This is a genomic window from Pseudescherichia sp. L3, assembly GCF_024656065.1.
Taxonomy (GTDB): domain Bacteria; phylum Pseudomonadota; class Gammaproteobacteria; order Enterobacterales; family Enterobacteriaceae; genus Pseudescherichia.
Genome location: NZ_JANKYC010000003.1, coordinates 1 through 51,769 on the forward strand (window position 1 = coordinate 1; position 51,769 = coordinate 51,769).

74 protein-coding genes (1 of these 74 cut by a window edge) are annotated in these 51,769 nt (G+C 55.3%); 14 read left to right on the forward strand and 60 right to left on the reverse strand.

Annotation, left to right across the window (positions count from 1 at the left end; translation table 11 throughout):
* Positions 1-446 precede the first annotated feature (446 nt).
* On the forward strand, positions 447-1,007 hold the full coding sequence (locus tag NR795_RS15230) for a gamma carbonic anhydrase family protein (RefSeq protein WP_144819419.1): 561 nt from the start codon (positions 447-449) through the stop codon (positions 1,005-1,007).
* Here the strand turns inward: NR795_RS15230 and NR795_RS15235 are convergent.
* From NR795_RS15235 to dprA, 6 genes are read right to left on the reverse strand one after another with little or no spacing between them, the layout of a single operon-like run.
* A complete protein-coding gene (locus NR795_RS15235) occupies positions 977-1,240 on the reverse strand; it encodes a DUF1488 domain-containing protein (RefSeq protein WP_257758657.1) in 264 nt (87 codons plus the stop codon). The genes NR795_RS15230 and NR795_RS15235 overlap by 31 nt on opposite strands.
* Positions 1,237-2,055, reverse strand: coding sequence for a shikimate dehydrogenase (gene aroE / locus NR795_RS15240; RefSeq protein WP_144819417.1), 819 nt, complete (start codon positions 2,053-2,055; stop codon positions 1,237-1,239). The genes NR795_RS15235 and aroE overlap by 4 nt, the downstream gene beginning before the upstream one ends.
* A gap of 3 nt (positions 2,056-2,058) precedes the next feature.
* Positions 2,059-2,631, reverse strand: a complete 573-nt coding sequence (gene tsaC / locus NR795_RS15245; RefSeq protein ID WP_144819416.1) for an L-threonylcarbamoyladenylate synthase type 1 TsaC — start codon at positions 2,629-2,631, stop codon at positions 2,059-2,061.
* Positions 2,624-3,178, reverse strand: a complete 555-nt coding sequence (locus NR795_RS15250; RefSeq protein ID WP_257758658.1) for a topoisomerase DNA-binding C4 zinc finger domain-containing protein — start codon at positions 3,176-3,178, stop codon at positions 2,624-2,626. Before NR795_RS15250 ends, tsaC begins: the two co-directional genes overlap by 8 nt.
* 26 nt (positions 3,179-3,204) lie before the next feature.
* Positions 3,205-3,678: a DUF494 family protein Smg gene (gene smg / locus NR795_RS15255; protein ID WP_042395982.1), complete on the reverse strand. Its 474-nt coding sequence runs from the start codon at positions 3,676-3,678 to the stop codon at positions 3,205-3,207.
* Positions 3,650-4,774 (reverse strand): DNA-protecting protein DprA, encoded by a 1,125-nt coding sequence (gene dprA / locus NR795_RS15260; protein ID WP_257758660.1) that lies wholly within the window; start codon positions 4,772-4,774, stop codon positions 3,650-3,652. The genes smg and dprA overlap by 29 nt, the downstream gene beginning before the upstream one ends.
* 129 nt (positions 4,775-4,903) lie before the next feature.
* Between dprA and def the strand changes: the two genes are divergently transcribed.
* The 5 genes from def to mscL all read left to right on the forward strand — a co-directional run bounded on the left by def (position 4,904) and on the right by mscL (position 9,605).
* Positions 4,904-5,413, forward strand: coding sequence for a peptide deformylase (gene def / locus NR795_RS15265; protein WP_042395985.1), 510 nt, complete (start codon positions 4,904-4,906; stop codon positions 5,411-5,413).
* A gap of 20 nt (positions 5,414-5,433) precedes the next feature.
* Positions 5,434-6,381, forward strand: coding sequence for a methionyl-tRNA formyltransferase (fmt, locus tag NR795_RS15270; protein WP_257758661.1), 948 nt, complete (start codon positions 5,434-5,436; stop codon positions 6,379-6,381).
* A gap of 52 nt (positions 6,382-6,433) precedes the next feature.
* On the forward strand, positions 6,434-7,723 hold the full coding sequence (gene rsmB, locus NR795_RS15275; protein WP_144819412.1) for a 16S rRNA (cytosine(967)-C(5))-methyltransferase RsmB: 1,290 nt from the start codon (positions 6,434-6,436) through the stop codon (positions 7,721-7,723).
* Positions 7,724-7,745: 22 nt separating this feature from the next.
* Positions 7,746-9,122 carry a Trk system potassium transporter TrkA gene (gene trkA / locus NR795_RS15280; protein WP_103821899.1) on the forward strand — a complete coding sequence of 459 codons (1,377 nt, stop codon included), beginning with the start codon at positions 7,746-7,748 and terminating at the stop codon, positions 9,120-9,122.
* 69 nt (positions 9,123-9,191) lie between these two features.
* Positions 9,192-9,605, forward strand: a complete 414-nt coding sequence (gene mscL / locus NR795_RS15285; protein ID WP_144819411.1) for a large-conductance mechanosensitive channel protein MscL — start codon at positions 9,192-9,194, stop codon at positions 9,603-9,605.
* A 54-nt stretch (positions 9,606-9,659) separates the two neighbouring features.
* Here the strand turns inward: mscL and zntR are convergent, their stop codons facing one another.
* The 41 genes from zntR to fkpA all read right to left on the reverse strand — a co-directional run bounded on the left by zntR (position 9,660) and on the right by fkpA (position 32,701).
* Entirely contained in the window at positions 9,660-10,091 is a 432-nt protein-coding gene (zntR, locus tag NR795_RS15290) for a Zn(2+)-responsive transcriptional regulator (RefSeq protein ID WP_257758663.1), read from the reverse strand.
* A 2-nt stretch (positions 10,092-10,093) separates the two neighbouring features.
* Positions 10,094-10,462 carry a DUF1992 domain-containing protein gene (locus tag NR795_RS15295; protein WP_154056354.1) on the reverse strand — a complete coding sequence of 123 codons (369 nt, stop codon included), beginning with the start codon at positions 10,460-10,462 and terminating at the stop codon, positions 10,094-10,096.
* A 112-nt stretch (positions 10,463-10,574) separates the two neighbouring features.
* Complete coding sequence (rplQ, locus tag NR795_RS15300; protein WP_042395993.1) at positions 10,575-10,961, reverse strand: 50S ribosomal protein L17; 387 nt, start codon at positions 10,959-10,961, stop codon at positions 10,575-10,577.
* 40 nt (positions 10,962-11,001) lie between these two features.
* A complete protein-coding gene (locus NR795_RS15305; protein WP_034461761.1) occupies positions 11,002-11,991 on the reverse strand; it encodes a DNA-directed RNA polymerase subunit alpha in 990 nt (329 codons plus the stop codon).
* 25 nt (positions 11,992-12,016) lie between these two features.
* Positions 12,017-12,637, reverse strand: a complete 621-nt coding sequence (gene rpsD, locus NR795_RS15310) for a 30S ribosomal protein S4 (RefSeq protein ID WP_021265666.1) — start codon at positions 12,635-12,637, stop codon at positions 12,017-12,019.
* 33 nt (positions 12,638-12,670) lie between these two features.
* Entirely contained in the window at positions 12,671-13,060 is a 390-nt protein-coding gene (gene rpsK, locus NR795_RS15315; protein ID WP_034899652.1) for a 30S ribosomal protein S11, read from the reverse strand.
* An 18-nt stretch (positions 13,061-13,078) separates the two neighbouring features.
* Positions 13,079-13,435, reverse strand: a complete 357-nt coding sequence (rpsM, locus tag NR795_RS15320) for a 30S ribosomal protein S13 (protein WP_042396003.1) — start codon at positions 13,433-13,435, stop codon at positions 13,079-13,081.
* Between the two features lie 146 nt (positions 13,436-13,581).
* On the reverse strand, positions 13,582-13,698 hold the full coding sequence (gene rpmJ / locus NR795_RS15325; RefSeq protein WP_000868187.1) for a 50S ribosomal protein L36: 117 nt from the start codon (positions 13,696-13,698) through the stop codon (positions 13,582-13,584).
* A 30-nt stretch (positions 13,699-13,728) separates the two neighbouring features.
* Positions 13,729-15,060, reverse strand: coding sequence for a preprotein translocase subunit SecY (secY, locus tag NR795_RS15330; protein WP_042396006.1), 1,332 nt, complete (start codon positions 15,058-15,060; stop codon positions 13,729-13,731).
* Positions 15,061-15,067: 7 nt separating this feature from the next.
* A complete protein-coding gene (gene rplO / locus NR795_RS15335) occupies positions 15,068-15,502 on the reverse strand; it encodes a 50S ribosomal protein L15 (protein WP_039076819.1) in 435 nt (144 codons plus the stop codon).
* A gap of 3 nt (positions 15,503-15,505) precedes the next feature.
* Positions 15,506-15,685 carry a 50S ribosomal protein L30 gene (gene rpmD, locus NR795_RS15340; protein ID WP_103821895.1) on the reverse strand — a complete coding sequence of 60 codons (180 nt, stop codon included), beginning with the start codon at positions 15,683-15,685 and terminating at the stop codon, positions 15,506-15,508.
* Positions 15,686-15,688: 3 nt separating this feature from the next.
* A complete protein-coding gene (rpsE, locus tag NR795_RS15345) occupies positions 15,689-16,192 on the reverse strand; it encodes a 30S ribosomal protein S5 (protein WP_042396015.1) in 504 nt (167 codons plus the stop codon).
* Positions 16,193-16,206: 14 nt separating this feature from the next.
* Positions 16,207-16,560 carry a 50S ribosomal protein L18 gene (gene rplR / locus NR795_RS15350; protein WP_042396018.1) on the reverse strand — a complete coding sequence of 118 codons (354 nt, stop codon included), beginning with the start codon at positions 16,558-16,560 and terminating at the stop codon, positions 16,207-16,209.
* A 9-nt stretch (positions 16,561-16,569) separates the two neighbouring features.
* Entirely contained in the window at positions 16,570-17,103 is a 534-nt protein-coding gene (gene rplF, locus NR795_RS15355; RefSeq protein ID WP_042396022.1) for a 50S ribosomal protein L6, read from the reverse strand.
* 12 nt (positions 17,104-17,115) lie between these two features.
* Positions 17,116-17,508, reverse strand: coding sequence for a 30S ribosomal protein S8 (gene rpsH, locus NR795_RS15360; RefSeq protein WP_042396027.1), 393 nt, complete (start codon positions 17,506-17,508; stop codon positions 17,116-17,118).
* 33 nt (positions 17,509-17,541) lie between these two features.
* Positions 17,542-17,847: a 30S ribosomal protein S14 gene (gene rpsN, locus NR795_RS15365; protein ID WP_042396030.1), complete on the reverse strand. Its 306-nt coding sequence runs from the start codon at positions 17,845-17,847 to the stop codon at positions 17,542-17,544.
* A 14-nt stretch (positions 17,848-17,861) separates the two neighbouring features.
* A complete protein-coding gene (gene rplE / locus NR795_RS15370; protein ID WP_042396032.1) occupies positions 17,862-18,401 on the reverse strand; it encodes a 50S ribosomal protein L5 in 540 nt (179 codons plus the stop codon).
* A gap of 14 nt (positions 18,402-18,415) precedes the next feature.
* Positions 18,416-18,730: a 50S ribosomal protein L24 gene (rplX, locus tag NR795_RS15375; protein ID WP_144819408.1), complete on the reverse strand. Its 315-nt coding sequence runs from the start codon at positions 18,728-18,730 to the stop codon at positions 18,416-18,418.
* 10 nt (positions 18,731-18,740) lie between these two features.
* On the reverse strand, positions 18,741-19,112 hold the full coding sequence (gene rplN / locus NR795_RS15380; RefSeq protein ID WP_000613954.1) for a 50S ribosomal protein L14: 372 nt from the start codon (positions 19,110-19,112) through the stop codon (positions 18,741-18,743).
* Positions 19,113-19,275: 163 nt separating this feature from the next.
* Entirely contained in the window at positions 19,276-19,530 is a 255-nt protein-coding gene (gene rpsQ, locus NR795_RS15385; RefSeq protein ID WP_002438707.1) for a 30S ribosomal protein S17, read from the reverse strand.
* Entirely contained in the window at positions 19,530-19,721 is a 192-nt protein-coding gene (rpmC, locus tag NR795_RS15390) for a 50S ribosomal protein L29 (protein ID WP_000644742.1), read from the reverse strand. Before rpmC ends, rpsQ begins: the two co-directional genes overlap by 1 nt.
* Positions 19,721-20,131, reverse strand: coding sequence for a 50S ribosomal protein L16 (gene rplP / locus NR795_RS15395; protein ID WP_004926449.1), 411 nt, complete (start codon positions 20,129-20,131; stop codon positions 19,721-19,723). Before rplP ends, rpmC begins: the two co-directional genes overlap by 1 nt.
* A gap of 11 nt (positions 20,132-20,142) precedes the next feature.
* Positions 20,143-20,841, reverse strand: a complete 699-nt coding sequence (gene rpsC, locus NR795_RS15400; protein ID WP_006817277.1) for a 30S ribosomal protein S3 — start codon at positions 20,839-20,841, stop codon at positions 20,143-20,145.
* A 17-nt stretch (positions 20,842-20,858) separates the two neighbouring features.
* Positions 20,859-21,191, reverse strand: a complete 333-nt coding sequence (gene rplV / locus NR795_RS15405) for a 50S ribosomal protein L22 (RefSeq protein WP_002919773.1) — start codon at positions 21,189-21,191, stop codon at positions 20,859-20,861.
* A gap of 14 nt (positions 21,192-21,205) precedes the next feature.
* A complete protein-coding gene (rpsS, locus tag NR795_RS15410) occupies positions 21,206-21,484 on the reverse strand; it encodes a 30S ribosomal protein S19 (protein WP_001138115.1) in 279 nt (92 codons plus the stop codon).
* Positions 21,485-21,500: 16 nt separating this feature from the next.
* Positions 21,501-22,322 carry a 50S ribosomal protein L2 gene (gene rplB / locus NR795_RS15415; protein ID WP_021265682.1) on the reverse strand — a complete coding sequence of 274 codons (822 nt, stop codon included), beginning with the start codon at positions 22,320-22,322 and terminating at the stop codon, positions 21,501-21,503.
* Positions 22,323-22,339: 17 nt separating this feature from the next.
* Positions 22,340-22,642, reverse strand: a complete 303-nt coding sequence (gene rplW / locus NR795_RS15420) for a 50S ribosomal protein L23 (RefSeq protein ID WP_000617546.1) — start codon at positions 22,640-22,642, stop codon at positions 22,340-22,342.
* A complete protein-coding gene (gene rplD / locus NR795_RS15425) occupies positions 22,639-23,244 on the reverse strand; it encodes a 50S ribosomal protein L4 (protein ID WP_042396046.1) in 606 nt (201 codons plus the stop codon). Before rplD ends, rplW begins: the two co-directional genes overlap by 4 nt.
* A gap of 10 nt (positions 23,245-23,254) precedes the next feature.
* The gene (gene rplC, locus NR795_RS15430; RefSeq protein WP_042396049.1) at positions 23,255-23,884 is read right to left on the reverse strand and encodes a 50S ribosomal protein L3; all 630 of its coding nucleotides are present in this window, start codon (positions 23,882-23,884) and stop codon (positions 23,255-23,257) included.
* 32 nt (positions 23,885-23,916) lie between these two features.
* Positions 23,917-24,228, reverse strand: a complete 312-nt coding sequence (gene rpsJ, locus NR795_RS15435; protein WP_001181005.1) for a 30S ribosomal protein S10 — start codon at positions 24,226-24,228, stop codon at positions 23,917-23,919.
* Positions 24,229-24,527: 299 nt separating this feature from the next.
* Positions 24,528-25,007 carry a bacterioferritin gene (bfr, locus tag NR795_RS15440; protein WP_021265641.1) on the reverse strand — a complete coding sequence of 160 codons (480 nt, stop codon included), beginning with the start codon at positions 25,005-25,007 and terminating at the stop codon, positions 24,528-24,530.
* A 70-nt stretch (positions 25,008-25,077) separates the two neighbouring features.
* A complete protein-coding gene (gene bfd / locus NR795_RS15445; RefSeq protein WP_021265642.1) occupies positions 25,078-25,272 on the reverse strand; it encodes a bacterioferritin-associated ferredoxin in 195 nt (64 codons plus the stop codon).
* Between the two features lie 141 nt (positions 25,273-25,413).
* Complete coding sequence (gene tuf / locus NR795_RS15450) at positions 25,414-26,598, reverse strand: elongation factor Tu (RefSeq protein ID WP_115084474.1); 1,185 nt, start codon at positions 26,596-26,598, stop codon at positions 25,414-25,416.
* 70 nt (positions 26,599-26,668) lie between these two features.
* The gene (fusA, locus tag NR795_RS15455; RefSeq protein WP_144818084.1) at positions 26,669-28,783 is read right to left on the reverse strand and encodes an elongation factor G; all 2,115 of its coding nucleotides are present in this window, start codon (positions 28,781-28,783) and stop codon (positions 26,669-26,671) included.
* 93 nt (positions 28,784-28,876) lie between these two features.
* Positions 28,877-29,347 carry a 30S ribosomal protein S7 gene (rpsG, locus tag NR795_RS15460; protein WP_004106370.1) on the reverse strand — a complete coding sequence of 157 codons (471 nt, stop codon included), beginning with the start codon at positions 29,345-29,347 and terminating at the stop codon, positions 28,877-28,879.
* Between the two features lie 95 nt (positions 29,348-29,442).
* Entirely contained in the window at positions 29,443-29,817 is a 375-nt protein-coding gene (gene rpsL, locus NR795_RS15465) for a 30S ribosomal protein S12 (RefSeq protein ID WP_000246815.1), read from the reverse strand.
* Positions 29,818-29,942: 125 nt separating this feature from the next.
* The gene (gene tusB, locus NR795_RS15470) at positions 29,943-30,230 is read right to left on the reverse strand and encodes a sulfurtransferase complex subunit TusB (protein WP_257758668.1); all 288 of its coding nucleotides are present in this window, start codon (positions 30,228-30,230) and stop codon (positions 29,943-29,945) included.
* Positions 30,231-30,237: 7 nt separating this feature from the next.
* The gene (gene tusC / locus NR795_RS15475; protein ID WP_238082683.1) at positions 30,238-30,597 is read right to left on the reverse strand and encodes a sulfurtransferase complex subunit TusC; all 360 of its coding nucleotides are present in this window, start codon (positions 30,595-30,597) and stop codon (positions 30,238-30,240) included.
* Positions 30,597-30,983 (reverse strand): sulfurtransferase complex subunit TusD, encoded by a 387-nt coding sequence (gene tusD, locus NR795_RS15480; RefSeq protein WP_257758669.1) that lies wholly within the window; start codon positions 30,981-30,983, stop codon positions 30,597-30,599. The genes tusC and tusD overlap by 1 nt, the downstream gene beginning before the upstream one ends.
* Positions 30,983-31,705, reverse strand: coding sequence for a transcriptional regulator (locus NR795_RS15485; RefSeq protein WP_042393043.1), 723 nt, complete (start codon positions 31,703-31,705; stop codon positions 30,983-30,985). The genes tusD and NR795_RS15485 overlap by 1 nt, the downstream gene beginning before the upstream one ends.
* A gap of 165 nt (positions 31,706-31,870) precedes the next feature.
* Positions 31,871-32,701, reverse strand: coding sequence for an FKBP-type peptidyl-prolyl cis-trans isomerase (gene fkpA / locus NR795_RS15490; protein ID WP_144818080.1), 831 nt, complete (start codon positions 32,699-32,701; stop codon positions 31,871-31,873).
* A 214-nt stretch (positions 32,702-32,915) separates the two neighbouring features.
* On the opposite strand from fkpA, the gene NR795_RS15495 reads away from it, so the two are divergent.
* Complete coding sequence (locus NR795_RS15495) at positions 32,916-33,134, forward strand: protein SlyX (protein ID WP_042393046.1); 219 nt, start codon at positions 32,916-32,918, stop codon at positions 33,132-33,134.
* A gap of 61 nt (positions 33,135-33,195) precedes the next feature.
* Here the strand turns inward: NR795_RS15495 and slyD are convergent, their stop codons facing one another.
* The 4 genes from slyD to kefG all read right to left on the reverse strand — a co-directional run bounded on the left by slyD (position 33,196) and on the right by kefG (position 36,450).
* Entirely contained in the window at positions 33,196-33,783 is a 588-nt protein-coding gene (gene slyD / locus NR795_RS15500) for a peptidylprolyl isomerase (protein WP_042393048.1), read from the reverse strand.
* A gap of 94 nt (positions 33,784-33,877) precedes the next feature.
* Positions 33,878-34,078 (reverse strand): YheV family putative zinc ribbon protein, encoded by a 201-nt coding sequence (locus tag NR795_RS15505; RefSeq protein ID WP_144818079.1) that lies wholly within the window; start codon positions 34,076-34,078, stop codon positions 33,878-33,880.
* 12 nt (positions 34,079-34,090) lie between these two features.
* Entirely contained in the window at positions 34,091-35,899 is a 1,809-nt protein-coding gene (kefB, locus tag NR795_RS15510) for a glutathione-regulated potassium-efflux system protein KefB (protein ID WP_144818078.1), read from the reverse strand.
* Positions 35,899-36,450, reverse strand: a complete 552-nt coding sequence (gene kefG / locus NR795_RS15515; protein ID WP_257758670.1) for a glutathione-regulated potassium-efflux system ancillary protein KefG — start codon at positions 36,448-36,450, stop codon at positions 35,899-35,901. The genes kefB and kefG overlap by 1 nt, the downstream gene beginning before the upstream one ends.
* Before the next feature lie 139 nt (positions 36,451-36,589).
* On the opposite strand from kefG, the gene NR795_RS15520 reads away from it, so the two are divergent.
* On the forward strand, positions 36,590-38,494 hold the full coding sequence (locus tag NR795_RS15520; protein ID WP_257758671.1) for an ABC transporter ATP-binding protein: 1,905 nt from the start codon (positions 36,590-36,592) through the stop codon (positions 38,492-38,494).
* Positions 38,495-38,498: 4 nt separating this feature from the next.
* A complete protein-coding gene (locus NR795_RS15525) occupies positions 38,499-39,431 on the forward strand; it encodes a LysR family transcriptional regulator (protein WP_144818087.1) in 933 nt (310 codons plus the stop codon).
* On the opposite strand, the gene mdcH is transcribed toward NR795_RS15525, so the two are convergent.
* From mdcH to mdcA, 8 genes are all read right to left on the reverse strand, one after another.
* The gene (gene mdcH / locus NR795_RS15530) at positions 39,421-40,317 is read right to left on the reverse strand and encodes a malonate decarboxylase subunit epsilon (RefSeq protein ID WP_257758672.1); all 897 of its coding nucleotides are present in this window, start codon (positions 40,315-40,317) and stop codon (positions 39,421-39,423) included. The genes NR795_RS15525 and mdcH overlap by 11 nt on opposite strands.
* Positions 40,317-40,928 carry a malonate decarboxylase holo-ACP synthase gene (locus NR795_RS15535; protein ID WP_257758673.1) on the reverse strand — a complete coding sequence of 204 codons (612 nt, stop codon included), beginning with the start codon at positions 40,926-40,928 and terminating at the stop codon, positions 40,317-40,319. Before NR795_RS15535 ends, mdcH begins: the two co-directional genes overlap by 1 nt.
* Before the next feature lie 2 nt (positions 40,929-40,930).
* Positions 40,931-41,890 carry an AEC family transporter gene (locus NR795_RS15540; RefSeq protein ID WP_257758674.1) on the reverse strand — a complete coding sequence of 320 codons (960 nt, stop codon included), beginning with the start codon at positions 41,888-41,890 and terminating at the stop codon, positions 40,931-40,933.
* A 127-nt stretch (positions 41,891-42,017) separates the two neighbouring features.
* Positions 42,018-42,818 (reverse strand): biotin-independent malonate decarboxylase subunit gamma, encoded by an 801-nt coding sequence (gene mdcE / locus NR795_RS15545; protein WP_257758675.1) that lies wholly within the window; start codon positions 42,816-42,818, stop codon positions 42,018-42,020.
* The gene (locus NR795_RS15550; RefSeq protein WP_144818071.1) at positions 42,818-43,651 is read right to left on the reverse strand and encodes a biotin-independent malonate decarboxylase subunit beta; all 834 of its coding nucleotides are present in this window, start codon (positions 43,649-43,651) and stop codon (positions 42,818-42,820) included. Before NR795_RS15550 ends, mdcE begins: the two co-directional genes overlap by 1 nt.
* The gene (gene mdcC / locus NR795_RS15555) at positions 43,644-43,943 is read right to left on the reverse strand and encodes a malonate decarboxylase acyl carrier protein (protein ID WP_222889383.1); all 300 of its coding nucleotides are present in this window, start codon (positions 43,941-43,943) and stop codon (positions 43,644-43,646) included. Before mdcC ends, NR795_RS15550 begins: the two co-directional genes overlap by 8 nt.
* Positions 43,944-43,952: 9 nt before the next feature.
* Positions 43,953-44,810, reverse strand: coding sequence for a triphosphoribosyl-dephospho-CoA synthase (locus tag NR795_RS15560; protein WP_257758677.1), 858 nt, complete (start codon positions 44,808-44,810; stop codon positions 43,953-43,955).
* Positions 44,810-46,465 (reverse strand): malonate decarboxylase subunit alpha, encoded by a 1,656-nt coding sequence (gene mdcA, locus NR795_RS15565; RefSeq protein WP_144818068.1) that lies wholly within the window; start codon positions 46,463-46,465, stop codon positions 44,810-44,812. The genes NR795_RS15560 and mdcA overlap by 1 nt, the downstream gene beginning before the upstream one ends.
* A gap of 260 nt (positions 46,466-46,725) precedes the next feature.
* On the opposite strand from mdcA, the gene NR795_RS15570 reads away from it, so the two are divergent.
* Genes NR795_RS15570 through NR795_RS15580 form a run of 3 tightly spaced genes read left to right on the forward strand, consistent with a single transcriptional unit; the run spans position 46,726 to position 48,883 of the window.
* Positions 46,726-47,742 (forward strand): hydrolase, encoded by a 1,017-nt coding sequence (locus NR795_RS15570; RefSeq protein WP_144818067.1) that lies wholly within the window; start codon positions 46,726-46,728, stop codon positions 47,740-47,742.
* Positions 47,742-47,960 (forward strand): YheU family protein, encoded by a 219-nt coding sequence (locus NR795_RS15575; RefSeq protein ID WP_042393072.1) that lies wholly within the window; start codon positions 47,742-47,744, stop codon positions 47,958-47,960. The genes NR795_RS15570 and NR795_RS15575 overlap by 1 nt, the downstream gene beginning before the upstream one ends.
* A gap of 53 nt (positions 47,961-48,013) precedes the next feature.
* Positions 48,014-48,883 (forward strand): phosphoribulokinase, encoded by an 870-nt coding sequence (locus tag NR795_RS15580; RefSeq protein WP_257758679.1) that lies wholly within the window; start codon positions 48,014-48,016, stop codon positions 48,881-48,883.
* Positions 48,884-48,923: 40 nt separating this feature from the next.
* Here the strand turns inward: NR795_RS15580 and NR795_RS15585 are convergent, their stop codons facing one another.
* Positions 48,924-49,328 (reverse strand): OsmC family protein, encoded by a 405-nt coding sequence (locus NR795_RS15585; RefSeq protein ID WP_144818066.1) that lies wholly within the window; start codon positions 49,326-49,328, stop codon positions 48,924-48,926.
* Between the two features lie 308 nt (positions 49,329-49,636).
* Between NR795_RS15585 and crp the strand changes: the two genes are divergently transcribed.
* Positions 49,637-50,269 (forward strand): cAMP-activated global transcriptional regulator CRP, encoded by a 633-nt coding sequence (gene crp, locus NR795_RS15590; RefSeq protein ID WP_000242758.1) that lies wholly within the window; start codon positions 49,637-49,639, stop codon positions 50,267-50,269.
* 51 nt (positions 50,270-50,320) lie between these two features.
* Positions 50,321-51,769 carry the 5' portion of a YccS/YhfK family putative transporter gene (locus NR795_RS15595; RefSeq protein WP_257758682.1) on the forward strand. Its footprint extends 633 nt past the window's final position, so 1,449 of the gene's 2,082 nt are visible here — the first part of the coding sequence; the start codon lies at positions 50,321-50,323; the stop codon falls past the right edge of the window.

Sequence of the window (51,769 nt, forward strand, 5' to 3'; positions counted from 1 at the left end):
TAATGAATTACGTATGTTCACTCCAGAGACTTGGTATTCATTTAGCGTCTTGCGACGTTAAGAATCCATGTCTTCGAGTGCCCACACAGATTGTCTGATAAATTGTTAAAGAGCAGTGCAACGCGGCTTTCGCTCACCGTTGCGAGGTCCCGTATAATACGTTTTCCTCTTTCAGAGTCAACCCTCAATTTCAGAATTTTTTCTCTTCAACCGGACCGGCTGTTTCCGTGAAGTGATTCACGTTTGCCGTTTCGATGGAGGCGCATTATAGGGATCCCATTTTTTTGCACAACCCTTTTTTGGATCTTTTTTTCCGACCGCCGCTTTTTCACTCTTTATGCTGAGATCCTGTGCGATCTGCTTAAATTTTGGCGTGTAAAGGGCTTGCGCCAGGCCTCTAAAGCTACCAAAGTCATCACTATAACTTCTGTTTTGACGAGGTAACTATGTCAGCTGCTCTACGTTCTTATAAAGATCTCTACCCTAAAATAGGTCAGCGCGTGATGATTGATGCCACCAGCGTGGTGATCGGCGATGTCAGAGTGGCTGATGACGTTGGCATCTGGCCGCTGGTTGCGATCCGCGGCGATGTGAATTACGTGCAGATTGGTGCCCGCAGCAATATTCAGGATGGCAGCGTGCTGCACGTGACCCATAAATCTTCCTATAACCCGGACGGTAATCCGCTCACTATTGGTGAAGATGTGACGGTAGGGCATAAAGTGATGCTGCACGGCTGCACGGTGGGCAACAGAGTGCTGGTCGGAATGGGATCCATTTTGCTGGATGGTGTAGTTGTAGAGGATGACGTGATGATTGGCGCCGGTAGCCTGGTACCGCAGAATAAGCGTCTGGCGAGCGGCTTTCTCTATTTAGGCAGCCCGGTTAAACAGATCCGCCCTCTGACCGAGGCGGAGATTGCGGGGCTGCTGTACTCCGCCAATAACTATGTGAAATGGAAAGACGACTATCTGGATCAGGCGCAGGAGAGCCACACCCAACCCTGATCGTCCTCCTGCTGGCGTCGGATCAGCTGTTCGGCCTCCTCTTCCAGATCCCAGCGATGCTCCTGAAAAAGCGCCAGCCACTGGGCTGGCGTCTCGCCGCCGAACCGGTTTGCCAGCGTTTCGGCTTTAATCGCACAGCTAAGCTGCATGCCGTTAACCAGCACCGGGAAGCAGATGGCGTTCAGTTCGTTATGCCACGCTTCCCGATCGGGAAAGTGAATCGCCTGGTTCACGCGGCCAGCTCCTGCTTGAGTCGTTCAATCACCAGGGCGGTTTCCGGCAGCACGCCATGCCAGAGCAGTACCGCATGAGCAGCCTGCGCCACCAGCATCCCCAACCCATCCGCACGCTGTTTTGCACCATGCTGTTCACACCAGCGGAGAAACGGCGTCTCTCCTTTTTGATAGAACATGTCATAGCAGTGACTATGGCTATCGATCAGGGAGCCAGGGATCTGCGGCGTTTCCCCACTGATGCCGCTGGAAGTGGCGTTGATAATAAGATCAAACTCGTGCCCGACAAGATCCTTCATCGCGACGGCGCTAACGCTGCCGGTATGGGCGAATAACGTCGCCAGCTCTTCGGCTCGAGCAAAAGTCCGATTGGTTATGGTTACCGCACAGTCGAGAGAGAGCAGCGGCAGCAGTACGCCGCGTGACGCGCCACCTGCACCAATCAGCAGAATGCGAAAGCCTGGCTTAATGAATCCTAGCCGCTGCAGATCGCTGAGTAGGCCAATGCCGTCGGTGTTATCCCCCAGCAGACGGCCATCATCAAGACGCTTGAGCGTATTAACCGCACCGGCAAGCGCCGCGCGCTCCGTCAGCTCATCCGCCCGGGCAAACGCTTCTTCTTTAAAGGGAACGGTGACGTTAGCCCCCTTTCCGCCCGCAGCGAAAAAAGCGTTTAGCGTCGCAATAAAATCATCAACGGGAGCCAGAACGCGCCCGTAAGGGTGAGCTATCTGCAACTGCTGCGCAAACTGCTGATGAATAAACGGCGATTTACTGTGTGCAATGGGATTACCAAAAACGGCATAGGATTCCATAGATCACCCCTGGCGAAAACGTTCGCCGGTCAATGCGTCACGAATTTCAGACGGATTTTCACGCCCGCCGGTTTCACCTTCTACAACCGGAAACGCATCGCCAAACTGCGCGCGCACCTCCTCGGTTGTCCGGCACGGCGGCAGACCGGTAAGATTAGCGCTGGTAGAGACCAACGGTTTACCGTAAGCCTTGCACAGCTCCACCACCAGCGGATGATCGGTAACCCGTACGGCCAGGGAGTCAAAGCGCCCGGTCAGCCAGCGCGGCGTTGTCGGTTTTGCCGGGAAAACAAAGGTCACCGGTCCAGGCCAGCAGGCAAATACCGCTTCTCGCTGGGCATCATTTAACGCCTGCTCATCTATATAAGGTTTCAGTTGCTCAAAGCTGGCAGCAATAAGGATCAACCCCTTCTCTACCGGACGCTGTTTTAATACCAGAAGGCGGTTAACCGCCGTTTCACTGTCGGGGTCGCAGCCGACGCCAAAAACAGCTTCGGTGGGATAGGCGATGACATCTTCTCTATTCAGTACCGCCACCGCATCCGCGATAGCGCCTGAGGGCAGGTTATTATTCACTGTTCTTTTCCGCCGTGACCGGCTTTCCACATTGTTTACTGGCACAGAAGCATTTAACGCCCTGCACGATTTTCTTCTCTATAAGTAGCGGGTAGTGACACGTCGGGCACTCGCCTGCTACCGGTTTAAAATTGATAACAAACTGGCACTCCGGATAGCGATCGCAGGAGTGGAAGGTTTTGCCATAGCGTGAACGTCGCTGGACGAGGGTGCCCTGCTTGCACTGCGGACAGGTAATGGTCGTGTCGTCGGGTTTATCGATTGTTTCCGTATGTCCGCATTCCGGATATTGGCTACAGCCAATAAACATACCGAAGCGCCCCTGGCGAAGCACCAGCACAGACTGGCAAAGTGGGCACAGCTGCCCCTCCAGAACCTTGACGATATGTCCATCGGCCTGGCTTTTCAGGGAGCGGACATAGTCACATTCAGGATAGTGGGAACAACCAAGAAACGGCCCGCGTTTCCCGGTCCGAATAACAAGCGGAGCCCCGCACTGCGGGCAGGGCTCTTGATTAGACACCGAAAACAGTGCTGATTTGGCCATAACAACTCTTGATGCTGCGACGATAGTTAGTGCAGCATACCTTCATTCACTTCAAAGAGTAATTCTTCCATCTGCTGATAGGCATTTTCACAGCCTGGGATATTGAAGAGCACCATCAGGATGACCCACTTGAGATCTTCCAGCTCGAACTCTGCCGTATCCAGCGCCAGCACGCGCTCAATCACCATTTCTCGTGTTTCGAGGTTTAGCACCTGAATCTGCTCGAGGAATAACAGGAAACCCCGGCAGCTGGCATCCAGCCGTTCACACTCTTCTGCAGTATAGATACGCAGAGAGAGAGGGTCTGAGGCAAGCTGCATCGGTTCGGCGAGGCCTTCCTGATAGTCAGCAAGCTTCTCCAGCCACAGTAGCGCGTTGTAGATATCCTCACGGTCAAAACCGGCGTCAGTGAGGTCCCGTTCAAGTTTGTCCTGATCCACACGCAGTTCTGCTTCGTTGTGGATATAAGTCTCAAACAAATACATTAGTACGTCGAACATGGCTTGCCCTCCTTAATCGGACATAGCCGCCGGGTACAGCTGCGATCCATCCTGCTAACTCCAGTTCGAGTAGCTGGGCCACAATCACTGGCACAGGTTGGCCGGCACGTTCAGCGACGACGTCAACAGGTGTTACCTCATCTCCTACGTTAGCCAGGAGCTCAGGAAATGGCAATGCCGCCGCTCGGTGTTCTGACGAATAAATTGGTTTTTCGCGTGCATTGTGTAGCCAGGGTAAACCCTGATGTAGATTTTCGAGGATCTCCTCTGGGGTGCTGACCAACATCGCCCCCTGCTGGATCAGCCAGTGAGGGCCTTCGCTACCGGGACTGCCCAACGCGCCGGGCAGCGCAAAGACTTCCCGCCCCTGATCCATCGCGCAACGGGCGGTTACCAGGGATCCACTACGCAGGGCAGCCTCCACCACCAGCACGCCCTGGCTAAGGCCGCTGATAACCCGGTTACGCCGGGGAAAGTTACCCGGTCTGGGCAGTGCTGCCAGTGGAAACTCTGATACCAGCGCGCCACCAGCCTCAATAAGCTCCGCCGCCAGGGCAGCATGCCGACGGGGATAGATCTGTTGCAGACCGTTACCCAGCACCGCAAGGCTTTTACCTCCGCTGCGCAGCGCGCTGCGATGGGCAATCCCATCGATGCCTAACGCCAGCCCGCTGGTAATTGTTAAGCCGCACGCCGCGAGCCGTTCGCAAAAATGACCTCCCCAGCGCTCGCCATACCATGAGTTTGCTCGGCTACCCACCACGGCCAGCTGCGGGGTAGTGAGCAGGCTCACATCTCCCTTCACAAACAGCGCGCCGGGGAAATCAGGAATAGCACGCAGCGTTGGCGGGTAGTCCCCATCGCTCGCCAACAGCAGGTGATGCTCAGGCAGAGCCAGCCACGCAAGCGTGCTGTCGATATCGCGGGTAGAGACAGCGAAAAACCGCGCGCTCTGTTTTGCCGTCAGCCCGGCGAGCGAAAGCGTTTTTGCATCGGGATGGGGATGAGATGCTAAAAAATGTGCGGCCTCCAGCATCCGTTCGCCATAGAGTTCACCGAGGTGGATCAGCCGCAGCCAAATCTCTGTCAAAGTCATCCTTGTCCCTTGCCACACGGGGCGGTTGCAATCTTTGCGATTGGTCACTGATGCTGTCAATCGGAGGGGGATTTGTCTAGAATAGTGGTAACGATCTTTTCAACTCCTGAACACAACTCCTGGGTATTTATGTCAGTTTTGCACGTGTTACATATTCCGGACGAGCGTCTTCGCAAAGTCGCTGCGCCGGTAAAAGAAGTGAATGCAGAAATTCAGCGCATCGTTGATGATATGTTTGAAACGATGTACGCCGAAGAGGGTATTGGTCTTGCCGCCACGCAGGTTGATATCCACCAACGTATTATTGTTATTGATGTCTCTGAAAACCGCGACGAGCAGCTGGTGCTCATTAACCCAGAATTGCTGGAAAAGAGCGGCGAGACCGGTATTGAAGAGGGTTGTCTGTCAATCCCTGAGCAGCGTGCGCTGGTTCCACGCGCGGAAAAAGTAAAAATTCGCGCCCTCGATCGCGAAGGTAAATCCTTTGAGCTGGAAGCCGACGGCCTGCTGGCCATCTGTATTCAGCATGAAATGGATCACCTGGTCGGCAAACTGTTTATCGACTATCTGTCGCCGATGAAGCGTCAGCGCATTCGCCAGAAAGTGGAAAAACTGGACCGCCTGAACGGGCGTGCATAACCGAAGCCAAAAGGATCAACGTGTCGGATTCACTACGTATTATTTTTGCCGGTACGCCTGACTTTGCCGCGCGTCATCTTGACGCGCTGCTGTCATCCGGACACCAGGTGGTTGGCGTCTTTACCCAGCCAGACAGGCCCGCCGGGCGCGGTAAAAAACTGATGCCGGGTCCGGTGAAGGTGCTGGCTGAAGCGAAAGGCCTACCTGTCTTTCAGCCCGTCTCTTTGCGCCCGCAGGAGAACCAGCAGCTGGTTGCCGATCTCAACGCTGACGTCATGGTCGTCGTTGCCTATGGCCTCATCCTGCCGAAGGCAGTACTTGATATGCCGCGCCTCGGCTGCATTAACGTTCACGGTTCTCTGCTGCCGCGCTGGCGCGGGGCGGCTCCCATTCAGCGTTCGCTGTGGGCGGGCGATGCCGAAACGGGCGTTACCATTATGCAGATGGACGTGGGGCTGGACACCGGCGATATGCTCTACAAGCTTGCCTGTCCAATTACCGCCGAAGATACCAGCGCCTCGCTCTACGATAAGCTCGCAGAACTTGGCCCGCAGGGGTTAATCGAAACTCTGGACCAGCTGGCACAGGGCACTGCCCAGCCGCAGGTACAGGATGAGGCGCTCGTCACCTACGCTGAAAAGCTCAGCAAAGAGGAAGCGCGCATCGACTGGTCGCTCTCTGCGGCGCAGCTTGAGCGCTGCATCCGGGCCTTTAATCCATGGCCGATGAGCTGGCTGGAGATCGACGAGCAGCCGGTGAAAGTCTGGAAGGCGTCGGTAATCAACCAGCAGACCGGCGCTGAGCCAGGCACGATTGTTGATGCCAATAAACAGGGTATTCAGGTTGCGACCGCCGACGGCATTCTGAATCTGGAGTCGCTGCAGCCGGCAGGTAAAAAAGCGATGAGTGCGCAGGATCTCCTGAACTCCCGTCGCGAATGGTTTATTCCCGGTCACCGTCTGGCCTGACGGCCCCTACCTTTAACGCCCGGTGTTGCCGGGCATTTTTATTTTTGCGGTTATGAAAAAAACAATCAATTTACGCAGCATGGCAGCGCAGGCCATCGAACAGGTTGTTGAGCAGGGTCAGTCGCTTAGTAACGTCCTCCCTGCTCTGCAGCAGAAAGTCTCGGATAAAGATAAAGCCCTGCTTCAAGAGCTGTGCTTTGGCGTGCTGCGCACACTCTCCCAAATGGAGTGGCTCATCAATAAGCTGATGTCCCGGCCGATGACCGGCAAGCAGCGCACCCTTCACTATCTGATCATGGTTGGGTTTTATCAGCTGCTCTATACCCGCGTTCCGCCGCACGCTGCCTTAGCGGAAACGGTAGAGGGTGCAGTAGCGATTAAGCGTCCACAGCTAAAAGGCCTGATTAACGGCGTACTGCGCCAGTTCCAGCGTCAGCAGGAGCCGCTGCTGGCAGAGTTTGCCACCAGCGAAAGCCGTTTTTTGCATCCTGACTGGCTGCTTAAGCGCCTGCAAAAAGCCTACCCGCAGCAGTGGGAGCATATCGTTGAGGCTAACAACCTGCGTCCGCCGATGTGGCTACGCGTGAACCGCAACCACCACTCCCGCGATGCCTGGCTGGCGCTGCTGGAGGCCTCCGGTCAGCAGGGTTTTCCTCATAACGATTATCCCGATGCCGTGCGCCTGGCCTCGCCTGCCCCGGTGCAGGCTCTGCCCGGCTTCGATCAGGGCTGGGTGACGGTACAGGACGCCTCGGCCCAGGGCTGCATGAATTTTCTGGAGCCGCAAAACGGCGAGCAGATCCTCGATCTCTGTGCCGCGCCGGGGGGTAAAACAACCCATATTCTGGAAGTCGCTCCTGAAGCCAGCGTCCTGGCAGTTGACGTTGATGAACAGCGCCTCTCCCGCGTCTACGATAACCTGAAGCGTCTGGGAGTGAAGGCGCAGGTTAAGCAGGGCGACGGCCGATTCCCTTCCCAGTGGTGCGGCGACCAGACGTTCGATCGTATTCTGCTTGATGCCCCCTGCTCGGCGACGGGGGTGATCCGCCGCCATCCGGATATCAAGTGGCTGCGCCGCGATCGTGATATCCCGGAGCTAGTCCAGCTACAGTCTGCTATTCTCGACGCCATCTGGCCGCACCTGAAACCGGGCGGTACCCTGGTGTATGCCACCTGTTCCGTTCTCCCGGAGGAGAACAGCCTGCAAATTGCTGAGTTCCTCAAGCGAACGCCGAATGCACAGCTGAACGGTACAGGTACGCCAGCGCAGCCGGGACAGCAAAATCTTCCGGGTGCGGAAGAGGGTGACGGCTTCTATTACGCTAAGCTAATCAAACAGTGATTGAGATGACGAGTCGCAGCTGATGAAAATAATCATTCTGGGTGCAGGACAGGTCGGCGGCACGCTGGCCGAAAACCTGGTCGGTGAAAACAATGACATTACCGTTGTTGATATCAATGGCGATCGCCTGCACATGTTGCAGGATAAGTTTGACCTGCGTGTCGTTCAAGGGCATGGCTCGCACCCCCGCGTTTTGCGTGAAGCAGGCGCGGACGATGCGGATATGCTCGTTGCCGTAACCAGCTCCGATGAAACCAATATGGTTGCCTGCCAGGTCGCCTACTCGCTGTTTAATACGCCCAACCGCATCGCGCGTATTCGTGCGCCTGACTATGTGCGTGATGCAGACAAGCTGTTCAATACCGATGCCGTACCTATCGATCATCTGATTGCCCCCGAGCAGCTGGTGATCGACAGCATCTATCGTCTGATTGAATATCCTGGCGCACTGCAGGTCGTTAACTTTGCCGAAGGTAAAGTAAGCCTCGCGGTGGTGAAGGCCTACTACGGCGGTCCGCTGGTGGGTAACGCCCTTTCGATTATGCGCGAGCATATGCCGCATATCGACACCCGGGTTGCCGCCATCTTTCGTCACGACAGGCCGATCCGCCCGCAGGGATCGACCATTGTTGAAGCAGGCGATGAAGTATTTTTTATCGCGGCATCACAGCATATTCGTGCCGTCATGAGCGAGCTACAGCGTCTGGAAAAACCCTATAAGCGCATTATGCTGGTAGGTGGCGGTAACATAGGCGCAGGCCTCGCAAGCCAGCTGGAGAAGGACTACAGCGTTAAGTTGATCGAGCGCGATCAGCGCCGGGCGGCGGAGCTAGCCGAGAAGTTGCAAAATACGATCGTCTTCTACGGTGATGCGTCGGATCAGGAGTTGCTGGCGGAAGAGCATATCGATCAGGTGGATCTTTTCATTGCCGTTACCAATGACGATGAAGCCAACATTATGTCCGCCATGCTGGCCAAGCGTATGGGGGCGAAAAAAGTGATGGTGCTGATCCAGCGCCGCGCCTACGTTGACCTCGTGCAGGGCAGCGTCATTGATATCGCTATCTCCCCGCAGGAGGCAACGATCTCTGCGCTGCTTAGCCACGTGCGTAAAGCAGATATTGTGGGTGTCTCCTCTCTGCGTCGGGGCGTTGCCGAGGCGATCGAGGCTGTGGCACATGGTGATGAGAGTACTTCCCGCGTCGTAGGCCGAGTGATTGATGAAATTAAGCTGCCGCCAGGAACGATCATTGGGGCAGTTGTGCGCGGTAACGACGTTATGATTGCTAACGATAATTTGCGTATTGAGCAAGGCGACCACGTTATTATGTTTCTGACGGACAAAAAATTTATTACCGATGTAGAACGGCTGTTCCAACCCAGCCCCTTCTTCCTGTAATGGCCCAGGAAATGGAAATTAAAGAGACCTTTGTTAGACTTAGTGGGTCTTTGGCATAAGGAGAATCAAATGAGTTTGTTAAAAGAGTTTCGCGCATTCGCCATGCGCGGCAACGTTATCGATCTGGCCGTCGGGGTCATCATTGGTGCGGCGTTCGGTAAAATTGTCTCGTCGCTGGTTGCCGATATCATTATGCCTCCCCTCGGCCTGCTGATCGGCGGCGTTGATTTCAAACAGTTCGCGTGGACGCTGCGTCCGGCTCAGGGTGACCTCCCTGCGGTTGTCATGCACTACGGCGTATTCATTCAGAACATTTTTGATTTTCTGATCGTGGCATTTGCGATCTTTATGGCGATTAAGCTGATTAACCGGCTTCATCAGAAGAAGAAAGAAGAACCCAAAGCCCCAGCAGCCCCCTCTAAAGAGGAGTTACTGCTGACCGAGATCCGCGACCTGCTTAAAGAGCAAAACAGCCGTCCTTAACAGAAAGTCAGCGGCAAAGGTGAGTCACGCTTTTGCCGCTGGCCTTTTACAGTATTAACACCCTTTCTGACCAGCATCCTTTATCCCACCCTGCTCCAGCGCTTCCAAAATCGAACAGTAAACGCTGCTATGGGCCATGCCGCAGCAGGCGTCATTAAGCCGCTGAAGGGAGCGACGCATGACCTGCAACTCTGCAATCCGCGCCTCAACCTCGCTTAGGCGAGACTGAACAATGCCTTTTGACTCCTGGCAGGTATGGTGCTCGGGATCGATACGGATCGACAGCAGCTCGCGGATCGATTCCAGAGTAAAACCAAGCTGCCGCGCATGACGAATAAACTTTAGCCGCTGAAGATCGCCGTCGGTATACAGACGGAAACCGCCCTGGGTTCGCACCTCATGATCCATCATCTGCTGCTTTTCATAATAGCGAACGGTATCAGGCGTCACCTCTGCGAGCTTTGCCAGCTCTCCAATTCGGTACATCGCTACTCCTCACCCATTTTTTTCATCAGTTTATCGGCATACTCACCGCGCAAAAAGTCGGTGCTTAAACCAGCCTGGCGCAGCTGGAGTTCAAGCAGGGCTAATCTACGACTAAGCTCATGATAGTCAGGATGATCCCGCTGTACCGTCTTTAACAGATCGGCCAGCGCCATGGCCTCTTTACGCTGGGCCAGCTCCGGCGGCAAACAGCCGGCATTCTTCAGTAGTCGATAGCCTGCCCGCAGTTCAGGGGGGACATGCGCGTCATCATCGAGGCGCAGCGGCTCACCGCTACCGGGAAGGTTATCAAATTCACCTTGTTGCTGGGCATCACGAATATGGCGTTCTGCCCACTGATCGAGTAACCACATAGTCAACTCCGGGGGATGAACGTAAGCTCAAGGCTATTTTAGCAGGACGAGGAAGGTGGGATGAGAGAAATAAAAAAACCCGCCGAAGCGGGTCTTTTTATGTTGCTACAGATTACTCTGCAGCAGCTTCTGCTTGCGATTCAGAACGATCAACCAGCTCGATGTAAGCCATCGGAGCGTTGTCGCCTGCACGGAAGCCACACTTCAGAATGCGAGTGTAACCACCGGCACGGCTCGCGAAACGCGGGCCCAGCTCGTTAAACAGTTTTGCCACGATCTCGTTATCACGAGTACGGGCGAATGCCAGACGACGATTAGCTACGCTATCAGTCTTGGCAAGAGTAATCAGCGGCTCAACTACGCGGCGCAGCTCTTTCGCTTTAGGCAGGGTCGTCTTGATGATCTCATGACGAACCAGTGAACCTGCCATATTGCGGAACATAGCCTGGCGATGGCTGCTGTTGCGGTTCAGTTGACGACCACTCTTACGATGGCGCATGACCTTATCCTTCTCAGTAAAACCTTAACCTGTGATCCGGTTACTCGTCAGCAATGCTTGCCGGCGGCCAGTTTTCCAGGCGCATGCCCAGAGACAGACCACGTGAGGCCAGCACGTCTTTAATCTCGGTAAGAGATTTTTTACCCAGGTTAGGCGTTTTAAGTAGCTCAACCTCGGTACGCTGTACCAGATCACCGATATAGTGGATAGCTTCTGCTTTAAGGCAGTTAGCAGAGCGGACAGTCAATTCCAGATCGTCAACAGGGCGCAGCAGGATCGGATCGAATTCTGGTTTCTCTTCTTTCACTTCCGGCTGACGTACATCACGTAAGTCAACGAAAGCTTCCAGTTGTTCTGCCAGGATGGTTGCCGCACGACGAATCGCCTCTTCAGGATCGATTGTGCCGTTGGTTTCCATTTCGATGACCAGCTTGTCCAGGTCGGTACGCTGCTCTACACGCGCTGCTTCAACATTGTAGGCAATACGCTCTACAGGGCTATAGCATGCGTCAACCAGCAGACGGCCAATTGGGCGCTCATCTTCTTCCGAATGAATTCGGGCAGAAGCCGGCACATAACCACGACCGCGCTGAACTTTGATACGCATGCTAATAGATGCGTTCTCATCGGTCAGGTGGCAGATCACGTGCTGCGGCTTGACGATTTCGACATCACCGTCGTGGGTGATGTCGGCTGCAGTCACAGGGCCAATGCCAGATTTATTCAGGGTAAGAATAACATCATCTTTACCTTGAACTCTCACCGCCAGCCCTTTCAGGTTGAGCAGGATCTCCAGGATATCTTCCTGAACGCCTTCTTTGGTGCTGTACTCATGTAGTACACCATCAATCTCAACCTCGGTCACCGCACAACCCGGCATCGATGAGAGCAGAATACGGCGCAGTGCGTTACCCAGAGTATGGCCAAAGCCACGCTCTAAAGGCTCAAGGGTCACCTTGGCGTGCGTCGAACTCACTTGCTCGATATCTACCAGGCGCGGTTTTAGAAACTCTGTCACAGAACCCTGCATTGTGTCCTCTCTTTGGTACTAAGCTTTACTTGGAGTAAAGCTCGACGATCAGGTGTTCGTTAATGTCCGCAGACAGATCAGAACGCTCAGGCTTGCGCTTGTACGTACCTTCCATCTTGCCAGCATCAACTTCCAGCCAGGTTGGCTTTTCACGCTGCTCAGCCAACTCCAGAGCGGCCTTCACGCGAGATTGCTTTTTGGCTTTCTCACGGATGCTAACTACGTCATTCGGAGTTACCTGATAAGAAGCGATGTTAACAACGCGGCCGTTTACCATGATTGCTTTATGGCTAACGAGCTGACGTGCTTCCGCGCGAGTTGCGCCAAAGCCCATACGGTATACTACGTTGTCCAGACGACCTTCGAGCAGAGCCAGCAGGTTTTCACCCGTGTTGCCTTTCAGACGAGCTGCTTCTTTATAGTAGTTACGGAACTGACGCTCCAGAACACCGTACATACGGCGAACTTTCTGCTTTTCACGCAACTGTACACCATAGTCAGACAGACGCGGTTTACGCGCACCGTGCTGGCCAGGAGCTTGTTCAATTTTACACTTGGTATCGATCGCGCGAACGCCAGACTTAAGGAATAAGTCGGTGCCCTCACGACGGCTCAGCTTGAGCTTAGGACCCAAATATCTTGCCATTTTCTTTCTCCAACAAACCTGGAAACGACAGCGTTATACGCGGCGTTTTTTCGGCGGACGACAACCGTTATGAGGGATCGGAGTCACATCAGTAATATTAGTGATGCGGAAACCAGCGGCGTTCAGAGCACGAATAGTAGATTCGCGGCCTGGACCCGGACCTTTAACCATAACTTCCAGATTCTTGATACCGTATTCTTTTACGGCGTCAGCGCAACGCTCTGCTGCAACCTGAGCTGCGAACGGAGTAGATTTGCGAGAACCACGGAAACCGGAACCACCGGCTGTTGCCCAACCCAGCGCATTACCCTGACGATCGGTAATAGTTACGATGGTGTTGTTAAAAGAAGCATGGACATGAGCCACGCCGTCAGAGACTTGTTTTCTTACACGCTTACGTGCACGAACTGGTGCCTTTGCCATTTTATTCAATCACCCCGATTATTTCTTGATCGGTTTGCGCGGACCCTTACGGGTACGTGCGTTGGTCTTAGTACGCTGACCGCGCACTGGCAGACCACGACGATGACGCAAACCGCGATAGCAACCAAGATCCATAAGGCGCTTGATGCTCATGCTAACTTCACGGCGCAGATCACCTTCAACGACAAATTTGGCAACTTCGTCACGCAGCGTGTCGATTTGTTCTTCAGACAGCTCACTGATCTTAACATCTTCAGCGATACCCGCAGAAGCCAGAATGGCTTTAGAACGGGTCTTGCCGACACCGTAGATCGACGTTAATGCGATTACGGCGTGTTTCTGATCAGGAATGTTAATGCCTGCTATACGGGCCACTATGCACTCCTACTATTTAATATGTACGCCCCATGCTGAAAAGCCCGTTTTCAGGATACTCAAATGGAAACGTACAGACATACAAAAGATTGGCTGGCTAATCTAGCCAGCTCAACCCAACTTTGCAAGAAAAATATGCGAAATAATCAGCCTTGGCGCTGTTTATGCTTCGGCTCGGCACTGCAAATCACGCGGATGACGCCATCACGCTTAACGATTTTGCAGTTACGGCATAATTTCTTGACGGAAGCACGAACTTTCATTTTTACTCTCCGTAACTTCTCGAGCGACCTTTAGCGGCTATAGCCTTTCAGGTTCGCCTTCTTCAATGCAGACTCATACTGACTCGACATCATCAGAGTTTGCACTTGAGCCATAAAGTCCATAATCACGACAACAACGATGAGCAGTGAGGTTCCACCGAAGTAGAACGGTACTTTCATTGCATCACGCATGAACTCCGGGATCAGGCAGATAAAGGTAATGTAGAGCGCACCGACCAGAGTCAGGCGGGTCATTACTTTATCGATGTACTTCGCCGTTTGTTCTCCCGGACGAATTCCTGGTACAAATGCACCGGACTTCTTCAGGTTATCTGCTGTTTCACGCGGGTTGAAAACCAACGCCGTGTAGAAGAAACAGAAGAAGATGATTGCAGTCGCATAGAGTAACACATAAAGCGGTTGCCCAGGCTGCAAATACAGCGAAATTGTTGTCAGCCAGTTCCAACCAGTACCATTCCCGAACCATGACGCGATGGTCGCTGGGAACAGAATAATACTGGAAGCGAAGATTGCCGGGATTACCCCCGCCATATTCACTTTCAGCGGTAAATGTGTGCTCTGTGCAGCATAGACACGACGACCCTGCTGGCGTTTCGCGTAGTTTACCACAATGCGGCGTTGACCACGTTCAACAAACACAACAAAGAACGTCACTGCAAATACTAATACTGCAACCAACAGCAACAGGAGGAAGTGCAGGTCGCCTTGACGCGCTTGCTCGATCGTATGGGCAATGGCTGGCGGGAGTCCCGCAACGATACCAGCGAAGATAATGATCGAGATACCGTTGCCGATACCACGTTCAGTAATCTGTTCGCCGAGCCACATCAGGAACATCGTTCCTGTGACCAGACTTACAACAGCGGTGAAATAGAATGCAAAGCCTGGATTCATTACCAGGCCCTGCATACCAGGCATATTCGGTAGACCGGTAGCAATACCGATCGACTGGAATATTGCCAGCACCAGAGTGCCGTAACGGGTGTACTGGCTGATCTTACGACGACCAGACTCCCCTTCTTTCTTCAGCTCTGCCAGCGGTGGGTAAACCACCGTCAGCAGCTGGACAATAATAGAGGCCGAAATATACGGCATAATGCCCAGGGCAAAGATTGAAGCTCGGCTGAGAGCACCACCAGAGAACATGTTAAACATCTCAATGATGGTGCCTCGCTGTTGCTCAAGCAGTTTGGCAAGTACAGCGGCATCAATACCAGGGATCGGAATAAAAGAGCCAATACGGAACACAATAAGCGCACCGATTACAAACAACAGTCTGCGTTTCAGCTCGCCTAAGCCACCTTTGGCACTTTGAAAATCTAATCCCGGTTGTTTAGCCATCTGCTACTTATTCCTCGATTTTACCGCCAGCAGCTTCGATAGCAGCACGAGCGCCTTTAGTAACACGCAGGCCACGAACAGTTACCGGAGTAGAAACTTCACCAGACAGGATCACTTTCGCGAACTCGATCTGGATACCGATAATGTTTGCCGCTTTCAGCGTGTTCAGGTCAACTACGTCGCCTTCTACTTTAGCCAGATCGGACAGACGAACTTCTGCCGTGATCATTGCTTTACGCGAAGTGAAACCGAATTTCGGCAGACGACGGTACAGAGGCATCTGACCACCCTCGAAACCGCGACGTACGCCACCGCCAGAACGAGAGTTCTGACCTTTGTGACCACGACCACCGGTTTTACCGAGGCCAGAACCGATACCACGACCCAGGCGTTTACCCGCCTTTTTAGAGCCTTCGGCCGGAGACAGAGTATTTAAACGCATCTCTTACTCCTCAACTTTAACCATGAAGGAAATCGCGTTAACCATACCACGAACAGCGGGAGTATCCTCGCGTTCTACGGTGTGACCAATACGACGCAGACCCAGGCCAAGCAGCGTTGCCTTGTGTTTCGGCAGACGACCGATTGCACTGCGGGTTTGAGTAATTTTAATAGTCTTTGCCATGGCTTATTTCCCCAGAATTTCTTCAACGGATTTACCACGCTTGGCAGCGACCATTTCTGGAGAATTCATATTTTCCAGGCCGTCGATAGTTGCACGAACCACGTTGATCGGGTTGGTGGAACCATAGGCTTTAGCCAGAACGTTATGAACCCCAGCGACTTCCAGAACGGCGCGCATTGCACCACCGGCGATGATACCGGTACCTTCTGAAGCCGGCTGCATGAATACACGAGAACCCGTGTGCACACCTTTAACCGGGTGCTGCAGGGTGCCGTGGTTCAGCGCGACGTTAATCATGTTGCGACGGGCTTTCTCCATCGCTTTCTGGATCGCTGCTGGAACTTCACGCGCTTTACCGTAACCAAAACCAACGCGACCGTTACCATCGCCTACTACAGTCAGAGCTGTGAAGGAGAAAATACGACCACCTTTTACGGTTTTAGATACGCGGTTAACCGCGATCAGCTTTTCCTGCAGTTCGCCAGCTTGTTTTTCGATGTGTGACATCTTACACCTCTACCTTAGAACTGAAGGCCAGCTTCACGGGCAGCATCTGCCAGTGCCTGGACACGACCATGATATTGGAACCCGGAACGGTCAAAAGAAACATCTTTGATGCCTTTTTCCAGAGCGCGTTCTGCAACAGCTTTACCTACAGCTGCGGCTGCGTCTTTGTTTCCGGTGAACTTCAGTTGTTCAGCGATAGCTTTTTCTACAGTAGAAGCAGCTACCAGAACTTCAGAACCATTCGGAGCAATTACCTGTGCGTAAATATGACGCGGGGTACGATGTACCACCAGGCGAGTTGCACCCAGCTCCTGGAGCTTGCGGCGTGCGCGGGTCGCACGACGGATACGAGCAGATTTCTTATCCATAGTGTTACCTTACTTCTTCTTAGCCTCTTTGGTACGCACGACTTCGTCGGCGTAACGAACACCCTTGCCTTTATAAGGCTCAGGACGACGGTAGGCGCGCAGATCTGCTGCAACCTGACCGATCATCTGCTTATCAGCGCCTTTCAGCACGATTTCAGTCTGAGTCGGACATTCTGCGGTGATCCCCGCTGGCAGCTGATGCTCAACAGGATGCGAGAAACCCAGAGACAGGTTTACTGCATTCCCTTTGACTGCTGCACGATAACCTACACCAACCAGCTGCAGCTTCTTAGTGAAGCCTTCGGTAACACCGATAACCATTGAATTCAGCAGGGCACGCGCGGTACCAGCCTGAGCCCAACCATCTACGTAACCATCACGCGGACCGAAGGTCAGTGCATTATCTGCATGATTCACTTCAACAGCATCGTTGAGAGTACGAGTCAGCTCGCCGTTTTTACCTTTGATCGTAATAACCTGACCGTTGATTTTTACATCAACGCCGGCAGGAACAACGACCGGTGCTTTAGCAACACGAGACATTTTTTCCTCCGATTAGGCTACGTAGCAGATAATTTCGCCACCAAGACCAGCTTGGCGCGCTGCACGATCAGTCATAACACCTTTAGAGGTAGAAACAACTGCGATACCCAGACCCGCCATAACTTTCGGCAGCTCATCTTTTTTCTTATAGATGCGCAGACCTGGGCGGCTGACACGCTGAATGCTTTCTACAACAGCTTTGCCCTGGAAGTACTTAAGAGTCACTTCCAGTTCAGGCTTGGTGTCGCCTTCAACTTTAAATTCTTCAATAAAACCTTCTTCCTTCAGCACGTTGGCAATTGCCACTTTCAGCTTGGAGGAAGGCATGGTGACCGCAGCTTTGTTCGCGGCCTGACCGTTACGGATACGGGTCAGCATATCCGCGATCGGATCTTGCATGCTCATCTGTCTTTACTCCCGTGATTCAATTGGTGACAATTACCAGCTAGCCTTTTTAAGACCCGGGATTTCACCGCGCATAGCGGCTTCACGGACCTTAATACGGCTCAACCCGAACTTCCGCAGGAAAGCGTGCGGACGACCAGTTTGACGGCAGCGGTTACGCTGACGAGACGGGCTGGAATCACGCGGCAGAGTCTGCAGCTTCAGAACTGCGTTCCAACGATCTTCGTCGGAAGCGTTCACATCAGAGATGATAGCTTTCAGTTCAGCGCGTTTAGCGAAGAATTTATCAGCTAAAGCTACGCGCTTTACTTCGCGTGCTTTCATTGATTGCTTAGCCATTAAGTAACCCTACCTTACTTGCGGAACGGGAAGTCAAAGGCAGCCAGCAGAGCACGGCCTTCTTCATCAGAATTCGCGGTAGTGGTGATGGTAATATCCAAACCACGTACACGATCGACTTTGTCGTAATCGATTTCTGGGAAGATGATCTGCTCACGGACACCCATGCTGTAGTTACCACGACCATCGAATGACTTAGCGGACAGGCCACGGAAGTCACGGATACGCGGTACAGCAATAGTGATCAGGCGCTCAAAGAACTCCCACATGCGTTCGCCACGCAGAGTTACTTTACAGCCGATCGGATAGCCCTGACGGATTTTGAAGCCTGCAACAGATTTGCGTGCTTTGGTGACAAACGGTTTTTGACCGGAGATTGCTGCCAGGTCAGCTACTGCGTTATCCAGCAGCTTCTTGTCAGCGATCGCTTCACCAACACCCATGTTCAGGGTGATCTTCTCGACCCGAGGGACTTGCATGACAGAATTGTAGCTAAACTCAGTCATGAGTTTGTTAACTACTTCGTCTTTGTAGTAATCATGCAGTTTCGCCATCGTACTACTCCAAATTACTTGATAGTTTCGCTGTTAGACTTGAAGAAACGGACTTTTTTGCCGTCTTCGAATCTAAAGCCTACACGGTCAGCCTTGCCGGTTGCCGCATTGAAGAGTGCAACGTTAGAGATCTGAATAGCTGCTTCTTTCTCTACGATGCCACCTGGCTGGTTCAGAGCCGGAACCGGCTTCTGGTGTTTCTTGACCAGGTTGATACCTTCAACGACGATTTTGCCGGAAGACAGAACATTTTTTACTTTACCGCGCTTACCTTTATCTTTACCGGTTAACACGATAACTTCGTCATCACGACGGATTTTAGCTGCCATGATTCGCTCCTTAGAGTACTTCTGGTGCCAGAGAGATAATTTTCATGAACTTTTCATTACGAAGTTCACGAGTTACCGGCCCAAAAATACGCGTACCGATAGGTTGCTCGCTGTTATTGTTTAAAATAACGCATGCATTACCATCGAAGCGAATGACAGAACCGTCCGGGCGACGAACACCCTTCTTGGTGCGCACCACTACCGCCTTCAGCACATCACCTTTTTTGACCTTACCACGCGGAATTGCTTCCTTGATGGTGATCTTGATGATGTCGCCTACGCCTGCGTAGCGACGGTGCGAGCCACCCAGAACCTTGATACACATTACGCGACGTGCACCGGAGTTGTCGGCGACGTTCAGCATAGTCTGTTCTTGGATCATTTCAGTGCTCCGCTAATGTCAACTACTACTTTGGGACCCAAAATCTCGGGTCATTAAAAAGCCCCATATCGAGGGCGCGGCATTATAACACCGCTTCCTGCGTATGGGTAGAAAAAATAAACGGTCCATTGCTGGACCGTCTATCTTGAGAGAGCGTACTGTATTACAGAACGGCTTTCTCTACAACGCGAACCAGCGTCCAGGACTTAGTCTTGGACAGTGGACGGCATTCACGGATTTCAACCTTGTCGCCGATACCACATTCGTTGTTCTCGTCATGTACGTGCAGTTTGGTCGTACGCTTGATGAATTTACCGTAGATCGGGTGTTTCACAAAACGTTCGATAGCAACAACGATGGATTTCTCCATTTTATCGCTAACAACGCGACCTTGCAGAGTACGGATTTTATCGGTCATTACGCACCCGCCTTCTCAGTCAGTAAAGTCTTAACGCGTGCGACGTCACGACGCACTTGCTTCAACAGGTGAGACTGTTGCAGCTGGCCACTTGCTGCCTGCATACGCAGGTTGAACTGCTCACGCAGCAGGTTCAGCAGCTCGGTGTTCAGCTCTTCAACACTCTTCTCACGCAGCTCTTTTGCTTTCATTACATCACCGTCTTAGTTACAAAGGTGGTTTTAATCGGCAGTTTCGCTGCTGCCAGGCTGAATGCTTCACGGGCCAGCTCTTCAGGAACACCGTCCATTTCATACAGGACTTTACCTGGCTGAATCAAGGCAACCCAATACTCCACGTTACCTTTACCTTTACCCATACGAACTTCCAGCGGCTTCTCAGTGATCGGTTTGTCCGGGAATACACGGATCCAGATCTTACCTTGACGCTTAACTGCACGGGTCATTGCACGACGTGCTGCTTCGATCTGACGGGCAGTCAGACGACCACGGCCAACAGCTTTCAGACCGAAAGTGCCGAAGCTAACATCCGTACCCTGCGCCAGACCACGGTTGCGGCCTTTGTGCACTTTACGGAATTTTGTACGCTTTGGTTGTAACATAGCGACGCTCCTTATTTACGGCCTTTACGCTGCTGCTTTTTAGGTTGAGCAGCCGGTTCCGGTTGTTCAACAGCAGCCATACCACCCAGGATCTCACCTTTGAAGATCCATACCTTAACGCCGATTACACCATAAGTGGTGTGCGCTTCAGAGGTGTTGTAGTCAATGTCCGCACGCAGCGTGTGCAGCGGAACGCGACCTTCGCGGTACCATTCGGTACGTGCGATTTCCGCGCCGCCCAGACGGCCGCTAACTTCAACTTTGATACCTTTAGCGCCCAGACGCATTGCGTTCTGTACAGCACGCTTCATTGCACGGCGGAACATCACACGACGCTCCAGCTGTGAAGTGATGCTGTCAGCAACCAGTTTTGCGTCCAGTTCAGGCTTACGCACTTCGGCGATATTGATCTGTGCAGGAACGCCAGCGATATCCGCTACGACCTTGCGCAGTTTTTCTACGTCTTCGCCTTTCTTACCGATAACGATACCCGGGCGAGCGGTGTGAATGGTCACACGGATGCTCTTAGCCGGACGCTCGATAACGATACGAGATACAGACGCTTTAGCCAGTTCCTTAGTCAGGTACTGACGTACTTTAAAATCGCTGTCCAGGTTGTCAGCGAATTCTTTGGTGTTCGCAAACCAGGTTGAGTTCCATGGTTTTACAATACCCAGGCGAATACCATTAGGATGTACTTTCTGACCCATTGCTAGTCTCCAGAGTCTCAGCGATCGGACACAACCACAGTGATGTGGCTGGTGCGCTTCAGGATGCGATCTGCACGACCTTTCGCACGCGGCATAATGCGCTTCATGCTCGGGCCTTCGTCTACGAAAATTTTCGCAACTTTCAGATCGTCAATGTCAGCGCCATCGTTGTGTTCAGCGTTAGCAATGGCAGATTCCAGTACCTTCTTAACCAATACCGCAGCTTTCTTGTTGGTATAGGTCAGGATGTCCAGGGCCTGCGACACTTTCTTACCGCGAATCAGGTCAGCAACAAGGCGAACCTTCTGAGCAGAAGAACGAGCATGGCGATGTTGAGCTAAAGTTTCCATCTCTTCCTCCTACCTTATTTCTTCTTCGCTTTTTTATCAGCAGCGTGGCCGCGATAAGTACGAGTCGGTGCGAATTCACCCAGTTTGTGACCAACCATTTCGTCGGAAACAAAGACTGGAACGTGCTGACGACCATTATGGACAGCGATGGTCAAACCGATCATGTTAGGAAAGATCGTTGAACGACGGGACCAAGTGCGCAGGGGCTTCTTGTCTCCGCTTTCCACCGCTTTCTCTACCTTCTTCAGCAAGTGCAGGTCAATAAAAGGACCTTTCTTGAGAGAACGTGGCATGGCTTATCCTCTAAAATTATTTGCTACGGCGACGTACGATAAATTTATCAGTACGCTTGTTGCTGCGGGTCTTCTTACCTTTGGTCTGAACGCCCCACGGAGTTACCGGGTGCTTACCAAAGTTACGACCTTCACCACCACCATGTGGGTGGTCGACTGGGTTCATCGCAGTACCGCGAACGGTAGGACGAACACCACGCCAGCGTGCAGCACCTGCTTTACCCAGAACGCGCAGCATATGCTCAGCATTGCCAACTTCGCCCAGGGTAGCGCGGCAGTCTGCTTCGACTTTACGCATTTCACCAGAACGCAGACGCAGGGTGACATAAGCACCGTCGCGCGCAACGATCTGAACGTAAGTACCAGCAGAACGCGCCAGCTGACCGCCTTTACCTGGTTTCATTTCTACGTTATGAACGGTAGAACCAACCGGGATGTTGCGCATCGGCAGGGTGTTACCCGCTTTGATTGCAGCATCAACGCCAGACTGAATCTGGTCGCCAGCTTTCAGGCCTTTAGGGGCCAGGATGTAACGGCGTTCGCCATCTTTGTACAGAACCAGCGCGATGTTCGCGGAGCGGTTCGGATCGTACTCAAGACGTTCAACAGTCGCTGGGATACCATCTTTGTTGCGTTTGAAGTCAACAATACGATAAGCCTGCTTGTGACCACCACCGATGTGACGGGTGGTGATACGACCATTGTTGTTACGACCACCGGATTTGCTGTTTTTTTCAACCAGCGGAGCAAAAGGTTTGCCCTTATGCAGCTCAGGGTTAACCACTTTAACAACGTGGCGACGACCCGGAGATGTCGGTTTACACTTAACAACTGCCATTGTATTACTCCTCCGACTTACTCAGCGCCGCCAACGAAGTCCAGGTTCTGGCCTTCTTTCAGGGTGACGTAAGCTTTTTTCCAGTCGCTACGACGACCGATACGCTGTCCGTGACGTTTAACTTTCCCTTTAACAACCAGGGTGTTAACGACTTCGACTTCGACTTCAAACAGTTTCTGCACAGCAGCTTTGATCTCTGCTTTCGTCGCGTCTTTAGCAACTTTGAGCACGATGGTATTGGTTTTTTCCATCGCGGTAGACGCTTTTTCAGAAACGTGCGGCGCACGAAGCACCTTCAGCAGACGTTCTTCACGAATCATGCCAGCATCTCCTCAACTTGCTTAACAGCCTCAGCAGTCATTACGACTTTGTCGAAGGCGATCAGGCTAACCGGGTCGATACCTGCTGCGTCACGTACGTCAACCTTGTGCAGGTTGCGTGCGGCCAGGAACAGGTTCTCGTCCAGCTCACCGGTGATGATCAGCACATCTTCCAGAGCCATGTCTTTCAGTTTCTGAGCCAGAAGCTTGGTTTTCGGCGCTTCCAGAGAGAACTGCTCGACAACGATCAGACGATCCTGACGTACCAGCTCGGACAGAATGCTTTTCAGCGCGCCGCGGTACATCTTTTTGTTAACTTTTTGACTGTGGTCCTGCGGACGCGCAGCGAAGGTCACGCCACCTGAACGCCAGATCGGGCTCTTAACAGAACCTGAACGCGCACGGCCGGTACCTTTCTGACGCCACGGCTTTTTGCCGGAACCAGTTACTTCAGCACGAGTCTTCTGAGCACGAGTACCCTGACGAGCACCAGCTGCATAAGCAACAACAACCTGGTGAACCAGCGCTTCGTTGAAATCACGACCGAAGGTAGTTTCGGAAACAGTCAGCGCGCTTTGCGCGTCTTTCAATACTAATTCCATTGCTATCCCCTTACGCCTTCACAGCTGGTTTAACGATCAGGTCGCAACCGGTCGCACCCGGAACACCACCTTTAACCAGCAGCAGGTTGCGCTCAGCGTCAACACGTACTACGTCCAGGCTCTGAACAGTTACACGTTCGTTACCCAGCTGACCTGCCATCTTCTTGCCTTTGAACACTTTGCCCGGAGTCTGGTTCTGACCGATAGAACCCGGAACGCGGTGAGACAAGGAGTTACCGTGAGTCGCGTCCTGGGTACGGAAGTTCCAGCGCTTAACGGTACCGGCGAAACCTTTACCTTTAGAGGTACCGGTTACGTCAACTTTTTTAACGTCAGCAAACAGCTCAACGCTGATGTCCTGACCTACGGTGTACTCTTCGCCTTCTGCAAGACGGAATTCCCACAGACCACGGCCAGCTTCAACGCCAGCTTTAGCAAAGTGACCCGCTTCAGGCTTGGTTACACGGTTAGCTTTTTTAGCACCGGTAGTGACCTGAACGGCACGGTAGCCGTCGTTAGCCAGATCTTTGATCTGAGTAACGCGGTTTGCTTCAACTTCGATTACGGTTACTGGGATAGAAACGCCATCTTCAGTGAAGATGCGGGTCATACCCACTTTTTTACCGACTAAACCAATCATTGTATCAACCTCTCAATCGCTCGATGACCTGATTAACCCAGGCTGATCTGCACGTCTACACCGGCAGCCAGGTCCAGACGCATCAGAGCATCAACGGTTTTCTCGGTTGGCTCAACGATGTCAACCAGACGCTTGTGAGTGCGAATTTCGTACTGATCGCGCGCGTCTTTGTTAACGTGCGGAGAGATCAGAACGGTAAAGCGCTCTTTGCGGGTCGGCAGCGGGATCGGACCACGAACCTGCGCACCAGTGCGCTTGGCAGTCTCGACGATTTCCGCGGTTGATTGATCGATCAGACGATGATCAAACGCTTTAAGACGGATACGGATTCTTTGGTTCTGCATGAGACCAGAGCTCCAATTATTTATAGACGAAATAGTTACTCCTCAAACCCATTACGATTGATGGGAGAGTGTAACCGTTCTTACAGAGTTCCCCAATCGGGAACATTGTCTGGTATCGCTTACGCAGTACCGGTGGTTCATATCGAACCGCTGTCTATATTAGACAAGCCCGCGCATTATACGTAAAACTGGCATTAACGCAAGTGTCGTGTAGAAAATAAGCACCAGATAGAAAAAAACCCGCCACCGTTAGCCGGCAGCGGGTTCGCTTATACGGGAGTATGCGTTGTACGGTATGGCTACTTGGCCTGCTCTCTGAGCTGCGACTGAAGGTAGTTCTGCAGACCGATTTTTGCTATCAGGTCCAGCTCAGTCTCCAGCCAGTCGATATGCCCCTCTTCATCCGCGAGGATCTCAATCATCATATCGCGGCTGACGTAGTCGTGAACGCTATCGGCATAAGCGATAGCCTCGCGCAGATCTTTAGCACCCTCAAGTTCCAGGTTCAGGTCAGAGCGCAGCATCTCCTCTACGTCTTCACCGATCCCCAGCTTGCCGAGGTCCTGTAGGTTTGGAATACCTTCGAGAAAGAGAATACGCTCGATGTACTTATCGGCGTGCTTCATCTCATCTATGGATTCGTGATATTCGACGTCGTTGAGGCGGGTAAGGCCCCAGTTTTTGAACATACGGGCATGAAGAAAATACTGATTGATTGCGACAAGCTCATTTCCCAATAATTTATTGAGATAACTTATGATTCTGACATCACCTTTCATTATTAGTCCCTCCGCTTCCACTAAGTGAAGCGTAGATGGCGCTACCGGGATGTCAAAAAAAGATTTTCGCTTATGCGATCTCCTGGTATTCAGGAATTTGCATCAGTTCGTTCTGCATAATCTCGCGGGCCGCGCGAACGCACTTGCCGCACTGGTTCCCTACCGGGATAAACTTACGCAGCTGCTGGAAAGATTGGGGGCGAAACTGGCGTACCGCCTGGCGAATTGTTTTGTCACTTACCCCATTACACAAACAGACGTACATAATCACTCCCGTTCAATTTATGCGCAGAGTGTAAATGAGAATAGTTATGATTACAATAGCAGAGACACGAAAGCAGAACGTAAAAAAAGACGTAAAAAAGGACGCCGAAGCGTCCTTTTTTTATTCAGAGATAATAAATTATTAGCTCAGAACTTTAGCAACAACGCCCGCGCCAACGGTACGGCCGCCTTCACGGATTGCGAAACGCAGACCGTCGTCCATCGCGATCGGGTGGATCAGGGTAACAACCATTTTGATGTTGTCGCCCGGCATAACCATCTCAACGCCTTCCGGCAGTTCGATGGTGCCAGTCACGTCAGTTGTACGGAAGTAGAACTGCGGACGGTAGCCTTTGAAGAACGGAGTGTGACGGCCGCCTTCGTCTTTGGACAGGATGTACACTTCGGATTCGAACTTGGTGTGCGGCTTGATTGAGCCCGGCTTAGCCAGAACCTGGCCACGCTGGATCTCTTCACGCTTGATACCACGCAGCAGAACGCCGCAGTTCTCGCCCGCACGACCTTCGTCCAGCAGTTTGCGGAACATTTCAACGCCGGTACAGGTAGATTTCGCAGTATCTTTGATACCAACGATTTCAACTTCTTCACCAACTTTGATGATACCGCGCTCTACACGACCGGTAACAACGGTACCACGACCGGAGATGGAGAATACGTCTTCGATCGGCAGCAGGAACGGCTTGTCAATCGCACGCTCTGGTTCCGGGATGTAGGAATCCAGGTAGCCAGCCAGCTCAACGATTTTCTCTTCCCACTCAGCTTCGCCTTCCAGCGCTTTCAGCGCGGAACCACGAATGATCGGGGTGTCGTCGCCCGGGAAGTCGTACTGGGACAGAAGTTCACGCACTTCCATCTCAACCAGTTCCAGCAGCTCTTCGTCATCAACCATGTCGCATTTGTTCAGGAACACGATGATGTACGGAACGCCTACCTGACGACCCAGCAGGATGTGCTCACGGGTCTGCGGCATCGGGCCGTCAGTCGCAGCAACAACCAGGATCGCGCCGTCCATCTGCGCAGCACCGGTGATCATGTTTTTAACATAGTCGGCGTGGCCCGGGCAGTCTACGTGTGCGTAGTGGCGAGTCGGGGTGTCATACTCAACGTGAGAGGTGTTGATGGTGATACCACGAGCTTTCTCTTCCGGCGCGTTATCGATCTGGTCGAATGCACGAGCAGAACCACCGTAGGTTTTAGCCAGAACGGTAGTGATGGCAGCGGTCAGGGTAGTTTTACCGTGGTCAACGTGGCCGATAGTACCAACGTTAACGTGCGGTTTTGTACGTTCAAATTTTTCTTTAGACACGGCTATATTCCTTACTATAGTGCTCTCCCCTTCAGGAGAGAGCACGGGACTTAGATTTTAACCCTGCGGCTTATTTACCGCGGGCTTCAATTACGGCCTGAGCAACGTTGTTCGGCGCATCATCATACTTCAGGAATTCCATGGAGTAAGATGCACGACCTTTAGTCAGTGAACGCAGCTGAGTTGCATATCCGAACATTTCAGACAGCGGAACTTCAGCGTGGATCTGAACGCCAGTAGCGTTAGATTCCTGACCTTTCAGCTGACCACGACGACGGCTAAGGTCACCGATAACGTCACCGGTGTTCTCTTCCGGCGTCTCTACTTCAACCTTCATGATCGGCTCAAGCAGAACTGGTTTTGCTTTCTTAAAGCCATCTTTAAAGGCAATAGACGCAGCCAGTTTAAACGCCAGCTCAGAGGAGTCAACGTCATGGTAAGAACCGAAGTGCAGACGCACGCCCAGATCCACTACCGGGTAACCCGCCAGCGGGCCAGCTTTCAGCTGTTCCTGGATGCCTTTATCAACGGCTGGGATGTATTCGCCAGGAATTACACCACCCTTGATGTCGTTGATGAACTCGTAACCTTTCGGGTTAGAGCCCGGCTCCAGCGGGTACATGTCGATAACAACATGACCGTACTGACCACGACCACCAGACTGCTTGGCGTGTTTGCCTTCGATATCGGTAACTTTTGCGCGAATCGCTTCACGGTAAGCAACCTGAGGTTTACCGACGTTCGCTTCAACGTTGAATTCACGCTTCATACGGTCAACGATGATGTCGAGGTGCAGCTCACCCATGCCCGCGATGATAGTCTGGTTAGACTCTTCGTCAGTCCAAACGCGGAATGACGGGTCTTCTTTAGCCAGACGGCCCAGAGCCAGACCCATTTTTTCCTGGTCAGCTTTGGTTTTCGGCTCAACGGCGATAGAGATTACCGGCTCAGGGAACTCCATACGCTCCAGAATGATCGGGTGATCCGGGTTACACAGGGTGTCACCGGTGATCACGTCTTTCAGACCGATTGCTGCAGCGATGTCGCCTGCGCGAACTTCTTTGATCTCTTCACGTTTGTTAGCGTGCATCTGAACGATACGACCGAAACGCTCACGTGCAGATTTCACGGAGTTCAGTACGGTATCACCAGAGTTAACCACACCGGAGTACACACGGAAGAAGGTCAGGTTACCTACGAACGGGTCGGTAGCGATTTTGAACGCCAGCGCCGCGAACGGCTCGTCATCACTTGCGTGACGCTCAGCCGGGGTATCTTTACCGTCATCCAGCATGCCGTTGATCGCCGGTACGTCGATCGGAGATGGCAGGTAATCAATTACCGCATCCAGCATCGCCTGAACACCTTTGTTCTTAAATGCAGAACCACAGGTTACCAGGATGATTTCGTTGTTCAGAACGCGCTGACGCAGAGCCGTTTTGATCTCTTCTTCAGTCAGTTCTTCACCGCCCAGGTATTTCTCCATCAGCTCTTCAGAAGCTTCAGCAGCGGATTCGATCAGGTTCTGGTGCCATTCTTCAGCCAGATCCTGCATGTCAGCCGGGATATCTTCGTATTCGAAGGTAACGCCCTGGTCGGCATCGTTCCAGTTGATGGCTTTCATTTTCACCAGGTCAACAACACCGGTGAAACCTTCTTCAGCACCAATCGCCAGCTGCAGCGGAACCGGGTTCGCGCCAAGACGGGATTTGATCTGACCAACAACTTTCAGGAAGTTCGCACCCATACGGTCCATTTTGTTAACGAACGCGATACGTGGAACTTTATATTTGTTTGCCTGACGCCATACGGTTTCAGACTGCGGCTGAACACCACCAACTGCGCAGTAAACCATTACCGCACCGTCAAGAACACGCATGGAACGTTCTACTTCGATGGTGAAGTCAACGTGGCCCGGGGTGTCGATGATGTTTACGCGATGCGGTTCATACTGCTTCGCCATACCAGACCAGAATGCAGTGGTCGCTGCGGAGGTGATGGTGATACCACGCTCCTGCTCCTGCTCCATCCAGTCCATAGTTGCCGCGCCGTCGTGTACTTCACCGATTTTGTGGTTTACACCGGTGTAGAACAGGATACGTTCGGTAGTAGTGGTTTTACCGGCGTCGATGTGCGCACTGATACCGATGTTACGGTAGCGTGCAATGGGTGTTGTACGAGCCATTTGATTCCTCTATTGCCTTAGCGTTCAAGTTATGTAGCCCAAAGCGGGCAGCTTACATAAAGCGCCCGCTTGGTGACTATTACTCCGAAGGGATTACCAACGGTAGTGGGCGAACGCTTTGTTGGCTTCTGCCATACGGTGAACGTCTTCACGTTTCTTAACTGCAGTACCTTTGTTGTCTGCAGCATCAGAAAGTTCGTTCGCCAGGCGCAGAGCCATGGATTTATCACCGCGTTTACGAGCAGCTTCAACGATCCAACGCATTGCCAGAGCATTACGACGAACCGGACGAACTTCAACTGGAACCTGATAAGTAGAACCACCAACGCGGCGAGACTTAACTTCTACAGTTGGGCGCACGTTGTCGAGAGCGACTTCGAAAGCTTCCAGTTCATTTTTACCAGAGCGCTGAGCCAGGGTCTCAAGAGCACTGTATACGATTGCTTCTGCAGTAGATTTTTTACCATCTACCATCAGGATATTTACAAATTTAGCCAGCAGTTCTGATCCGAACTTAGGATCCGGCAGGATTTTACGCTGACCAATGACGCGACGACGTGGCATGGAAATACTCCGTTGTTAATTCAGGATTGTCCAAAACTCAAAGAGTTTAGTTTGACATTAATTTAAAACGTTTGGCCTTACTTAACGGAGAACCATTAAGCCTTAGGACGCTTCACGCCGTACTTGGAGCGAGCCTGCTTACGGTCTTTAACGCCTGAGCAGTCAAGTGCACCACGAACGGTGTGGTAACGAACACCCGGAAGGTCTTTAACACGACCGCCACGGATCAGGATCACGGAGTGCTCCTGCAGGTTGTGACCTTCACCACCGATGTAGGAGGTAACTTCGAAACCGTTAGTCAGACGCACACGGCAAACTTTACGCAGTGCGGAGTTCGGTTTCTTAGGAGTGGTGGTATATACACGAGTACATACACCACGTTTCTGCGGGCAGGCTTCCAGCGCAGGCACGTTGCTTTTCGCAACTTTGCGTGCACGTGGTTTGCGTACCAGCTGGTTAACTGTTGCCATTAAATAGCTCCTGGTTTTAGCTTTTGCTTCGTAAACACGTAATAAAACGCCCTCATACAATATGAGGACGCGGAATTTTAGGGCTGTGCTCAAAAGGTGTCAAGAAATATACAGCGGATCTCACACTACCAGGCGATCTGAGCAGCGTGTTTTACCGTCAGGCTAACGAAATCAGTATAGCTAACCAGGACGATTCTGTTCGAAATTTGACCAGAAAGACCGCGGGCATCAACGTCTTCCTGTAGAGCATGAACTGTTATGGGGGCAGCCAGCAGTAAATCAAGGTAGTGACTTCCCACCACCGCCGCCGTAACGCCATCAGAGAGCAGCAGCAGGTCATCCCCCTCCTGCAACGTGCGCATCAGCGTAGCCATGTCGCACTGCCAGGGAGAGTGACGAAGAGTATACAGCATAACAGCCTCAAAACGTCATAACGACGTCATAGCGATGTAGACACTCGCGCAGCGCTTTAGGTTCCAGCGGCTGGGCATCGAGAATAAAAGAGTGTGAGGCGCTCAGCCCACGCTCGCGCAGCGAGGCCGCGCACAACCAGAGCTGCTCGATATCGTAGAGCGGTAGCACCTTAAAGGTAGCGATATAGTCACGGGCGAGGATATCGCCAGGGCGCTGGTTAGCCAGCAGCTGAAAAACGCCATCGCCAAGGAAAAAGACGCCGATCTCCTCAGTCAGGGCCGACATTGCCAGCAGCGCATCCAGCCCTTCCCGTCCGGCAGACGAGCCGTGCGGTGCGGAGTTAAAAACAAATGCCACGCTTTTCATCAGAACTGCACCACGCGATCGCAGGTTAACGCCGCCTCGGCCAGCGCGCCTAAGCCGCTGAGGGTAAAGCCAGGCTGAAGGTTGGCGGCGGGTAGTCCAGCACGCTGCGCTTCGCTCTCGTCGGTTACACCACGCCGCAGCGCTGCCGCAACGCAGATATGCAGCTCAACCTGATGCTCAAGGTGCAGCCCCTGCCAGGCCCGAACCAGATCGAACTCGTCGCTAGCCGGGGCGGTAAGCTGGTTGGCGTTATAGACCCCTTCCCGGTAGAAAAAGACGCTCGCCAGCTCGTGACCCGCTGCCAGCAGTGCCTGAGCAAACTGCCATGCGGTGCTGGCCTGCTGCGTGCCGTAGGCAGGCCCCGTCACCATTAAGGCAAAACGCATTACTTATCCTGCCCCTGGAAGTCGCCGCTCTTGAACTGGCGAATGTAGAGGTAGACCGTGTGCTTGGAGATATTCAACCGATCGGCCACCTGGTTAATCGCATCTTTAATATCAAAAATGCCTTTTTCGTAGAGGTTCAGCACGATTTGCCGGTTCTTCGCATTGTTAGAGACGTTCCGGTCGGCGTTCACCTCTTCGATGGTGAACTCCAGGGTCTGCATCACCAGATCGTCCACTGAGGAGGCAAAGTTCACGGCGGAGCCGACGTCCGGCGTCTCCGGCGGAATAAAGGTGTTCATAATTTGCGAGAAGGGAACATCAAGGTTCATGTTGATGCACAGCAGACCAATGACCCGGTGCTCGCGATTGCGGATGGCAATCGTGACCGACTTCATCAGCACGCCGCTTTTGGCACGGGTGAAGTAGCACTTCGAGACGCTGCTGTCTGCGCCCGTCATGTCGTGCAGCATGCGCAGGGCAAGATCGGTAATCGGCGAGCCAATCTTACGCCCGGTGTGTTCACCGTTAGCAATACGAATGGCGGAGCATTTGAGATCCTGCAAGGAGTGCAAGACGATTTCACAGTGGGCACCAATGAGCATCGCTAACCCATCGACCACCGCTTCGTAGGATTTCAGGATATCGAAGTCGGTCTGATCAAAAGGCCGTTGATCCAGCAGATCGAGCTCGCTGGTTTCGTTGGTTAATAGCGACCTGGACATGAAAAAAAACACTCCTTTTCAGGAGCCTGTCGTTATGTTTTCAGGGCAGGCTCATCATTTACAGGGACATCTAAATTAATACAGCGGCCATAGCGCTGCCAGTGTTAATTATACCTGCCCTGTAATAAAAAACCGCCGCCTGATTAGGCGGCGGCTGTCAGCGTATTACTTTTTATCCGCAGCGGCAGGTTGCTCTGCCGGTGCTGCCGCTTCCGGCTTCGGCTGCGCATCCGCTTTCGGTGCCGGTTTGATATCCAGCAGCTCTACGTCGAAGACCAGCGTAGAGTTAGCCGGGATACCCGGAACGCCGGTTTTACCGTAGGCCAGCGCCGGTGGGATCACCAGCTTGATTTTGCCGCCTTTCTTGATGTTTTTCAGGCCTTCGGTCCAGCCTGGGATCACACCATCGAGGCGGAAGGAGAGCGGTTCGCCACGGGTGTAGGAGTTATCAAACTCTTTACCGTCGATCAGCGTACCTTTGTAGTTAACCACCACGGTATCGCTATCTTTCGGTGCATCGCCGGTGCCCTCTTTCTCTACTTTGTAGAGCAGGCCGGTAGAAGACGTTTTCACATCCTTCTCTTTAGCAAAGGTATCGCGGAAGGCTTTGCCTTTGGTTTCGTTCTCAGTCGCGTCCTTCTCCATCTTCTCCTGAGCGGCACCCTTCACGCGTGCTTCAAAGGCCTGCAGAGTCTGCTCAATCTCCTGGTCAGAGAGCTTGCTCTTGTTGGCAAAGGCGTCCTGAACGCCGGCGATCAGCTGAGCCTGGTCCAGCTTGATGCCCAGTTTTTCCTGTTCTTTCAGGGAGTTTTCCATATAACGACCCAGTGACGCGCCCAGCGCATAGGCTGATTTTTGGTCGTCGTTTTTGAATGCCGCTTTGCTGTCGGTGGTTGCCGGGGCTTTAGCCGGAGCGTCAGCAGCAAAAGAAAGAGGTGCATTCAGCGCAACGGCCATCGTGGTCGCCAGCAGCGTGACTTTAAACAGTGATTTCATCCATATCTCCAGGGCCGGGGGCAAATTGCCCCAGGGTTTGCGTATTTGAAAAACGTACTATAAATCGTTGTGGGAGAAATCTATATAACGACATTCCCGATTGTTGCCTCTTTTGAGACTATTTTTGTTTAAATTAGTTTCTTAAGGATATCAGGTGGGCTGCGCAGCCGCGTAAAGTTGCGTAGAATCCGGGCTAAAACAGATGAGGTGAAACATGCAGAATATGACGCTGGAAGCGCGGCTGGCAGAGCTGGAGAGCCGTCTGGCTTTTCAGGAGATTACGATCGAGGAGCTTAACCAGACGGTCACCGCCCACGAGCTGGAGATGGCGAAGCTGCGGGACCTGATGCGCCTCGTTACCGAAAAGCTGAAAGCCAGCCAGCCTTCACACATGGCCTCTCAGTCAGAAGAGACGCCACCGCCCCACTATTGATTTTTAAAACGCGAGGCGTAAAAAAAGCGGGGATATCCCCGCTTTTTGAAAGACGAAGTCTTTAGTGGCAGCCGCAACCGCCGTTGCCACAACCACCTTTACCATGACCGTGGTCATGATCGTGGCCGTGACCACCGCAGCAACCGTCGCCGTGTTCATGGTCGTGACCATGATCGTGGCCGTGCGGGCCGTGAACGTGGCCGTGGGCCAGCTCTTCTTCGGTCGCTTCACGAATGGCAACGACTTCAACGTTGAACTTCAGGTTCTGGCCAGCCAGCATGTGGTTACCATCAACCACGACGTGGTCATCTTCCACTTCGGTGATCTCAACCGGCACCGGACCCTGGTCAGTTTCAGCCAGGAAGCGCATGCCTACCTGCAGTTCGTCAACGCCCATAAAGACGTCTTTCGGTACGCGCTGCACCAGGTTCTCGTCGTACTGACCGTAAGCGTCATTTGCGCCCACCGCCACGTCAAATTTGTCGCCAGGTTCGTGACCTTCCAGCGCGGACTCCAGACCAGAGATCAGGGAGCCGTGACCGTGCAGGTAGTCCAGCGGCGCACTTACCGGAGACTCATCAACCAACACACCGTCTTCTGTACGTACCTGATAGGCCAGGCTGACCACCAGGTCTTTTGCTACTTTCATGATATCTCCTGAGCGTGGGTAAATTGCTGGCGCAGATTGTAACGGAATTCTGCTCCTGTGTACCCTTAAGCTTAAAAAAAGCTAGGGCATATCGCTAGTCCGGATGAAAAATCCCGATCACTTGCTCTTCTTTGCGAACGTGCTCACGGGCTTCTTTATCCGCCTCGCGCATCTGGTGGCCGCACTTAACACACTCAACAATATCGACATTATTTTCGCGCCACATTGCCAGCGTATCCTGGGCCTGACAGGCTGGGCACCTGGCACCCGCGATAAAACGTTTACGTATCGCCATACTTTTTACCCTCTATTCAAACTCGTCCCAGCCATCCGGCTGCCGGCGCTCATGCTGCATTTCACGCTGGAAAATCTCCTCCAGCTCGCGCCGTGCCTCCCGGACGCGGGAGATCTGCTGTGTATCAGTATGCACCACCGGCATCAGTTCGCGCAGCATCCGCATATCAAGTCGACGGAAATGCAGCTGTGCTCGCTGTGCCTGGTGAGGATGCATACCCAACGAGACCAGCGCCTTGCGCCCCAGCTCCAGCGCACTGGAGAAGGTCTCACGGGAGAACTGCGTCACGCCCGCCTGGAGTAGCTCGTGCGCCTCAAAACGTCCCCGCGCCCGGGCAAGAATGGCCAGGTGCGGGAAATGCTGCTGGCAAATAGCGACCAGCTTCATGGTGTCTTCCGGCTCGTTGCAGGTGATGACGATCGACTCCGCCGCCTCCGCGCCCGCCGAACGCAGCAGCTCCACCTGAGTCGCGTCGCCGTAGTAGACCTTATAGCCATATTTCCGCATCAGGTTCACCGCGCTGATATCGCGCTCCAGCACGGTGATGCGCATCTTGTTGGCCATCAGCAGGCGACCAATCACCTGGCCGAAGCGGCCAAAGCCAACAATGATGACCTGCGGCTTGTCATCTTCAACCCACTGGGCTTCCCCCTCCTCTTCCGGGGTGTTGAAGCGCCGGGAGAGTCCCTTATCAATGCCTTTCATCAGCAGCGGCGTGGTCATCATCGACAGGGTGACTGTGACTAACAGCAGCGCCATCTGATCGTTATGGAACAGCTTCTGCGAGGAGGCGGTAGAGAAGAGCACGAAGGCAAACTCACCGCCCTGACTGAGCACGCCGGCGAACTGCATCCGCTCCGAGCTTCGCAGGCCATAGAGGCGCGCCAGCAGATAGAGCACCGTGGTTTTGACCGCCACCAGAGTGGCGACTGCCGCGATAACCCACGGCAGATGGGTATAGAGCACGCCCAGGTTAAGCGCCATCCCCACGGAGATAAAGAACAGCCCCAGCAGCAGGCCTTTGAACGGATCGATGGCCGATTCCAGCTCGTGGCGGTACTCGCTCTCTGCCAGCAGCACCCCGGCGATAAAGGTACCGAGGGCCATCGACAGCCCCAGCGCGTCCATAAACAGCGCCGAGCCGAGCACCAGCAGCAGCGTGGCGGCGGTAAACACCTCCCGCACTCCGGAGGCGGCAATAAAGCGGAACACCGGGCGCAGCAGATAGCGACCGCCTAACAGCATCCCGGCAAAGGCGATCACCTTCATGCCGATCTTGATCCAGTCGAAGTGGTCATCGCCGCTGCCCGCCAGCAGCGGCACCAGCGCCAGGGCCGGGATCACCGCCAGATCCTGGAACAACAGCACCGAGAATCCCAGCTGTCCCGCCTCGCTGCGGTTCATCCCCTTGTCGCGCATAAGCTGGAGCGCCATCGCGGTTGAGGACATCGCGAGTCCAATACCGCCAATCACCGCCGCCTGCCAGGCGAAGTCGGTCAGCATCAGCAGCCCGGCAAGGATCGCGGCGCTGAGCAGAACCTGCGCCGCCCCGACGCCAAAGATCGACTGCCGTAGCTGCCACAGCTTCGATGGGTTGAGTTCCAGGCCGATGATAAACATCAGAAACACGACGCCCATTTCAGAGAAGTGAAGGATCTCGTCAACGTCGCTGATAAATCCTAGCCCCCATGGGCCAATGGCAATGCCCGCCAGCAGATAGCCCAGCACGGCGCCAATGCCCAGCCGGGCGGCCAGCGGCACGGCCACCACGGCAGCAAACAGAAACAGTACGCCCGCCAGCAGCAGATCAGTTCCGTCCATTAGCGACCTCCCGTCGCGGTGGGTGATGCCAGCCAGTCGCCGTAGGCCTTAGCATGGCTGGCCAGTTCCTCTTTCGGCTGGCGACGCGCCCAGTAGACGATAAACGGCGTCATCCACTGCATGCGGCACATGGCTGCCGTCAGCTCAAAGGGACGCAGGATATCGCTAAGCGGGTAGCGGTTGAGACCGTCGTAGCGGTAGGCGCTCTCCGGCTCGCCGGTGGTGACCACGCAGCGCCAGAGCTTGCCTGCCAGCTGGTTGCCTCCCGGTCCGCTGGCGAAGCCGCGGGTCAGAACGCGATCCAGCCACTCTTTAAGCAGCGCCGGACAGCTATAGGTGTAGAGGGGATACTGAAAAACGATGACGTCGTGCTCGCGCAGCAGCGCCTGCTCGCGAGGGATATCGATAAAAAAATCTGGATAGTGCGCATAGAGATCGTGCACTGTCACGTTGTTGAGTTGCATTGCCGGCTTAAGCAGGACCCGGTTAGCTACCGAGTCCTGGGATTCCGGATGGGCATACAGCAGCAGCACTCTGGCTGTCTGGGACATCGCTCCCCTCCCGGTGATGTTTTAATGATTTTGTGTATCGCTGTCGTTTCGGGCTACCATTGCGCCCCGGTGCGGCATTATAGGCGCACTCCACATTATCATAATGACAAATTAACATAGTCGGAACATACGGCGCTCTATGATTGTTTTCTCCTCACTACAAATTCGTCGCGGCGTGCGTGTCCTGCTGGATAACGCCACCGCCACCATCAATCCCGGCCAGAAAGTCGGGCTGGTGGGTAAAAATGGCTGCGGGAAATCGACCCTGCTGGCGCTGCTAAAAAACGAGCTTACCGCCGACGGCGGCAGCTTCTCCTACCCTGCCAACTGGCAGCTGGCGTGGGTGAACCAGGAGACCCCGGCCCTCAACGAGCCCGCCATCGACTATGTTATTGATGGCGATCGCGAGTATCGCCAGCTGGAGGCCCAGCTCAACGACGCTAACGAGCGTAACGACGGCCATGCCATCGCTACCGTGCACGGCAAGCTCGACGCCATTGACGCCTGGACCATTCGCTCCCGCGCCGCCAGCCTGCTGCACGGACTGGGATTCTCTACCGAGCAGCTTGAACGCCCGGTAAGCGACTTCTCCGGTGGCTGGCGTATGCGTCTCAACCTTGCCCAGGCGCTGGTCTGCCGCTCGGATCTGCTCCTGCTCGATGAGCCTACCAACCACCTCGATCTCGATGCGGTGATCTGGCTGGAGCGCTGGCTGAAGAGCTATCAGGGTACGCTGATCCTCATCTCTCACGACCGTGACTTCCTCGATCCGGTGGTGGATAAAATCATCCATATCGAACAGCAGAGTATGTTCGAGTATACCGGCAACTACAGCTCGTTTGAGCGCCAGCGCGCCACCCGTCTGGCGCAGCAGCAGGCTACCTACGAGAGCCAGCAGCAGCGCGTAGCGCATTTGCAAAGCTTTATCGACCGCTTCAAAGCCAAGGCCAGCAAGGCCAAACAGGCCCAGAGCCGGGTGAAGATGCTGGAGCGTATGGAGCTGATCGCCCCGGCGCACGTGGATAACCCCTTCCACTTCAGCTTCCGCGCGCCAGAGAGCCTGCCCAACCCGCTGCTGAAGATGGAGAAGGTGAGCGCGGGCTACGGCGATCGCACCATTCTTAACTCCATCAAGCTCAACCTTGTGCCGGGCTCGCGTATTGGTCTGCTGGGACGTAACGGCGCGGGTAAATCGACGCTGATCAAGCTGCTGGCGGGCGAGCTTGCTCCTACCGGCGGCGATATTGGCCTCGCGAAAGGCATTAAGCTTGGCTACTTCGCCCAGCACCAGCTGGAGTTCCTGCGAGCGGATGAGTCGCCACTGCAGCATATGGCGCGCCTTGCGCCGCAGGAAGCGGAGCAGAAGCTGCGGGACTACCTGGGCGGCTTTGGCTTCCAGGGCGATAAGGTCACCGAGAACACCGAGCGTTTCTCCGGCGGTGAAAAGGCCCGGCTGGTGCTGGCCCTGATCGTCTGGCAGCGTCCTAACCTGCTGCTCCTCGATGAGCCAACTAACCACCTGGATCTCGACATGCGCCAGGCTCTGACCGAAGCGCTGATCGAGTTCGAAGGCGCGCTGGTGGTGGTGTCGCACGATCGTCACCTGATCCGCTCCACCACCGACGATCTCTACCTGGTCCACGACGGCAAAGTTGAGCCGTTCGACGGCGATCTGGAGGATTACCAGCAGTGGTTGAGCGACGTGCAGAAGCAGGAGAATCAGCCTGCCGAGGCGGCGAAAGAGAACGGTAACAGCGCCCAGGCGCGGAAAGACCAGAAGCGTCGGGAAGCCGAGCTGCGCACCCAGACTCAGCCGCTGCGCAAAGAGATCGCCCGTCTGGAGAAAGAGATGGAGAAGCTCAACGCCCAGCTGGCGAAGGCCGAAGAGAAGCTTGGCGACAGCGGCCTGTACGATCAGAGCCGCAAGGCCGAGCTGACCGAGTGCCTGCAGGCCCAGGCGAGCGCGAAGTCGGGCCTGGAGGCGTGTGAGATGGCATGGCTTGAAGCACAGGAGCAGCTTGAAGGCATGCTGCAAAGCGAGTAACGCCATGGACATCGCCAGCGACATCACCTTTCGCAAGCTGACCATCTTCATGACCTTTATGGAGAAGGGCAACATCGCCCGCACCGCCGAGGCGCTGGAGATCAGCGGCGTCAGCGTTCATCGGGCGCTGCACACCCTGGAGGAGAGCGTCCGCTGCCCGCTGTTTGTGCACAAGGGACGCAACCTGCTGGCGCTGCCCGCCGCCTGGACGCTGCTGGAGTATTGCCAGGAGGTGACGCAGCTGATGGCCCGCGGCCTTGAGGAGACGCGCAAAACGGCGGGCGTCGGCCAGGGTCGGCTACGGGTAGGCACGCTCTACTCGCTCACCCTGGAGACGGTGCCGCGCCTGATCATGGGGATGAAGCTGCGACGGCCGGAGCTGGAGATTAACCTGACGATGGGCTCCAACGACATGCTGCTGCAGAAGCTGGAGGATGGCGAGCTGGATGCGATCCTCATCTCGCTCTCTGAGCACCAGGTTGATCTGGCTCAGTTCGAAGTGCTACCCCTGTTTCACGACGATATCTTTCTTGCCGCACCGGCCTCCGCTACGCTGAATAGTGACGAGCTGGCGGATCTACGCGACTACCGCCAGCAGAAGTTTGTCTCGCTGGCAGAGGGATTTGCGACCTACGCCGGGTTTCAGGACGCGTTTCACATCGCTGGCTTTGAGCCTGAGATCGTTACCCGTGTGAATGATATCTTCTCAATGCTTAGCCTGGTGCAGGCCGGGGTAGGCTTTACCCTGATGCCGGGGCGGATGAAAAAGGTATATGAGAGCTCGGTACAGCTGCTGAAGTTAGCCGAGCCGTACCAGATGCAGCAGCAGATTGGCATTGTCTTTGCCCGCAGCCGCGAGCACGATCCCAATCTGCTGGCGCTGGCCGCCGAAGGACGCATGTACGCCCGTAGCCTGGAACAGAACGTTACGCCCTGAGACGCTTCGCCAAATGGGCGACAACGTCCACGCCGCTGCGCTCAAGCGAGATCGCCTCCCCTTCCCACGCCGCCTGACGGGTCAGGCAGGTTAAAATTCCCCCTGGCGGCATCTCAATGGCCAGCCGCGCCTCGCGCTCATTGGCGGCAATCACCGCCTCCTGCCAGCGCACCGTTCGCGCCATGTTCATCGCCAGATCGTCTGCAATGCGCTCTGGCTGCCACAGCACGCGGGCGCTACTGCCGCTAAGATAGGCGCAGCGGGGACGAGAGAGCGTTACCCCGGTAAAGGCCTGCGCCAGCTTCTGCGCAGGGGCATTAAGCAGCGCGCAGTGCGACGGCACGCTTACCGCCAGACGCTCGGCTTTCGTTGCCCCCTTCGCCAGCGCCACCTGCGCCACCTGGGCCATATCCTCATCGCGCCCGGCGATTACGATCTGCGTCTCGGCATTAAGATTGGCTATGTACGTGCCGCTGCCCGCTACCAGCGCCTCCACCTGCGTCAGAGTCAGACCCATGATCGCCGTCAGGCCATAACCGTGCGGGTAGGCCTGCTCCATCAGATCGCCGCGCAGTGCCACCAGGCTTAACGCATCTTTGAACGCCAGTGCCCCGGCGACGACGGCCGCAGGGTATGCGCCAATCGACAGGCCGCTGACCAGATCCGGCTCAATGCCGCGTCGCTGCATTGCGCGCGCCCAGGCGACGCCAGCAATCAGCAGGGAGAGTTGCACCGCGCGGGTATGCTTTAGCGCCTCCGGGCTGTCGAGGGTATCGATCTCCGCGCCCAATACTTCACGCGCCTCGGTCATATCGTGACCCGGCAGATTTTGCAGCATGCCAGGGCGCTGGGTCCCCTGTCCGGGAAAGGTAAACAGAATTTTCATTAATCCTCCCTGTGCCAGGGATCGCTGACCAGGCGCGGGCCCCGGCTGGTTTTAAGCAAGACGCGCCCGTCGCGCAGCCACTCGTTGAGGGCAAAGCCACCGAGCGGGGTATCCACCTGGGTATCTACCCGACACAGGGCATGCATCAACGGCGACTGCCAGCGGAGCAATAGCTCGCGGGAGAGCGGCTGCGGAGCGCGGATCAGCAGGTCAAGATCGCTGCTGGCGTGGATCACCGGAATACCGGTGGCCAGCGCATAGCCGCTGCTGCCGGTGATGCCCCAGACCCACGGCCACGTCTGCTGAGCAAGCTGCAATGCCACCTGCACCGGCGGCTGCGAGATAAACGGCGAGCGCAGCAGATCGTTACTGTCTACCAGCTGTTCTGGGGAGACCACGCGTACTACCTGCGTCGCGTCGGTCCAGCCTGCCGCGCGCTGGTCGCGGCGAAGACCGCGCACCCCAACCGGGATGCGCTCTCCGTCCACGTCACGCCGCACCACCACCGGTAATCCTGGGTGCCATACCGTCTCTACCCAGGGTTCACCAACCCCATCGAGAGCCTCGCGGTTTTTCAGCCAGATAAGATCGTGGGGGCGCAGCGTGGTCATGGTTACATTCCTGAAGTCAGCGAGATAAACAGCGGTAGCGACAGGATACACAGCAGCGAGCTTAACAGCAGCACGGCTTCTGCATCCGGGGACTGCACGCCAAAGCGGTTACCAAACACCACGCCGAAGAAGCCCGCTGAGAGTGCAATCATCAGAATGGCGGTGATCGCCACGGAGCCGGAGAGGCCAAGAGCCAGCACGATACCCCAGGCAATCGCGGGCTGGATCAGCAGTTTGGCGATGGTTGAGGTGATCACCATGGTGTTAATTTGCAGCTTCCGTGCGGAGAGGATCACCCCGGTCAGGAACAGCGCAGCGGCGGTAGCGGCCAGACCCAGCGGTTTGATCGCCGCCAGCACCAGCTCCGGCATGCGAATGCCGATAGCGGACAAGATCACCCCCAGCAGCGGGCCCATGACGATCGGTTTTTTTATCGAGCGCCACATCAGTACCGGCAGCATGGAGAGCGTAGAGCCGCTGTTGTTGCCTTCGGCACGCGCTTTTTCGCGCTCAAGGATCAGCAGGCAGAACGGCGTCATCAGCACGGAGCCGCAGGCGATAGAGACCGCCACCGAGAGCGAGGTAGAAGAACTTTCACCCAGCACGCTGCCCAGAATCGGCAGGCCCAGCGCGGCGTAGTTCGGCAGCGCAACGGTCAGCGTGAGCACGGCGGCATCCTGCGGCGACTTTTTAAAGACTTTTGTCGCCAGGAAGTAGATCGCGGCGTAGGTGATCCACATCGCCAGGGTCAGGACCAGAATCAGCGGCGACTGGGCGACGATGCCGATCCACGGGGTCTGCACGGTGGCGCTAAACAGCGCGGCGGGCAGGGCAAAATCCATCACGAAAATATTGAGCAGGGAAACATTTTTATTATCAACCATCTTTGCTTTGCCGGCCCAGAATCCCAGCAGCATGATGACGAAAATCGGTGCGAGAGCATGAACAATTACGTAAGTCATAAAAAATCACCTGTGGTTAAAAGTTTTAGCACTGGCGCGATGATTATTATTTTTTCAGGGCGTCGTTCTCCTCGCGGGCGCAGCGAATGCGCCCACGGGGACTTACCTCTGGCAGGTCTCTCTTTTCTTACCAGCTCGCTTTCATGCGCTCGCGCACAAGAAGAGAGCTATGACGGTTGTCAGCCCCGAGACGGTTTTTCAGCGTCCGGTCCTGACGAGCATCATGGATGGCCTGTTGCAGGGCGCTGTGCACCTGCGCCAGGTCGTTATCGGTTGGGGCGTCGGGATTGCTGATATCCAGCAGGTCAGCCAGTAGCCCGAGGGTGGCGTAGTTGCTGATGTCGTAGGCCATCGGCGGAATCGTTGCCGCCAGCTTCTCCAGCGCCTCGACGGTACGCAGCGTAATACGTGCCGCAGACGCTTTACCCATCGCATGGATCAGCACGCCCTTGTCGTTAAAGGCGATCAGCCGGTTGGCCTGGTAGCCGTGGGCCAGAAACGCGCCGGACATGGCTTTACCGACGATCAAACCAATCACCGGATGTCCTGCCAGCCGTGCGTTCGCATAGGCCGCAGCGGCCCCGGCCAGCGCCTGATGGATACCAAACGCCTCTTCACGGCGGCCATAGGCCTGGCTAGGCACGTCGATCACGGCCACAATCGGGCGCTTAACATCGTTGTCAGCATCCAGGGCGATGGTTTCACTCACTACCTTCGCCAGCGTCCACCCCTCCAGCAGCCCCACTTCGCCTTGAGCGGCGCGAGGATAGTGGTTGTGGGCATCCGGAACCACGGTAATGAAGCGCACAGGTTCCCCGTTAAGCTCGCCATCAGCGGCCTGAACAGAGGGACACAGCCCCGCCAGACGTTTGGCGTTGGGGACCAGGGTTTCCAGCCATAGTTCGCCGCGGCTAATTGAGTTACTCATTATTTATCCTCCCGGGCAAAGAGCGCTTTAATCTGTTCTGCATCAGCCTGCTTAGTGGTATCGAAACGGCTCAGGCGATCCAGATACCAGGCGTAGTTGTCGGTACGGTGCTTAGCCGGTACGCCTTTGGCGATGAAGTCATTCATCGCGCCTTTTACGGCGTTGATGCCGTCGCCGACCAGGGCATCCACCAGCCCGCTCTGATAGCGCACCTCACCGCCGGTCATGCTCCAGATAAACGGCCGGTCGCGGGAGTCGTACTCGGCAATGCCCGCCTCCTGCTCAATCACTTGCGGACCGTTAAGGCCGAGGCGCGCCTCGCGGGTGACGATCAGGTAGCTACAGAGCGCAGCGGCAATGGACATGCCGCCGAAGCAGCCCACCGTACCGGCCACGATGCCGATAACCGGGGTGTAACGACGCAGATCGACAATCGCCGCATGGATATCGGCAATCGCCGCCAGGCCGAGGTTGGCCTCTTGTAAACGCACCCCGCCGGTCTCCAGACACAGTACGGCCTGGGTGGGAATGCCGTTGCGGTTGTCTTCCGCCGCCAGCTCTAACGCTGCCGCCATCTTCGCACCAGAAACCTCGCCCATGCTGCCGCCCTGGAAGGTGCCTTCGATAGCCACGACCACGGCAGGTTGGCCATTGATGGTGCCTTTAGCAACCACCATGCCGTCGTCGGCCTGCGGCACGATGCCCTGCGGCCCCAGCCATGGTGAGATAATGCCTTCGAATGGATCCAGCAGCTCGCGGAAGCTGCCCTCATCCAGCAGCGCCTGCGCACGCTGGCGCGCTTTCAGTTCGATAAAACTGCGATCGTCACGCATGGCTTACCCCCTCAAAGACCTGTTCGATACGAATGCGTGCCACGCCCGGCGTTGCGCCAAAGTCATGGATCACCAGCTTGCCGGCAGGCAGCTCGCTTACCATACCGAGGCGGTTAAACAGCGCTTCCCAGCGGGCGCGGCTGTTGTCCACGGAGGTGGTGATATCAATAGTGAGCGTTTCGCCCGGCGCGGCGGTGAATAACACCTCCATATCACCGGATCCGACAACGCCTGCCAGCGCTTTGCCGCTTAGCGTGCGGCTGGCGGGCACAGAGATTGTGATCTGTTCCATAACATCCTCTTAATGCTTTAAATAGGGCGATTCGACACGGTCAAGAAACAGGGTGGCAGCGAGCAGATCCGCTGCGCCACCCGGCGAGGCGTTGAGCATCAGCATCTGGCGATCTAACCTCGCCAGCGCCTGCTGCCCGGCCAGCTGCGCGGTGCCGCCCGCGTTGAGTACGGCCCGTGCGCCATGCTGCATGGCCTCAAGCCCCTCCATCCCGGCGCGGGAAAGTACGCAGGTGTCGGTCAGCGAGGTCATGATCGCCATCAGGGCATCAAGCCTGGCGTGCGTCTCGCTGCTACCGTTCAACCGGCTCTGCTGCAACTGTGGCAAGGCGTACTGCATGATGTGCGGAAACGCCTGCTGAGCCTCTTCACGTGCACCCGGCACGCGATAGCGATGGGTAGCCCGCAACCCTTTACTGAAGACCTTTGGGGCAGCGTCATCCGGCAGCATGGCCAGGCCTGCGGCAGTGCGGGTAATCGCCTGCGCATTGCCCTCGCCGCCGAGCATCGCCACCGCGCTGACCAGCAGCCCCAGCGCCCAAATCGCGCCCCGGTGGGTATTCACGCCGTGGGTGGCCGCCATCATCTGCTGCTCGCCTTCACGGCCGAGTCGTCCAATCGTTTGTCTGAGCGCAATGTCCGCTGGCCGCTGCCAGCTCTGCTGCGCCAGGGCCTGAAACGTCGGGGTCAGGCTGCGCGCCGAGCGCTCCATCAGCGCTAACGACAGGTCGTGATGCGCGCCGTTTCCCCGGCTGTCCACAAGTCCGGGCTTCGGGCTGAGTCGTGCTTCGTCAATCAGACACTGGGTGGCGGTATGCGCCAGCCATTCGGCACCGCCCTGAGCCTGAATCTGTGGCAGATGTTTCATTACCAGCTCCGGAATTTTGCAGGTGGGTTGTAGAGGCCGTCTGACCACTCAACCAGGTCAGCCACGCTGCCCGCCGCCAGCAGGGAGCGGGTGGCATCGGAGCGGCGAATACCCATATCTTCCGGGTAGAGCACCTTGCCACTTTGACGCAGCGCCGCAACGCGTTTAGCGTCTACGCCCAGACCGATGTCGGTGATCCCGGCGACCGCGGCGACCATCGCCCGGCGCTCTTCCATGCTCTCGGCGCGCCACAGGTGAGCCAGTCCCTCTTCGGTCAGGACGTGGGTCACATCGTCGCCGTAGATCATTACCGGTGCCAGCGGCATGCCGGAGGCTTTGGCCACCTCAACCGCGTCGAGTTTCTCAACGAAGGTGGGTTTAACGCCGGCCTGGAAGGTTTCGACCATCTGCACCACCAGTTTTTTACCGCGCTGCATTGGATCGGGCTCAGTCATCATGTTGAGCCAGGCCGGGGTAGCGTGACGGCGGCCGTGGGGATCGTGGCCCATGTTAGGCGCGCCGCCAAAGCCAGAGAGACGACCGCGGGTCACCGTTGAGGAGTTGGCATAGCCATCCACCTGCAGCGTCGAACCGATAAACATATCTACCGCGTACTGGCCCGCCAGCTGGCAGAAGGCACGGTTCGAGCGCATCGAGCCGTCGGCTCCGGTAAAGAAGACGTCAGGGCGGGCGCGGATATACTCCTCCATGCCCAGCTCGCCGCCGAAGCAGTGGATGCTCTCTACCCAGCCGCTCTCAATCGCCGGGATCAGCGTAGGATGCGGGTTCAGGGTCCAGTGCTTACAGATTTTGCCCTTCAGGCCGAGCTGTTCCCCGTAGGTAGGCAGCAGCAGCTCGATAGCAGCGGTGTTGAAGCCGATACCGTGGTTCAGCGACTGCACCTGGTGTTCGGCGTAGATACCTTTGATCGCCATCATCGCCATCAGGATATGCTCCTGCTTGATCAGGCGCGGATCGCGGGTAAAGAGCGGTTCGATAAAGAACGGCTTGTCAGCGACCACCACGTAGTCAATCCACGATCCGGGAATATCGACGCGAGGCAGATCGTTCTCGTCATCCACCAGCTCGTTGACCTGTGCAATAACGATACCGTCATGGAACGCGGCGGCTTCCACCAGCGCCGGGGTATCTTCGGTGCTGGCCCCGGTATAGAGGTTGCCCTTGCGGTCGGCTTTAAAACCGGCGATCAGCGCCACGTTCGGAGCCAGATCAACGTAGAGACGAGAATAGAGTTCGATGTAGGTGTGAATTGCACCGATCTCAAGCTGATCGTCTTCTAACAGCTGAGAGATGCGCAGGCTTTGCGTTCCGGAGAAAGAGAAGTCCAGCTTGCGGGCGATGCCCTTTTCAAAAATATCGAGATGTTCGCTGCGCCCGACGCTGGGCATGATCATATGCAGGTCGTGCACTTTTTGCGGGTTAACCTCCGCCAGCGAACGAGAGAGGAAGTCCGCCTGCTTCTGGTTGTTCCCCTCAAGGACCACCCGGTCGCCCGGCGCAATCAGTTTTTCTAGCATGGCGACCAGGTCGTCGGTCGGTAGCACTTTGCCTTCTACCGGGACAGAAGCCAGACGACGCTGTTTCTCAGTGCGTCGTGTGTTCCATACCCGTGCAGGCGTTTGCCCAGATAACATTATTAACCTCCTGATTCAGCAATCGTTTTGATTTGCTTAACGCTGAAGGAAGTGTGCGCCCTGCTGAAAAATGCATCAATAAAGCGGTTAGCAGGATCATTAGCCTGAGAGTAACGATCAAAATAGGAATTTGTGATTCAGATCAGCCCAGAGGGGAGAAAAATGCGCTACGACAGGAGAGTAGTGACCCATTTTCATAAACATAATTGATTCGTGCAGGTATAGTATTCCGCAGATAACTGAAAAATAACTCGCACGACATGACCCAAATAACTCCCTTACTGCTTCCCGCTGCGGCGGAAGATAACGTTGAATTCCGCCCGATGCCGGGGGCAAGCAACCCGCATTTGCAGACCATGCTGCCGCGTATTTTGCGTCGCCGTCTGCAGTTCACCGCCCAGTGGCAGCGCCTTGAGCTTCCCGACGGCGACTTTGTCGATCTGGCGTGGAGCGAAGATCCGCAGCAGGCAAAAGATAAGCCCCGGCTGGTGGTATTCCACGGCCTGGAGGGCAGCCTGCACAGCCCCTATGCCCATGGATTAATTCACGCCGCCAGGCAGCGCGGCTGGCTCGGGGTGGTGATGCACTTTCGCGGCTGCAGCGGCGAGCCTAACCGCCTGAACCGCATCTATCACTCCGGCGAAACCGAAGACGGCAGCGCGTTCCTGCACTGGCTGCATAGTGAGCTGGGCCCGGCACCCACGGCGGCAGTAGGTTACTCCCTCGGCGGCAATATGCTTGGCTGCCTGCTGGCTAAAGCGGACGACAGCCTGCCGCTCAACGCGGCGGTGATTGTCTCGGCTCCGCTGGTGCTGGAGGCCTGTAGCCTCCATATGGACAAGGGTTTCACACGCGTCTACCAGCGCTACCTGCTGAACCTGCTGAAAGCCAACGCCACGCGCAAACTCAAGGCCTATCCCGGCTCCCTGCCGATCGATCTCGCCCAGCTCAAGCGCGTACGCCGCATCCGTGAGTTTGATGACCTGATCACGGCAAAGGCGCACGGGTTCGATGATGCCATCGACTACTACCGCCGAAGCAGCGCCATGCCGCTCCTGCCGCAGATCCGCAAGCCGACGCTGATTATCCATGCCAAAGACGATCCCTTTATGGATCACCACGTCATTCCCGCGGCGGGCCATTTACCCGCTAATATTGAGTATCAGTTGACCGAACATGGTGGCCACGTTGGCTTCGTTGGCGGCACGCTGCGCCGTCCAGAGATGTGGCTTGAAAAGCGCATCCCCGACTGGCTGGCACCCTATCTGGAGGCATAATGATTATTCCCTGGCAAGAGGTTCCACCCGAGACGCTCTACAGCCTGATTGAGAGCTTTGTCTTGCGCGAAGGCACCGATTATGGTGAACATGAGCGTTCGCTTGAGCAAAAGGTTGCCGACGTAAAGCGTCAGTTGGAGACGGGTGAGGCCGTGCTGGTGTGGTCAGAGCTACACGAGACGGTCAATATTATGCCCCGCAAACAGTTTCGCGAATAACGCTGCGTCAGGCGATCCGCCCTCTTCTGCTGTTTATCAGGGAGTCGTTCGCTATGTCAGCCAAACATCCGGTGATTGCTGTGACAGGTTCCAGCGGGGCAGGAACCACCACCACCAGCCTCGCCTTTCGTAAAATTTTTTCCCAACTCGGGCTACGCGCCGCCGAGGTGGAGGGCGATAGCTTCCACCGCTATACCCGTCCGGAGATGGATATGGCGATCCGCAAGGCGCGCGATGCCGGGCGACATATTAGCTACTTTGGCCCGGACGCCAACGACTTTGGCCTGCTGGAGCAGACCTTTATCGAATATGGTCACAACGGCACCGGGCAGGCGCGCAAGTATCTGCACACCTACGACGAAGCCGTGCCCTGGAACCAGGTGCCGGGTACCTTTACGCCGTGGCAGCCGCTGCCGGCACCCACCGACATTCTTTTTTACGAGGGATTGCACGGCGGCGTGGTGACGCCCCAGCACGACGTGGCGCGCCATGTGGATCTGCTGGTGGGGGTAGTGCCGATTATCAACCTGGAGTGGATCCAGAAGATGATCCGCGACACCAGCGAGCGCGGCCACTCCCGGGAGACGGTGATGGACTCGGTGGTGCGCTCGATGGATGACTATATCAACTTCATTACGCCGCAGTTCTCCCGCACCCACATCAACTTCCAGCGCGTCCCCACGGTCGACACCTCCAACCCCTTTGCGGCCAAAAATATTCCCTCGCTGGACGAGAGCTTTGTGGTGATCCACTTCCGCGATCTGGAGGGGATAGATTACCCCTGGCTGCTGGCGATGCTGCAAGGCTCATTTATCTCCCATATCAACACCCTGGTGGTGCCGGGGGGCAAAATGGGGCTGGCGATGGAGCTAATCATGCTGCCGCTGGTGCAGCGGCTGATGGAAGGCAAGAAGATTGAATAAGATAGTGCCCGGCGGCGCTACGCTAACCGGGCCTTTAACGTTACGCTTCAATCACTTCGTATGAATGGGTGATATTGACCGCTTTCTCCAGCATCAGCGCCACGGAGCAGTACTTCTCTGCCGAGAGATCCACCGCACGGGATACCGCCGCATCCTTCAGCTCTTTGCCGGTAACGATAAAGTGCAGGTTGATGTGGGTGAAGAGACGCGGTGCCTCTTCCCGGCGCTCGGAGGTCAGCTTCACTTCGCAATCGGACACGCTATGACGGCCTTTCTGCAGGATCGACACCACGTCGATGGCGCTGCATCCGCCTGCCGCCATCAGCACCATCTCCATCGGGCTGGGGGCTTTATCCCCGGAGTTGCCGTCCATTAACACCTGATGACCAGAGGCGGATTCGCCAAGGAACGTCAGCCCTTCAACCCATTTTACGCGTGCTTGCATTTTCATCACTCCAGAGTGGCAATTTTCCCGACAGATTACGCGCGCCGAGTAAAACGCGCAACGGAAGGCGACATGCATCAAGCTGAAGCGAGACACCAGGAGACACACGGCAAAAGCTATGCTAAAACAGTCAGGATGCTACGGTAATGTATTGACATTATGCAGGTATGCAGAGGACTTCAACCATTACAGGCCGCATGCCTATATTGACGGCCCCCTTCCCAGGATTCGGGAAGCATATGATTGCAACCCCAGCCGCCGGATCCGTCCCGCGACTGGCGCCAGCTTATAACAGAGGATAACCGCGCATGGTGCTTGGCAAACCACAAACAGACCCGACTCTCGAATGGTTCTTGTCTCATTGCCACATTCATAAGTACCCATCGAAGAGCACGCTGATTCACCAGGGTGAAAAAGCGGAAACGTTGTATTACATCGTCAAAGGCTCAGTGGCAGTGCTCATCAAGGACGAAGAAGGGAAAGAGATGATCCTCTCTTACCTGAACCAGGGAGACTTTATCGGTGAACTGGGCCTGTTTGAAGAGGGCCAGGAGCGCAGCGCATGGGTACGGGCGAAAACCGCCTGTGAAGTGGCCGAAATTTCCTATAAAAAATTCCGTCAGCTTATCCAGGTCAACCCGGATATTCTGATGCGCCTTTCGTCGCAGATGGCTCGCCGCCTGCAGGTCACCTCTGAGAAAGTGGGCAACCTTGCCTTCCTCGACGTGACCGGCCGTATCGCGCAGACCCTGCTGAACCTGGCTAAACAGCCGGACGCCATGACCCATCCGGACGGGATGCAGATCAAAATCACCCGCCAGGAGATCGGTCAGATCGTCGGCTGCTCCCGTGAAACCGTGGGCCGTATTCTGAAGATGCTGGAAGATCAGAACCTGATCTCCGCGCACGGCAAAACCATCGTCGTCTACGGAACACGTTAAGCTTTAAAAACGGCGTATCGCCTCGCGGACGCCGTTTTTGCTCTCCTCCTCATGTGGCGCAGGTTAATCTACCACCCCGAAGTTAACTACGCACTGCGGCAAACGCTGGTGCTGTGTCTTCCCGTGGCCATCGGCCTGGCGCTGGGTCATCTTCAGCATGGTCTACTGTTCTCGCTGGTGCCCGCCTGCTGCAACATTGCCGGTCTCGATACCCCACACAAACGCTTCTTTAAGCGCCTGATTATCGGCGGCTCGCTGTTTGCCGGCTGTAGCCTGGCGGTGCAGCTGCTGCTGGGGGCCAACGTTGCGCTCCCGCTGATCCTCGCCGGGCTGGCAATGCTGCTTGGCGTCACGGCGGAAATCAGTCCTCTACACGCGCGCCTGCTGCCCGCTTCGCTTATCGCCGCTATCTTTACCCTGAGCCTGGCGGGCAATATGCCGATCTGGGAGCCACTGCTCATCTACGCCCTTGGCACGCTCTGGTATGGGGCATTTAACTGGTTTTGGTTCTGGCTGTGGCGCGAGCAGCCCCTGCGCGAATCGTTAAGCCTGCTCTACCGCCAGCTCGCCGACTACTGCGAGGCGAAGTACAGCCTGCTGACGCAGCACGCCGATCCGGAGAAGGCCCTGCCACCGCTGCTGGCGCGTCAGCAAAAGGCGGTGGATCTCATCACCCAGTGCTATCAGCAGCTGCATATGCTCGCTGCCAACCAGCATAACGACTACAAACGTCTGCTGCGGGCGTTTCAGGTGGCGCTGGATCTGCAGGAGCACATCTCGGTAAGCCTGCACCAGCCGGAAGAGGTGCAGAAGCTGGTGGAGCGCAGCCACGCCGAAGCGGTGATCCGCTGGAATGCGCAGGTGGTCGCTGCCCGGCTTCGGGTACTGGCGGACGACATTCTGTATCATCGCTACCCGACCCGTTTCACCATGGAGAAGCAGATTGGCGCGCTGGAGAAGATCGCCCGCCAGCATCCGCAAAACCCGGTTGGGCAGTTCTGTGCCTGGCACTTTAGCCGTATCGCCCGGGTGCTGCGTACCCAGCGTCCGCTCTATAGCCGCGACCTGATGGCCGACCAGCAACGCCGCCAGCCGCTGTGGGAGGCGCTAAAAAGCTACCTGTCGCTGAAATCTCCGGCGCTGCGTAATGCTGCCCGCATCAGCGTCATGCTGAGTATCGCCAGCCTGATGGGCAGCGCCCTGCATCTGCCGAAGCCCTACTGGATCCTGATGACGGTACTGCTGGTCACGCAGAACGGCTACGGCGCTACCCGGGTACGTATTTTACACCGGGCGGCGGGCACGCTGGCAGGGTTAACGGTTGCCGGGGCTACCCTGCACTTCCATGTCCCGGAGGGGTATACGCTGCTGGGCATGCTGTTTATCACGCTGATCAGCTACCTGATTATTCGCAAGAGCTACGGCTGGGCGACGGTGGGGTTCACCATTACGGCGGTGTACTCGATTCAGATCCTGACCCTGAGCGGCGAGAACTTTATT

Excerpts from the sequence above, each read along its gene's own strand:
- trkA (WP_103821899.1), top strand. The coding sequence starts at position 7,746 with ATGAAAATAATCATTCTGGGTGCAGGACAGGTCGGCGGCACGCTGGCC.
- NR795_RS15580 (WP_257758679.1), top strand. The coding sequence starts at position 48,014 with ATGTCAGCCAAACATCCGGTGATTGCTGTGACAGGTTCCAGCGGGGCA.
- rpmJ (WP_000868187.1), bottom strand. The coding sequence starts at position 13,698 with ATGAAAGTTCGTGCTTCCGTCAAGAAATTATGCCGTAACTGCAAAATC.
- crp (WP_000242758.1), top strand. The coding sequence starts at position 49,637 with ATGGTGCTTGGCAAACCACAAACAGACCCGACTCTCGAATGGTTCTTG.
- rplV (WP_002919773.1), bottom strand. The coding sequence starts at position 21,191 with ATGGAAACTTTAGCTCAACATCGCCATGCTCGTTCTTCTGCTCAGAAG.
- kefB (WP_144818078.1), bottom strand. The coding sequence starts at position 35,899 with ATGGACGGAACTGATCTGCTGCTGGCGGGCGTACTGTTTCTGTTTGCT.
- smg (WP_042395982.1), bottom strand. The coding sequence starts at position 3,678 with ATGTTCGACGTACTAATGTATTTGTTTGAGACTTATATCCACAACGAA.
- rplP (WP_004926449.1), bottom strand. The coding sequence starts at position 20,131 with ATGTTACAACCAAAGCGTACAAAATTCCGTAAAGTGCACAAAGGCCGC.
- NR795_RS15575 (WP_042393072.1), top strand. The coding sequence starts at position 47,742 with ATGATTATTCCCTGGCAAGAGGTTCCACCCGAGACGCTCTACAGCCTG.
- NR795_RS15495 (WP_042393046.1), top strand. The coding sequence starts at position 32,916 with ATGCAGAATATGACGCTGGAAGCGCGGCTGGCAGAGCTGGAGAGCCGT.
- bfr (WP_021265641.1), bottom strand. The coding sequence starts at position 25,007 with ATGAAAGGTGATGTCAGAATCATAAGTTATCTCAATAAATTATTGGGA.
- rplB (WP_021265682.1), bottom strand. The coding sequence starts at position 22,322 with ATGGCAGTTGTTAAGTGTAAACCGACATCTCCGGGTCGTCGCCACGTT.
- mscL (WP_144819411.1), top strand. The coding sequence starts at position 9,192 with ATGAGTTTGTTAAAAGAGTTTCGCGCATTCGCCATGCGCGGCAACGTT.
- zntR (WP_257758663.1), bottom strand. The coding sequence starts at position 10,091 with ATGTACCGAATTGGAGAGCTGGCAAAGCTCGCAGAGGTGACGCCTGAT.
- tusC (WP_238082683.1), bottom strand. The coding sequence starts at position 30,597 with ATGAAAAGCGTGGCATTTGTTTTTAACTCCGCACCGCACGGCTCGTCT.
- rplR (WP_042396018.1), bottom strand. The coding sequence starts at position 16,560 with ATGGATAAGAAATCTGCTCGTATCCGTCGTGCGACCCGCGCACGCCGC.
- rplX (WP_144819408.1), bottom strand. The coding sequence starts at position 18,730 with ATGGCAGCTAAAATCCGTCGTGATGACGAAGTTATCGTGTTAACCGGT.
- NR795_RS15520 (WP_257758671.1), top strand. The coding sequence starts at position 36,590 with ATGATTGTTTTCTCCTCACTACAAATTCGTCGCGGCGTGCGTGTCCTG.
- rpsS (WP_001138115.1), bottom strand. The coding sequence starts at position 21,484 with ATGCCACGTTCTCTCAAGAAAGGTCCTTTTATTGACCTGCACTTGCTG.
- rplO (WP_039076819.1), bottom strand. The coding sequence starts at position 15,502 with ATGCGTTTAAATACTCTGTCTCCGGCCGAAGGCTCTAAAAAGGCGGGT.
- aroE (WP_144819417.1), bottom strand. The coding sequence starts at position 2,055 with ATGGAATCCTATGCCGTTTTTGGTAATCCCATTGCACACAGTAAATCG.
- NR795_RS15535 (WP_257758673.1), bottom strand. The coding sequence starts at position 40,928 with ATGACCACGCTGCGCCCCCACGATCTTATCTGGCTGAAAAACCGCGAG.
- NR795_RS15570 (WP_144818067.1), top strand. The coding sequence starts at position 46,726 with ATGACCCAAATAACTCCCTTACTGCTTCCCGCTGCGGCGGAAGATAAC.
- NR795_RS15505 (WP_144818079.1), bottom strand. The coding sequence starts at position 34,078 with ATGGCGATACGTAAACGTTTTATCGCGGGTGCCAGGTGCCCAGCCTGT.
- rpsK (WP_034899652.1), bottom strand. The coding sequence starts at position 13,060 with ATGGCAAAGGCACCAGTTCGTGCACGTAAGCGTGTAAGAAAACAAGTC.
- rpsL (WP_000246815.1), bottom strand. The coding sequence starts at position 29,817 with ATGGCAACAGTTAACCAGCTGGTACGCAAACCACGTGCACGCAAAGTT.
- rplC (WP_042396049.1), bottom strand. The coding sequence starts at position 23,884 with ATGATTGGTTTAGTCGGTAAAAAAGTGGGTATGACCCGCATCTTCACT.
- NR795_RS15485 (WP_042393043.1), bottom strand. The coding sequence starts at position 31,705 with ATGTCCAGGTCGCTATTAACCAACGAAACCAGCGAGCTCGATCTGCTG.
- rpsJ (WP_001181005.1), bottom strand. The coding sequence starts at position 24,228 with ATGCAGAACCAAAGAATCCGTATCCGTCTTAAAGCGTTTGATCATCGT.
- rplF (WP_042396022.1), bottom strand. The coding sequence starts at position 17,103 with ATGTCTCGTGTTGCTAAAGCACCGGTCGTTGTTCCTGCCGGCGTTGAT.
- NR795_RS15250 (WP_257758658.1), bottom strand. The coding sequence starts at position 3,178 with ATGGCCAAATCAGCACTGTTTTCGGTGTCTAATCAAGAGCCCTGCCCG.
- tusB (WP_257758668.1), bottom strand. The coding sequence starts at position 30,230 with ATGCTGTATACTCTTCGTCACTCTCCCTGGCAGTGCGACATGGCTACG.
- NR795_RS15230 (WP_144819419.1), top strand. The coding sequence starts at position 447 with ATGTCAGCTGCTCTACGTTCTTATAAAGATCTCTACCCTAAAATAGGT.
- rplW (WP_000617546.1), bottom strand. The coding sequence starts at position 22,642 with ATGATTCGTGAAGAACGTCTGCTGAAGGTGCTTCGTGCGCCGCACGTT.
- rpmD (WP_103821895.1), bottom strand. The coding sequence starts at position 15,685 with ATGGCAAAGACTATTAAAATTACTCAAACCCGCAGTGCAATCGGTCGT.
- NR795_RS15550 (WP_144818071.1), bottom strand. The coding sequence starts at position 43,651 with ATGCGTGACGATCGCAGTTTTATCGAACTGAAAGCGCGCCAGCGTGCG.
- fkpA (WP_144818080.1), bottom strand. The coding sequence starts at position 32,701 with ATGAAATCACTGTTTAAAGTCACGCTGCTGGCGACCACGATGGCCGTT.
- rplE (WP_042396032.1), bottom strand. The coding sequence starts at position 18,401 with ATGGCGAAACTGCATGATTACTACAAAGACGAAGTAGTTAACAAACTC.
- NR795_RS15295 (WP_154056354.1), bottom strand. The coding sequence starts at position 10,462 with ATGTGGTTACTCGATCAGTGGGCAGAACGCCATATTCGTGATGCCCAG.
- tusD (WP_257758669.1), bottom strand. The coding sequence starts at position 30,983 with ATGCGTTTTGCCTTAATGGTGACGGGGCCTGCCTACGGCACGCAGCAG.
- rpsG (WP_004106370.1), bottom strand. The coding sequence starts at position 29,347 with ATGCCACGTCGTCGCGTCATTGGTCAGCGTAAAATCCTGCCGGATCCT.
- NR795_RS15585 (WP_144818066.1), bottom strand. The coding sequence starts at position 49,328 with ATGCAAGCACGCGTAAAATGGGTTGAAGGGCTGACGTTCCTTGGCGAA.
- NR795_RS15305 (WP_034461761.1), bottom strand. The coding sequence starts at position 11,991 with ATGCAGGGTTCTGTGACAGAGTTTCTAAAACCGCGCCTGGTAGATATC.
- rplD (WP_042396046.1), bottom strand. The coding sequence starts at position 23,244 with ATGGAATTAGTATTGAAAGACGCGCAAAGCGCGCTGACTGTTTCCGAA.
- slyD (WP_042393048.1), bottom strand. The coding sequence starts at position 33,783 with ATGAAAGTAGCAAAAGACCTGGTGGTCAGCCTGGCCTATCAGGTACGT.
- mdcA (WP_144818068.1), bottom strand. The coding sequence starts at position 46,465 with ATGTTATCTGGGCAAACGCCTGCACGGGTATGGAACACACGACGCACT.
- NR795_RS15525 (WP_144818087.1), top strand. The coding sequence starts at position 38,499 with ATGGACATCGCCAGCGACATCACCTTTCGCAAGCTGACCATCTTCATG.
- rpsE (WP_042396015.1), bottom strand. The coding sequence starts at position 16,192 with ATGTCACACATCGAAAAACAAGCTGGCGAACTGCAGGAAAAGCTGATC.
- fusA (WP_144818084.1), bottom strand. The coding sequence starts at position 28,783 with ATGGCTCGTACAACACCCATTGCACGCTACCGTAACATCGGTATCAGT.
- secY (WP_042396006.1), bottom strand. The coding sequence starts at position 15,060 with ATGGCTAAACAACCGGGATTAGATTTTCAAAGTGCCAAAGGTGGCTTA.
- bfd (WP_021265642.1), bottom strand. The coding sequence starts at position 25,272 with ATGTACGTCTGTTTGTGTAATGGGGTAAGTGACAAAACAATTCGCCAG.
- rpmC (WP_000644742.1), bottom strand. The coding sequence starts at position 19,721 with ATGAAAGCAAAAGAGCTGCGTGAGAAGAGTGTTGAAGAGCTGAACACC.
- kefG (WP_257758670.1), bottom strand. The coding sequence starts at position 36,450 with ATGTCCCAGACAGCCAGAGTGCTGCTGCTGTATGCCCATCCGGAATCC.
- dprA (WP_257758660.1), bottom strand. The coding sequence starts at position 4,774 with ATGACTTTGACAGAGATTTGGCTGCGGCTGATCCACCTCGGTGAACTC.
- rsmB (WP_144819412.1), top strand. The coding sequence starts at position 6,434 with ATGAAAAAAACAATCAATTTACGCAGCATGGCAGCGCAGGCCATCGAA.
- mdcE (WP_257758675.1), bottom strand. The coding sequence starts at position 42,818 with ATGAGTAACTCAATTAGCCGCGGCGAACTATGGCTGGAAACCCTGGTC.
- rpsN (WP_042396030.1), bottom strand. The coding sequence starts at position 17,847 with ATGGCTAAGCAATCAATGAAAGCACGCGAAGTAAAGCGCGTAGCTTTA.
- def (WP_042395985.1), top strand. The coding sequence starts at position 4,904 with ATGTCAGTTTTGCACGTGTTACATATTCCGGACGAGCGTCTTCGCAAA.
- rpsH (WP_042396027.1), bottom strand. The coding sequence starts at position 17,508 with ATGAGCATGCAAGATCCGATCGCGGATATGCTGACCCGTATCCGTAAC.
- rplN (WP_000613954.1), bottom strand. The coding sequence starts at position 19,112 with ATGATCCAAGAACAGACTATGCTGAACGTCGCCGACAACTCCGGTGCA.
- rpsQ (WP_002438707.1), bottom strand. The coding sequence starts at position 19,530 with ATGACCGATAAAATCCGTACTCTGCAAGGTCGCGTTGTTAGCGATAAA.
- mdcC (WP_222889383.1), bottom strand. The coding sequence starts at position 43,943 with ATGGAACAGATCACAATCTCTGTGCCCGCCAGCCGCACGCTAAGCGGC.
- rpsC (WP_006817277.1), bottom strand. The coding sequence starts at position 20,841 with ATGGGTCAGAAAGTACATCCTAATGGTATTCGCCTGGGTATTGTAAAA.
- rplQ (WP_042395993.1), bottom strand. The coding sequence starts at position 10,961 with ATGCGCCATCGTAAGAGTGGTCGTCAACTGAACCGCAACAGCAGCCAT.
- NR795_RS15560 (WP_257758677.1), bottom strand. The coding sequence starts at position 44,810 with ATGAAACATCTGCCACAGATTCAGGCTCAGGGCGGTGCCGAATGGCTG.
- mdcH (WP_257758672.1), bottom strand. The coding sequence starts at position 40,317 with ATGAAAATTCTGTTTACCTTTCCCGGACAGGGGACCCAGCGCCCTGGC.
- rpsD (WP_021265666.1), bottom strand. The coding sequence starts at position 12,637 with ATGGCAAGATATTTGGGTCCTAAGCTCAAGCTGAGCCGTCGTGAGGGC.
- NR795_RS15540 (WP_257758674.1), bottom strand. The coding sequence starts at position 41,890 with ATGACTTACGTAATTGTTCATGCTCTCGCACCGATTTTCGTCATCATG.